This is a genomic window from Bradyrhizobium sp. 33ap4, from assembly GCF_032654765.1.
Taxonomy (GTDB): domain Bacteria; phylum Pseudomonadota; class Alphaproteobacteria; order Rhizobiales; family Xanthobacteraceae; genus Bradyrhizobium; species Bradyrhizobium australafricanum.
Genome location: NZ_JAUMTJ010000031.1, coordinates 57,672 through 104,406, shown reverse-complemented (window position 1 = coordinate 104,406; position 46,735 = coordinate 57,672). Strand labels below are relative to the sequence as shown.

50 protein-coding genes and 2 tRNA genes are annotated in these 46,735 nt (G+C 64.2%); 18 read left to right on the top strand and 34 right to left on the bottom strand.

What is annotated here, in order from left to right; all coding sequences use genetic code 11:
- Positions 1-77: 77 nt before the first annotated feature.
- Complete coding sequence (locus Q2M23_RS23900; protein WP_316397229.1) at positions 78-1,895, bottom strand: carbamoyltransferase; 1,818 nt, start codon at positions 1,893-1,895, stop codon at positions 78-80.
- A gap of 366 nt (positions 1,896-2,261) precedes the next feature.
- On the opposite strand from Q2M23_RS23900, the gene Q2M23_RS23895 reads away from it, so the two are divergent.
- Complete coding sequence (locus tag Q2M23_RS23895; RefSeq protein WP_076828733.1) at positions 2,262-2,543, top strand: hypothetical protein; 282 nt, start codon at positions 2,262-2,264, stop codon at positions 2,541-2,543.
- Positions 2,544-2,882: 339 nt separating this feature from the next.
- On the opposite strand, the gene Q2M23_RS23890 is transcribed toward Q2M23_RS23895, so the two are convergent.
- The 5 genes from Q2M23_RS23890 to Q2M23_RS23870 all read right to left on the bottom strand — a co-directional run bounded on the left by Q2M23_RS23890 (position 2,883) and on the right by Q2M23_RS23870 (position 6,897).
- Positions 2,883-3,659: a cyclase family protein gene (locus Q2M23_RS23890; RefSeq protein WP_057018557.1), complete on the bottom strand. Its 777-nt coding sequence runs from the start codon at positions 3,657-3,659 to the stop codon at positions 2,883-2,885.
- An 806-nt stretch (positions 3,660-4,465) separates the two neighbouring features.
- Positions 4,466-4,542, bottom strand: a tRNA-Pro gene (locus tag Q2M23_RS23885).
- 119 nt (positions 4,543-4,661) lie between these two features.
- The gene (locus Q2M23_RS23880) at positions 4,662-5,141 is read right to left on the bottom strand and encodes a DUF192 domain-containing protein (protein ID WP_057018558.1); all 480 of its coding nucleotides are present in this window, start codon (positions 5,139-5,141) and stop codon (positions 4,662-4,664) included.
- 122 nt (positions 5,142-5,263) lie between these two features.
- On the bottom strand, positions 5,264-5,926 hold the full coding sequence (locus Q2M23_RS23875; protein WP_057018559.1) for a cold-shock protein: 663 nt from the start codon (positions 5,924-5,926) through the stop codon (positions 5,264-5,266).
- A gap of 209 nt (positions 5,927-6,135) precedes the next feature.
- Positions 6,136-6,897, bottom strand: a complete 762-nt coding sequence (locus Q2M23_RS23870) for an SIR2 family NAD-dependent protein deacylase (protein WP_225160997.1) — start codon at positions 6,895-6,897, stop codon at positions 6,136-6,138.
- A 252-nt stretch (positions 6,898-7,149) separates the two neighbouring features.
- Between Q2M23_RS23870 and Q2M23_RS23865 the strand changes: the two genes are divergently transcribed.
- Complete coding sequence (locus tag Q2M23_RS23865; RefSeq protein WP_229189477.1) at positions 7,150-7,311, top strand: hypothetical protein; 162 nt, start codon at positions 7,150-7,152, stop codon at positions 7,309-7,311.
- Positions 7,312-7,746: 435 nt separating this feature from the next.
- Here the strand turns inward: Q2M23_RS23865 and Q2M23_RS23860 are convergent, their stop codons facing one another.
- Both Q2M23_RS23860 and Q2M23_RS23855 read right to left on the bottom strand, forming a co-directional pair.
- Positions 7,747-7,932 (bottom strand): hypothetical protein, encoded by a 186-nt coding sequence (locus Q2M23_RS23860; protein WP_057018561.1) that lies wholly within the window; start codon positions 7,930-7,932, stop codon positions 7,747-7,749.
- 254 nt (positions 7,933-8,186) lie between these two features.
- The gene (locus Q2M23_RS23855) at positions 8,187-8,627 is read right to left on the bottom strand and encodes a GrlR family regulatory protein (protein ID WP_244558847.1); all 441 of its coding nucleotides are present in this window, start codon (positions 8,625-8,627) and stop codon (positions 8,187-8,189) included.
- A 75-nt stretch (positions 8,628-8,702) separates the two neighbouring features.
- Here Q2M23_RS23855 and Q2M23_RS23850 point away from each other — a divergent pair, with 75 nt between their 5' ends.
- Positions 8,703-8,876: a hypothetical protein gene (locus tag Q2M23_RS23850; RefSeq protein WP_018271496.1), complete on the top strand. Its 174-nt coding sequence runs from the start codon at positions 8,703-8,705 to the stop codon at positions 8,874-8,876.
- Between the two features lie 179 nt (positions 8,877-9,055).
- On the opposite strand, the gene Q2M23_RS23845 is transcribed toward Q2M23_RS23850, so the two are convergent.
- Positions 9,056-9,379 carry a hypothetical protein gene (locus tag Q2M23_RS23845; protein WP_316397228.1) on the bottom strand — a complete coding sequence of 108 codons (324 nt, stop codon included), beginning with the start codon at positions 9,377-9,379 and terminating at the stop codon, positions 9,056-9,058.
- Between Q2M23_RS23845 and Q2M23_RS23840 the strand changes: the two genes are divergently transcribed.
- From Q2M23_RS23840 to Q2M23_RS23830, 3 genes are all read left to right on the top strand, one after another.
- Positions 9,378-9,584, top strand: a complete 207-nt coding sequence (locus tag Q2M23_RS23840) for a hypothetical protein (protein ID WP_316397227.1) — start codon at positions 9,378-9,380, stop codon at positions 9,582-9,584. The genes Q2M23_RS23845 and Q2M23_RS23840 overlap by 2 nt on opposite strands.
- An 815-nt stretch (positions 9,585-10,399) precedes the next feature.
- Positions 10,400-10,852 (top strand): VOC family protein, encoded by a 453-nt coding sequence (locus Q2M23_RS23835; RefSeq protein WP_016844600.1) that lies wholly within the window; start codon positions 10,400-10,402, stop codon positions 10,850-10,852.
- Between the two features lie 346 nt (positions 10,853-11,198).
- Entirely contained in the window at positions 11,199-11,840 is a 642-nt protein-coding gene (locus tag Q2M23_RS23830; RefSeq protein WP_168858948.1) for a glutathione S-transferase family protein, read from the top strand.
- Between the two features lie 18 nt (positions 11,841-11,858).
- Here Q2M23_RS23830 and Q2M23_RS23825 read toward each other — a convergent pair whose 3' ends face one another.
- From Q2M23_RS23825 to Q2M23_RS23805, 5 genes are all read right to left on the bottom strand, one after another.
- The gene (locus Q2M23_RS23825) at positions 11,859-12,107 is read right to left on the bottom strand and encodes a hypothetical protein (protein ID WP_253590323.1); all 249 of its coding nucleotides are present in this window, start codon (positions 12,105-12,107) and stop codon (positions 11,859-11,861) included.
- 130 nt (positions 12,108-12,237) lie between these two features.
- Positions 12,238-12,495 carry a PilZ domain-containing protein gene (locus tag Q2M23_RS23820; protein ID WP_018271493.1) on the bottom strand — a complete coding sequence of 86 codons (258 nt, stop codon included), beginning with the start codon at positions 12,493-12,495 and terminating at the stop codon, positions 12,238-12,240.
- A 170-nt stretch (positions 12,496-12,665) separates the two neighbouring features.
- Positions 12,666-12,740: transfer RNA gene (locus Q2M23_RS23815), tRNA-Glu, on the bottom strand.
- A 154-nt stretch (positions 12,741-12,894) separates the two neighbouring features.
- Positions 12,895-13,044 (bottom strand): hypothetical protein, encoded by a 150-nt coding sequence (locus tag Q2M23_RS23810; protein WP_016844593.1) that lies wholly within the window; start codon positions 13,042-13,044, stop codon positions 12,895-12,897.
- Between the two features lie 84 nt (positions 13,045-13,128).
- On the bottom strand, positions 13,129-13,473 hold the full coding sequence (locus tag Q2M23_RS23805; protein WP_076828667.1) for a hypothetical protein: 345 nt from the start codon (positions 13,471-13,473) through the stop codon (positions 13,129-13,131).
- Between the two features lie 166 nt (positions 13,474-13,639).
- On the opposite strand from Q2M23_RS23805, the gene Q2M23_RS23800 reads away from it, so the two are divergent.
- Complete coding sequence (locus Q2M23_RS23800) at positions 13,640-14,872, top strand: Zn-dependent hydrolase (protein WP_316397226.1); 1,233 nt, start codon at positions 13,640-13,642, stop codon at positions 14,870-14,872.
- A gap of 7 nt (positions 14,873-14,879) precedes the next feature.
- On the opposite strand, the gene Q2M23_RS23795 is transcribed toward Q2M23_RS23800, so the two are convergent.
- A complete protein-coding gene (locus Q2M23_RS23795; protein ID WP_316397225.1) occupies positions 14,880-15,749 on the bottom strand; it encodes a sulfite exporter TauE/SafE family protein in 870 nt (289 codons plus the stop codon).
- Between the two features lie 387 nt (positions 15,750-16,136).
- Here Q2M23_RS23795 and Q2M23_RS23790 point away from each other — a divergent pair, with 387 nt between their 5' ends.
- The 4 genes from Q2M23_RS23790 to Q2M23_RS23775 all read left to right on the top strand — a co-directional run bounded on the left by Q2M23_RS23790 (position 16,137) and on the right by Q2M23_RS23775 (position 21,096).
- Positions 16,137-17,174: a PrsW family glutamic-type intramembrane protease gene (locus tag Q2M23_RS23790; RefSeq protein WP_028342108.1), complete on the top strand. Its 1,038-nt coding sequence runs from the start codon at positions 16,137-16,139 to the stop codon at positions 17,172-17,174.
- A 79-nt stretch (positions 17,175-17,253) separates the two neighbouring features.
- Positions 17,254-19,113 carry an acyltransferase family protein gene (locus Q2M23_RS23785; protein WP_316397224.1) on the top strand — a complete coding sequence of 620 codons (1,860 nt, stop codon included), beginning with the start codon at positions 17,254-17,256 and terminating at the stop codon, positions 19,111-19,113.
- A gap of 88 nt (positions 19,114-19,201) precedes the next feature.
- Positions 19,202-19,774, top strand: a complete 573-nt coding sequence (locus Q2M23_RS23780) for an HdeD family acid-resistance protein (protein WP_057018572.1) — start codon at positions 19,202-19,204, stop codon at positions 19,772-19,774.
- 236 nt (positions 19,775-20,010) lie between these two features.
- The gene (locus tag Q2M23_RS23775; RefSeq protein WP_057018573.1) at positions 20,011-21,096 is read left to right on the top strand and encodes a 3-deoxy-7-phosphoheptulonate synthase; all 1,086 of its coding nucleotides are present in this window, start codon (positions 20,011-20,013) and stop codon (positions 21,094-21,096) included.
- A gap of 66 nt (positions 21,097-21,162) precedes the next feature.
- Here Q2M23_RS23775 and Q2M23_RS23770 read toward each other — a convergent pair whose 3' ends face one another.
- The 4 genes from Q2M23_RS23770 to epmA are packed head-to-tail and all read right to left on the bottom strand — an operon-like array spanning position 21,163 to position 23,812.
- Positions 21,163-21,429 carry a hypothetical protein gene (locus Q2M23_RS23770; protein WP_050384296.1) on the bottom strand — a complete coding sequence of 89 codons (267 nt, stop codon included), beginning with the start codon at positions 21,427-21,429 and terminating at the stop codon, positions 21,163-21,165.
- 22 nt (positions 21,430-21,451) lie between these two features.
- Positions 21,452-21,703: a hypothetical protein gene (locus tag Q2M23_RS23765; RefSeq protein ID WP_316397223.1), complete on the bottom strand. Its 252-nt coding sequence runs from the start codon at positions 21,701-21,703 to the stop codon at positions 21,452-21,454.
- On the bottom strand, positions 21,672-22,763 hold the full coding sequence (locus Q2M23_RS23760) for a lysine-2,3-aminomutase-like protein (RefSeq protein WP_316397222.1): 1,092 nt from the start codon (positions 22,761-22,763) through the stop codon (positions 21,672-21,674). The genes Q2M23_RS23765 and Q2M23_RS23760 overlap by 32 nt, the downstream gene beginning before the upstream one ends.
- Positions 22,760-23,812 (bottom strand): EF-P lysine aminoacylase EpmA, encoded by a 1,053-nt coding sequence (epmA, locus tag Q2M23_RS23755; RefSeq protein WP_057018575.1) that lies wholly within the window; start codon positions 23,810-23,812, stop codon positions 22,760-22,762. The genes Q2M23_RS23760 and epmA overlap by 4 nt, the downstream gene beginning before the upstream one ends.
- Before the next feature lie 416 nt (positions 23,813-24,228).
- Between epmA and efp the strand changes: the two genes are divergently transcribed.
- The 3 genes from efp to Q2M23_RS23740 all read left to right on the top strand — a co-directional run bounded on the left by efp (position 24,229) and on the right by Q2M23_RS23740 (position 27,278).
- Positions 24,229-24,795, top strand: a complete 567-nt coding sequence (efp, locus tag Q2M23_RS23750) for an elongation factor P (RefSeq protein WP_016844580.1) — start codon at positions 24,229-24,231, stop codon at positions 24,793-24,795.
- 128 nt (positions 24,796-24,923) lie between these two features.
- On the top strand, positions 24,924-26,528 hold the full coding sequence (locus Q2M23_RS23745) for a M23 family peptidase (protein ID WP_316397221.1): 1,605 nt from the start codon (positions 24,924-24,926) through the stop codon (positions 26,526-26,528).
- Between the two features lie 327 nt (positions 26,529-26,855).
- Positions 26,856-27,278, top strand: coding sequence for a DUF805 domain-containing protein (locus tag Q2M23_RS23740; protein WP_316397220.1), 423 nt, complete (start codon positions 26,856-26,858; stop codon positions 27,276-27,278).
- 21 nt (positions 27,279-27,299) lie between these two features.
- Here the strand turns inward: Q2M23_RS23740 and Q2M23_RS23735 are convergent, their stop codons facing one another.
- The 3 genes from Q2M23_RS23735 to Q2M23_RS23725 all read right to left on the bottom strand — a co-directional run bounded on the left by Q2M23_RS23735 (position 27,300) and on the right by Q2M23_RS23725 (position 29,368).
- Complete coding sequence (locus Q2M23_RS23735; protein WP_316397219.1) at positions 27,300-28,193, bottom strand: dihydrodipicolinate synthase family protein; 894 nt, start codon at positions 28,191-28,193, stop codon at positions 27,300-27,302.
- Between the two features lie 147 nt (positions 28,194-28,340).
- Complete coding sequence (locus Q2M23_RS23730) at positions 28,341-28,847, bottom strand: cupin domain-containing protein (protein ID WP_057018578.1); 507 nt, start codon at positions 28,845-28,847, stop codon at positions 28,341-28,343.
- Between the two features lie 41 nt (positions 28,848-28,888).
- Positions 28,889-29,368: a carboxymuconolactone decarboxylase family protein gene (locus Q2M23_RS23725; RefSeq protein ID WP_057018579.1), complete on the bottom strand. Its 480-nt coding sequence runs from the start codon at positions 29,366-29,368 to the stop codon at positions 28,889-28,891.
- Between the two features lie 95 nt (positions 29,369-29,463).
- Here Q2M23_RS23725 and Q2M23_RS23720 point away from each other — a divergent pair, with 95 nt between their 5' ends.
- Both Q2M23_RS23720 and Q2M23_RS23715 read left to right on the top strand, forming a co-directional pair.
- A complete protein-coding gene (locus Q2M23_RS23720) occupies positions 29,464-30,039 on the top strand; it encodes a MarR family winged helix-turn-helix transcriptional regulator (protein ID WP_316397218.1) in 576 nt (191 codons plus the stop codon).
- Positions 30,040-30,094: 55 nt separating this feature from the next.
- Positions 30,095-31,330 carry a lytic murein transglycosylase gene (locus Q2M23_RS23715; RefSeq protein WP_316397217.1) on the top strand — a complete coding sequence of 412 codons (1,236 nt, stop codon included), beginning with the start codon at positions 30,095-30,097 and terminating at the stop codon, positions 31,328-31,330.
- 98 nt (positions 31,331-31,428) lie between these two features.
- On the opposite strand, the gene Q2M23_RS23710 is transcribed toward Q2M23_RS23715, so the two are convergent.
- The 7 genes from Q2M23_RS23710 to Q2M23_RS23680 all read right to left on the bottom strand — a co-directional run bounded on the left by Q2M23_RS23710 (position 31,429) and on the right by Q2M23_RS23680 (position 39,256).
- Positions 31,429-32,247 carry a glucose 1-dehydrogenase gene (locus Q2M23_RS23710; RefSeq protein WP_316397216.1) on the bottom strand — a complete coding sequence of 273 codons (819 nt, stop codon included), beginning with the start codon at positions 32,245-32,247 and terminating at the stop codon, positions 31,429-31,431.
- Between the two features lie 18 nt (positions 32,248-32,265).
- Positions 32,266-34,107, bottom strand: a complete 1,842-nt coding sequence (gene recJ, locus Q2M23_RS23705; protein WP_316397215.1) for a single-stranded-DNA-specific exonuclease RecJ — start codon at positions 34,105-34,107, stop codon at positions 32,266-32,268.
- A gap of 153 nt (positions 34,108-34,260) precedes the next feature.
- Complete coding sequence (locus tag Q2M23_RS23700; RefSeq protein WP_057018584.1) at positions 34,261-34,980, bottom strand: haloacid dehalogenase type II; 720 nt, start codon at positions 34,978-34,980, stop codon at positions 34,261-34,263.
- A 127-nt stretch (positions 34,981-35,107) separates the two neighbouring features.
- The gene (gene glpX / locus Q2M23_RS23695; protein WP_050420275.1) at positions 35,108-36,106 is read right to left on the bottom strand and encodes a class II fructose-bisphosphatase; all 999 of its coding nucleotides are present in this window, start codon (positions 36,104-36,106) and stop codon (positions 35,108-35,110) included.
- Between the two features lie 79 nt (positions 36,107-36,185).
- Positions 36,186-37,505 (bottom strand): homoserine dehydrogenase, encoded by a 1,320-nt coding sequence (locus Q2M23_RS23690; protein WP_076828689.1) that lies wholly within the window; start codon positions 37,503-37,505, stop codon positions 36,186-36,188.
- 38 nt (positions 37,506-37,543) lie between these two features.
- On the bottom strand, positions 37,544-38,764 hold the full coding sequence (locus Q2M23_RS23685) for an LL-diaminopimelate aminotransferase (RefSeq protein WP_092083451.1): 1,221 nt from the start codon (positions 38,762-38,764) through the stop codon (positions 37,544-37,546).
- 216 nt (positions 38,765-38,980) lie between these two features.
- Positions 38,981-39,256, bottom strand: coding sequence for a hypothetical protein (locus tag Q2M23_RS23680; protein WP_016842954.1), 276 nt, complete (start codon positions 39,254-39,256; stop codon positions 38,981-38,983).
- A gap of 291 nt (positions 39,257-39,547) precedes the next feature.
- On the opposite strand from Q2M23_RS23680, the gene Q2M23_RS23675 reads away from it, so the two are divergent.
- Entirely contained in the window at positions 39,548-41,356 is a 1,809-nt protein-coding gene (locus Q2M23_RS23675; RefSeq protein ID WP_229189456.1) for a PHA/PHB synthase family protein, read from the top strand.
- A 73-nt stretch (positions 41,357-41,429) separates the two neighbouring features.
- Positions 41,430-41,828: an MAPEG family protein gene (locus Q2M23_RS23670; RefSeq protein WP_316397214.1), complete on the top strand. Its 399-nt coding sequence runs from the start codon at positions 41,430-41,432 to the stop codon at positions 41,826-41,828.
- A gap of 50 nt (positions 41,829-41,878) precedes the next feature.
- Here the strand turns inward: Q2M23_RS23670 and Q2M23_RS23665 are convergent, their stop codons facing one another.
- The 5 genes from Q2M23_RS23665 to Q2M23_RS23645 all read right to left on the bottom strand — a co-directional run bounded on the left by Q2M23_RS23665 (position 41,879) and on the right by Q2M23_RS23645 (position 46,634).
- Positions 41,879-42,469, bottom strand: a complete 591-nt coding sequence (locus Q2M23_RS23665) for a class I SAM-dependent methyltransferase (protein WP_316397213.1) — start codon at positions 42,467-42,469, stop codon at positions 41,879-41,881.
- A 14-nt stretch (positions 42,470-42,483) separates the two neighbouring features.
- A complete protein-coding gene (gene argC / locus Q2M23_RS23660) occupies positions 42,484-43,464 on the bottom strand; it encodes an N-acetyl-gamma-glutamyl-phosphate reductase (RefSeq protein ID WP_316397212.1) in 981 nt (326 codons plus the stop codon).
- Between the two features lie 120 nt (positions 43,465-43,584).
- Complete coding sequence (gene argC, locus Q2M23_RS23655; protein ID WP_057018591.1) at positions 43,585-44,631, bottom strand: N-acetyl-gamma-glutamyl-phosphate reductase; 1,047 nt, start codon at positions 44,629-44,631, stop codon at positions 43,585-43,587.
- A complete protein-coding gene (locus tag Q2M23_RS23650; RefSeq protein WP_057018592.1) occupies positions 44,628-45,302 on the bottom strand; it encodes an FMN-binding negative transcriptional regulator in 675 nt (224 codons plus the stop codon). Before Q2M23_RS23650 ends, argC (Q2M23_RS23655) begins: the two co-directional genes overlap by 4 nt.
- A gap of 342 nt (positions 45,303-45,644) precedes the next feature.
- Positions 45,645-46,634, bottom strand: coding sequence for an MBL fold metallo-hydrolase (locus Q2M23_RS23645; RefSeq protein ID WP_253590339.1), 990 nt, complete (start codon positions 46,632-46,634; stop codon positions 45,645-45,647).
- Positions 46,635-46,735 lie beyond the last annotated feature (101 nt).

The following is a 46,735-nucleotide window of genomic DNA, read 5'->3' as shown; positions in this document are numbered from 1 at the left end:
AGAACCGAAGCTCTAGATTCTTGTTTTGACGCGTTTTCTTCACGCGAACCGGTGCCCACTTCGCTCGAAAACGCTCTCTAGCCGCCGCGACTGGTGTCCTGGGTGGTCGAGGAGACGATGGTGGCGACGTCGCCGAACGTCGTCATCACGGGCGTGACGACCTTGTGCATGGCGGTCTTCGACACCAGCGTGTCATGCATCACGAGGTTGTCGATCCCGGTGGTGAGGAAGCAGCTCACCGCGTCCTGCGGCGTCTCGATGATCGGCTCGCCCTTGACGTTGAACGAGGTGTTGATCAGGACCGGCACGCCGGTCAGCGCCTCGAACTCCTTCAGCAGGCGATAGAGCATCGGGTTGGTCTCTTCCCGCACGCTCTGCACCCGCGCCGAACCGTCGACATGCACGATTGCCGGGATCTTGTCGCGCCATTCCGGCCGCACCGGCTTTGCGATCAGCATGTAGGGCGAGTCCTCCTCGCCTTCGAAGATCTCCTTCATGCGCTCGGCCAGCACGATCGGCGCGAACGGCCGGAAGGCCTGGCGGTGCTTGACCCGGCTGTTGAGGATGTCCTTCATCTCGGCCCTGCGCGGATCGGCGATCAGGCTGCGGTTGCCGAGCGCGCGCGGACCGAACTCGGAACGGTCCTGAAACCAGCCGATCACGCGCTGGTCGACGAGCAGCTTTGCGGTGTCGCGGCAGATATTGTCGCAGCGCTTCGCGTCGATCTGGATGCGCACCAGGAAGCTTTGCAGCGCGGCGGCCACCTCGGCGTCGCTGTAGCGCCGCCCGACATAGGCGTGGTCCATCACGAACGAGCGGCGCTGCTTGAGCACTTCGAGCCAGCCGTAATAAGCGCAACCAATCGCGATGCCGTCGTCGCCGGCGGCGGGCTGGATCCAGATGTTTTCGAAACCCGACTCGCGCGCGATGCGCCCGTTGGCCACGCAGTTCAGCGCGACGCCGCCGGCGATGCAGAGATTTTTCGCCCCCGTGGTCTCGCGCAGCCAGCGCGCCCGCGCCAGCAGCACGTTCTCGGTATCGTCCTGCACCCGCCAGGCGATGTCCTCCCAGTGCCGCATCGTCGGGCTCTTGTCCCAGCTGCCGCTGTCGAGCACGAAGGGCTGCTGGTTCTCGGCGCCCCAGAACGGCACGTGCAGCTTGCCGTCCTTCATCTCGAGCAGATGGCCGACCTGCTCATGGCGGCCATAGGGCGCCAGCCCCATCAACTCGCCGCACTTGTTCCAGTCGCCGAACACATAGGTCGAGACCCGGCTGTACAGCGCCCCCAGTCCCGGCATGTTGTAGAACTCGTCCGACAACAGCCCCCGCGCCGGCTCCATCCAGACCTTCTTCAGGCATTCGAGCCTGGCGTCGTCGAACCTGTAGTAGCTCTCGGACTCGCGGGCCAGCGGCGACGCCTCATCTTCGGAGCAGGACTCCATCGCGTCGGCCCGATAATTGCCGACGCCGTCGACGATCATCACGACGCCGTCCTTGAATGGGGACACCGCGAACGCGCTGTAGGCATGCGCGAGGTGGTGCGAGATCGACACCACCTTGTCGGATTTGGAACGAAACAGCGGGTGCTTGATTGCCTCGTTGCGTTCGGCGATCGGCAAGAAGCCCGGCATATCCTGGTGGAGCATCCGCTCCTCCATCTCGGGCACCGGCAGGATGTAGCTGTTGCGCACCACGAGATCGACGTCGTCGAGGGTGATGCCCTCGGCCGACAGGCAGTAGTCGACGACTTCCTTGTAGAAGCCGGAGGCGTGCTTCTCGCGGGTGATGCGCTCCTTGGAGATCGCGTAGGCGATCGCGCCGTCACGCAGCAGGCAGGCGCTGACGTCATGGTCGTAGACGTTGAGACCAAGGACGTAAGTGTGTTGTTTCGGCATGGGCACTCTTTGGAAGGATACAGCAACGCTGAGAGAACAGGATCGTGTCGACTTCAAGTTCTCGCCGGCATTTTCCGAGGTTCTCAAATCTCTGCTTCTGCGATGCACAAATCAAATCGGCGCAACGCAAGATGAACAGAATGAACGGCGGATGAACGACAAGATGAGCGCAGCAACGACAGTATCCTTTGCAGGCGGGACTGTAACTTGACCTTACCTGTTGGTCTCAATAGAGTCGTTAAAGCTCGCAAGAACCTTAGTGAAAATATTGTCTTAGCATGCACGAACCGAATGCCGGTGTCGCGCGTCTAAGCGAGACAGCCAGCATCAGTTCAGATGTTTGGAAGTGGACTGGAGATCTTCAGAATGACTAAACGCTACAATATCCTGACTCGTTGCCTGGCAGCAGTCGCTTTGTTGTTCGTCTATGTCGCAAGCACCTCCGCCATCCTGGTCGGCGCCACTACGTCGTCTGCGCAAGCGCAATGGCGCGGACGCGGCGGCTGGGGCTATCGCGGCGGCGGCTGGGGTCGCGGCCGCGGATGGGGTTATGGTCGCGGCTATGGATACGGACGCGGCTATGGCTACTACGGTGGTGGGCCCCGTTGCTGGTGGACCCCGCGTGGCGTTCGCGTTTGCCGGTGGTAACAACCGCCCGGTCGACACAAGCGATATTAAAGACATGAAATCAGGTGCGTCGGTCCCGACGCACCTGATTTGCTTTTTGGGGTTGGTTCACCTGCCGGGCTTGGCTCAGCTGCGGCACGCAAGAAAGAGCCCCGGAGACGCCGGGGCTCTAGTCACGGGAGAGAACGCTTCCGAAATCGGGACGCGAGGACGAGCCGGCGGCCCGATCACCCAATGCATCTACTGCGTGCATTAAAGCAGATTCGGCTGCCTCAGGCTGTAGCCGTGCCGCAACAACCCGCCGTAATGCACAGCCTGTCCACCGGTTCCCGAAGCTGGCCGATCACAACCCCGGCGCGCCTAGCCGTCGAGGATGGCGACCGCCCTCGTCCAGCCCGCCGACGCGCGCTCGATCTTCACCGGGAAGCACGACACCATGAATCCGGTCGACGGCAGCTGCTCGAGATTGTGCAGCTTCTCGATGTGGCAGTAACCGATGTGCCGCCCGGCCTTGTGGCCTTCCCAGATCAGGCTGGCGTCCCTGGTCTCGGCGTATCTCTTCGCGGTGAAGACGAACGGCGCGTCCCAGCTCCAGCCGTCGATGCCGGTCAGCCGCACGCCGCGCTCGAGCAGATACATCGTCGCCTCGTAGCCCATGCCGCAGCCCGAATTGACGTAGTCGGGCTGGCCATATTTCGCGCCCGCGCTGGTGTTGACGACGACGATCTCGAGCGGCGACAGCGTGTGGCCGATGCGCTTCAGCTCGGCTTCGACATCCTTGGCGGTCGCGACATAACCGTCAGCCAGATGGCGGAAGTCGAGCTTCACGCCCGGCTGGAAGCACCACTCCAGCGGCACCTCGTCGATGGTCCAGGATCGCTCGCCGCGGTTCATGGTCGGATGGAAATGCCAGGGCGCATCGAGATGCGTGCCGTTGTGGGTGGAGAGCGAGACCTGCTCGACGGCCCAGCCCTGTCCGTCGGGCAGGTCCTCCGCCTTCAGTCCATCGAAGAACTGCAGCATGCGCGGCAGCCCCTGCTGGTGATCGATATACTGGATGGTCGGATGGTTGCCGGGCGGATCGGCCGGAACGTCGTTCTGCAGGGGAACGGAGATATCGATCAGTCTGCGCGCCATGGTGCTTTTCTCGCGGATTGGTCTTGTCGGGCCGAACTACCCTGCCAGCGCGCGCGTTATCGGCAAGCCACATCCGCTCGAGATCGCGCAGCTCACGATGTCGTGGCTTGGACTGCGGCAAGGCGGCGCAACGTTGAACCTATCCCCCGCCGGCACGACCCATTGGCACTGGGGATTTCAGGGCCCAGTATTTCGACGGCGCCGTCTGGACGAGCATATTCCGTCCAGGCGGCGTTGTTGCCTCAGGCGAGACAATCCGGCCGAAGCTTGGTTACCCGTGCCGGAACGCTGTTCACGCACAGAGAGCCACGGAAACAATACGTGTGCTGATGTCGTGCGGATTGCTGGTGGTGTTGCCACGCCGATACAGAGATAACCCCGCAACGATGCTAACCAACCTGCATCTGAACCAAGACGGGGTTGCGTCGTGTCGGGATTTGATCACTGGAACGGTGCAAATAGAGCCTACTCGTCCGCCGAAGCGCCACATCTGCGCGATGAGCAGCAGCAGTTCGACCGCTATCACAAATTCGACGACCCCATCTCGCGACCGCCGGAGAGTGGCTCAAGAACCGTGATCCTAGATCGCTACAACCCGCCGGCTCGTTGATCTGGTCAGCGCCCGGGCGGCTGAAGTTGCGAGCAGTGGAGCGCGGGCGCTTCGGTCCCGCGCTTGCTATTTCAGGGTGCCAACTGACCGCGATTTGTGGACCAGGTCATGCGCGAATGCCGAGCACGCGCCGATCATGAACATCGCGTCCGCCTCATCTACCGACGGAGCGTCTCTGTTAAGTCTTTGATTGGGATGGTCGGGGCAGCTGGATTCGAACCAACGACCTGCAGTACCCAAAACTGCCGCGCTACCAGGCTGCGCTATACCCCGACATTTCCGAGAAGCCCCGTGGATACACGCTTCAGCCATCGCCAGCAAGGCACCGGTGCGGGACTTCGTGCGGCGAATCCGGCACCGGTTTCCGCCGGAAATCGCGTCAAAACCGGATGCTAACGGCCGCCGAACAGCGGATGGGCAACCCGGTCGCCGGGCTGAATGCCGTATTTCTGCGCGGTCCCGGCAATCACCTCGAGCACGCCCTTGGCGAGCCCGCGCGACGGAATGATCCGGGTCGAGAGCGGCTCGGTGTTTTCCGCGATCCGCAGGATGCGCCCGTCGGCGCGGATGAAGATCATGTCGAGCGAGATGTAGGTGTTCTTCATCCACATCGACACTTCCTGCTCCGGCGAGAAGTCGAACAGCATGCCTTTGCCGTCCGCGAGCTCCTTCCGGTACATCAGGCCGGTCTCCTTCTCCTGCTCTGTGGTTGCCATTTCGACCGAGAAGACGTGCACGCCCGATTTGGTGACGATCTCGAGCGGCTGGACGCTGGCGGCCTGCGCGGCCGGAGCCAGCAACGCACCGAACATGATCACGAGGCAGGCCATCAGCCACGAACGATGGCGTCCAACAATGCGAACGAAATTCATCGACAAATACTCACACCGGGGAAGATTTTCCGGCGGACCCTAACCCGACGATTGCGGCAAATGCCAGAGCCGAGACGGCTCGCCGGCGGCTCACGTTTCCGTCAGGGAGGATCAGACCCGGATCAGTGCGAGGACAGCGCCGACGGACCGGTCTCCGGGTGGATCTCGGCGGCCATCATGCCCTTGGAGCCGGGCCCAAACCGCACCAGCACGTACTGGCCGGGGCGCAGTTCGGTCATGCCGAAGCGGCGCAGCGTCTCCATATGCACGAAGATGTCGGGCGTGCCCTCGCCGCAAGTCACGAAGCCGAAGCCGCGCAGCCGGTTGAACCACTTGACCTGCGCGCGCTCGAGCCCGCTTGTTGCCGTCACCGTGACATGGGTGCGCGGCGGCAGCATCTGCGCCGGATGGATTGCCGTCGATTCGTCCATCGAGACGATGCGGAAAGCCTGGTAGCCCTTCGCGCGCTGCACGCATTCGACGACCAGCCGCGCGCCTTCATAGGCGGTCTGATAACCGTCGCGCCGCAGCACGGTCACGTGCAGCAGGATGTCGGGCCAGCCATTGTCGGGGACGATGAAGCCGTATCCCTTCGAGGCGTCGAACCATTTGATGACGCCGGAAACTTCGACGAGGTTGGCCGCTGCGTCGCCGAGGCCTGAGAAAGCATCCATCGCCGGATCGCGTGGCGCGCTTCCATACTCGCCTTGACCAATCCTGCTTTGCCCAACTCCGCCCATCGGCGGTCCGCCGAGCTTCTTGGACTCAAATCCGTCCGACCCCATGACCCCGGACCCCACACATCAAATGCAGTTCGCCGTCGTTGCGGCGCACCCTGTACACGCTGCTCTCCATGACCAACTCACTCGGACTGATTTGGACGCGGCGCGAATCTCTCAACCAAAAGATAACACTCCCGCTTGCGGGGCATAGCTAAAAAACGATTCTTGCGGGAACTATGAACAGACTTGCAGAGCCGCGAATCAATCAGGCATCAATTGCCTACGAAAGGACCAAGCGTGTCGCCGATGTCGTGGCGGATCACCAGATCGGCGATGTCGTCCTGATCGGTCGGCTCGTTGTTGATGATCACGAGCCGCGCACCGCTCTCCTTCGCCATCATCGGAAAGCCTGCGGCGGGCCACACCACAAGCGATGATCCGATCGCCAGAAACAGGTCGCAGTGCCGGGAGAGTTCCGCCGCGCGGCGCATCGCATCCTCGGGCATCGATTGCCCGAACGAGATCGTCGCGGTCTTCACCGGATCGCCGCAGTCCGCGCAATCGGGCGCGCTGCCCGCCTTGTCGAACTGCTGCTTCACCCACGACAGCTCGTAGTCCTTGCCGCAGCCGATGCAGCGGCCATAGGTCGTGTTGCCGTGCAGCTCGATCACATCGTCGGCCTTGAAGCCCGACGCCTGATGCAGGTTGTCGATGTTTTGCGTGATGATGCCGGGAACCTTGCCGGCCCGGTAAAGCGACGCAAGCGCGCGATGCCCGCGACCGGGTTTGGCCGCCGCAAACGTCTGTTCCATCGCAAAGCGGCGCCGCCAGGACTCGTCGCGCGCGTCCTGGCTGGCGACGAACTCGTCGAACGGAATCGGTCGGTTGCGGGTCCACAGCCCGCCGGGCGAGCGGAAATCGGGAATGCCGCACTCGGTGGAGATGCCCGCCCCGGTGAAGGGCACGATGGACGACGCCTCCGCAATCATGTTGCCGAGCTGCTCGACGCCGCTGCGCAAGTCTTTTGCGATCACTAAAAACAATCCGGTTGGCCGCAGCGACTATAGCACGGCCAGACCGATTGCGAGCTCAACCGTTGCGCGAGCGATCGGCTGCGAGCGGCGTGTCTTGATCGATCGGCTTGCGATCAGCTGCGTCGGCGCCTCCGCTTGGTCGCTCTTCCAGCGCCTCAGCATCATCACATTCCTGCACTGGCTGCTCCGCATTGACGCCCAATTCGCCGACGCCAATGCGCCCGGGACAGGACCACGGCCAGGAGGATGGGCATGACCGATCAGGAAGACCGCGTCGCGCGCGAGCGCGAGGAGATCGTCGCACGCATTGCCAGCTTCAGGGCGACGCAGCAGAAGTTCGAGCGCGATCGCCAGGAATATTACGACAACACGCTCGGCAATGCCTGGAGTGGATTTCAACGCAAGACCGCTTGACGCAAGACCGCTTGATGCCCTTGCCAGGCGACCGCGTTCATGGTCCGGGCGCCATGAGGCGCAAGTGAGAAAGCCCCGAGCGGCGTGCTCCGGGCTTATGGCTATTGCCAGTGCCGCCGTGCGATGGTTGCCGCAAACGCAGTTCCGGTTCCCTCGAGCGTTTTCCGTTCCGATCGGATCGCTCGAAAACGCGCCAGCCATACGATAGCGCAAAGCTACCATCGGTTAGCGCTGGAACAAAAATACAACCTCAGAGATTAGCTTGGCGGTGAACGAGGTTGGCATCAATGCCGGCATGGATGGAACTGCTGCTTAACGTGATGGGCTTTGCCGGCTTCATCGGCATCGCGATGTATCACAAGCATCCGAATGGGAAGCTGCCCGACTGAGCGTCGGCGGCGCGTCTCGGCTTGCCGCTCCCCCGGCTTGCCGTCTTCAGTTTGCCTTCCGGGCCTCTCCCGCGGTCCGGACCAGCCGGTCCGACTTCACCAGCACTTTGCCGCTCTCCGGCTGCGGCCGCAGCCAGAAGCTGATCACGACAAAAGCCGAGCAGAACAGCAGCCCCACCACCATCACGCGCCGGTGGGTCGGTCGATCAGCACTGTGGAACGATGGCATCATGGCTGTCACCCGCAGCCATCCCAATCGCAATCGCAGGTGGAGACAACACGATGCTGCTCTTAACCTAACCAGGTAGGGTTAGCGGTGGCCGGGTAACGCCTCGTCCGGATCTTCCGATCGGCGGCCGCAGCGGGATTCACAGCGATATCCCCTGCTTGTCCGCAGCAAATCCACAACGCCAGCGGGTCCAATTATCCAACGAAATACGGATCTTGCTGCGCGCTTGTCCACAGCCTCGCGCCGCGTGCGCGCATTCAGGCATCGGCGAGCCATTTCAGGGTGGCCCGGAAACCCAGGCTGCGGGTTCCAACCAGCACGGTTCCGAACACCTCAGCCTCGTCGCCGCTGAATGTGCCGGAGAACCCGCTCGTCACTTCCTGTCCGGCGAACAGCGGACGGGTGAACGGGTCCGCGAAGGGCGAATGCTGGTTGGTGCTGAGATGTCCCTTCCAGGTGCCCTCGCCGGCCGTATAGGCCCCGATTGACCAGAAATATGGCCCGCCGCCGATCAAGAGACCGTCGCGCAGGATCAGGATGCCGCTGTCGCGGCCCCTCACGCCGTCGGTCATGTGGATGTGGATCGAATAGAGCCCGTTCTTCATCGATCGCGCCGCCCGGTCCTGGCGGCCCGCAGTATGGCTCCAATCCGGCCGGCGTGCGAGGCCGATACCGCCCGGCCCTCCGAATCGGCGCAAAAAGGCAGCTCCCCGGGCGCTTACAAATCGTTAAGAAACCCCTGACAAGGTTCGATCCTCCAGAGGGAGAGAGCCATGCTCGTATACCCCGTACCTGTCGAAGTGACGCAAGCCAGAGTGCAGCTCGTCGTCGACCAGACGGCGAAGGAGCAGCCGCGCATCATCAATGAGGATGTGCTGGATGTCTTCGCCGCGAAGAACCAGGCCGACCGTGAAGCGGTCGAGACCATCCTCGACATCAAGGTGTGAGAGCGGCAGTAGCCGACAGGAACCTCTCGACTGCGCACGGGTCATTCTGGTGACGCCAGGAGGTGCAAGCTGATCGCGGTCACCGTCTTCACCCTGATATGCGGCGGGGCCTTTGCCCAGGATATTGGTCCAGCGCCGCAGAGCGGCATGGAACGGCCTGAAAACACCAACGGAGCCACTCAGAGCGGCGCGATGGACACCACGGGGATGGATGTGAAGCGGGCCAACAAATCCGAGATGAAGAACACGGCAAAGGGCGCGGCAAAAAGGGACGACGCAAAAAAGTAGGTTCCCACGACGGAACGTCCGGGAAGCTGCGACCTTAAAAAACGACCTTGAAAAAAAGACGCGACCATCAAAAAAAGGAAGGAACGAGTCTCTCGTTCCGCCGTTAGTTTGGCGAGCGGTACAACGAGGGAGAAATCCACCGGAAATATCAGCTCAACAAGCCCCGTCAGCTTACTTCGGTAACTGGCGGGGTTTTGTTTTGTGGAGGCGCCCATGTACGCCCTGTTCCGCGGCAAGACTCAGCTCGGAAGATCGTTCGCGACGGAGAAGGAAGTTTGGGAGGCGGCGCTGATCGACGGTCTTGTCGAGGATGTTCCGGTCGCAGACGAACTGGGTGGCCAGATCGTGCCTGCCGGACATCGCGTCGAGCGGGTCGATGAATACGAGCCGCAGCCCGATTGGAAACCCGGCCGTTCCTGACGCCGGTCAGCCAATTGGAGGAACCAGCCGGCCGAAACGACATGCACATCGCGCGTGGTGCCGACAGCTCACCGCCCTGTCGGCTTTGGAAGGCCCCGCGAATTCCCCTCGCGGGGTCTTTCCTTTGAACCTTTCGCGCGCCGCGAAGACATAAAGGGCGCTGGGGGATTTCAGGGCCCAGCATCCGGCGCAGCGCTGTGGGACGAACATACTCCGTCTACGCGGCGCTGTTGCATTTTACAAATTCAACCTTAAGTTTGGTGTCCAACAGTTGACGGCTCACGCCCTGAGAGATCCCCAGTCCGTCAGCTGGGAAAGCCCCGCATCCAGCCTGCGGGGCTTTCTATTTTCCGGCCCCAGGAACCTTCCGCGCGCAGCGACATTGTCTGCCCGGTTGCCGGCACGATCTCCCCAAGGCCGGTCGGCATCAGACCTCGCGAGCCCACTCGCGGGGTTTAGCGCTTTAGAGGCCGTCCAACCTCGCGCGTCCTTGATTGGCCGTGATCGCCAATCGGTGCGATAGAGGCCGCGCCTCCAAGGCTCGACCACAAGCCCCGTCCCAGAAATTTCGCTGGGCGGGGCTTTCTTGGATCCGCTGCTGCGCAAGCGTGTCGCGGCACGTCCCGTCCATATCCGGCCGCGTGATCGCGCGGCGCAACGGGAGCCAGCGCTCGCGAAGGCGTGAGCATGCAAAGGCGAAATGCGATCGGCAAAACTCGCGCTAACCCCTGCCCCGCGTCGCGTTTTGCTGCTATTCCTTGCCCCGTCTCGCCCGAGCCCAAACAAAATCTCTGAATCTGCAGGAGGATAAGAAAATGCGCTATCTGCACACCATGCTGCGCGTCCGCAATCTTGATGTCGCGATGAAATTCTATCAGGACGCGCTGGGGCTGAAGGAAGTGCGCCGCATCGACAATGAGAAGGGCCGCTTCACGCTGGTGTTTCTCTGCGCAGAGGAAGACCTCCATCTGCTCAAGTCCCTGCCGCAGACCCGCGGCGCGCCGCTGGTCGAGCTGACCTACAATTGGGATGAGGAGAAATACGGCGAGGACCGCCATTTCGGCCATCTCGCCTACGAGGTCGACGACATCTACGCGACCTGCGAGAAGCTGATGAAGATGGGCGTCACCATCAATCGTCCGCCGCGCGACGGCAACATGGCGTTCGTGCGTTCGCCCGACCTGCACTCGATCGAGATCCTGCAAAAGGGCGAGCCGAAAGCTCCGGCCGAGCCGTGGGCATCGATGCCGAACACCGGCCATTGGTAAACACCGCGCCCGCTCCTACGTTCCTGTCGGCGTTTCGCCCTTGCTGAAGCGCCGAACGATCGCGAGGAACGCGACACGATCGTTGACGTTGCTCCCTCACAAGCATGCGAGGAGGCAACGATGGGAAGAGGAATTTTGCTTTGGCTGTTGGGTGTGCCGATCCCGGTGATCATCGTGTTGTGGTTGTTGTTCGGTCACTGACGGCGTCTTGATGCATAGCGATCAGCGAGGCTCTGCCGCTATGCGGCGGAGCCTTTTTTTGCTCTCGGTACAATTCACCCCGCGCTTTTCCCCGACGCTTCAGCTATGAACGCGCGCAAAGCACAACAGCGGGAAGAAACGCGTGATGGACAGTAAGCCGCAACTGACGATCTGGGGTCGGGCGAACTCGGTCAACGTGCAGAAGGTGCTCTGGTGTCTCGCCGAGCTCGACCTCCCCTATCAGCGCATCGATGCCGGCATGCAGTTCGGCAAGAACGATCAGCCCGACTATCTCGCGATGAATCCGAATGGCCGCGTCCCGACGCTGGTCGACGGCGACTATGTGCTGTGGGAATCCAATTCGGTGATGCGTTATCTCTGCATGGCCTATGGTCATGGCGCGCCGCTCTATCCGCAAGCGCCCAAGGCGCGCGCCGCCGTCGACCGCTGGCTCGACTGGACGCTGTCGACGCTGCAGCCGGTCGACCGGCCGGTGTTCTGGGGGCTGGTGCGCACGCCGCCGGAGAAGCGCGATATGGTCCAGATCCAGAAGGACGCCGATGCCGAGGGCGTGGTGTGGCGCGTCGTCGAGGCGCAGCTTGCAAGGCGCCGCTTCATCGAGGGCGATCAGTTCACGATCGCCGACATCGCGCTCGGCGCCTTTGCGCGGCGCTGGCTCGGCGTCGAGGGCGTCACCAAGCCGAAGCTGCCCCATCTCGAACGCTGGTTCGGTGAGATCGCGGGGCGGCCGGCCTTCGTGCGGTTCATCGCGCCGCCGATGTCGTGAGCGCGGGCGGCAAGCCGCTCAACGCCCGCCGCTGGACATCCCGCCACCGACGCTGACGGCGCCACCGAGCTTCACGCAGGTGTCGGAGCCTTCCACCTTGACGAAGCCGGGTCCGTACGATGCGCATGGATTGCTCCGCGTCGCGGATTTCGACGGCAAGGTTTTGCCGGCGTCAGCGGGCGTCTGGAAATTGCGGCGGTCGCCCTGCTGGGCGAACGCGGCGGCGGGAAGCAGGACGGCGATGATGGCAATGCAGGTCTTGCGCATCCGGCCTTTTATCCCGCGCCACCGGATGAGGCTAGCTCATGATGCGATCGGGAAGGATCGCAGCATGAGCTAGCTCTTTTCTTGAGCATGATCTGTTCGGAAAACCGGATCCACTTTTCCGGATCATGCTCTACCGCACGAACTTGACGCCGAACGTCCTGCCTTCGCGCCACACCACTTCGCAGGCGCGCCCGGTGCGGGCGTCGCGCGAGAACGCCAGCCGCAGCTTGGCCGGCAGCGTGTTGTTGTCCTGGACCGTGATCTTGGCGCCCGACGAGGACATGTCCTCGACCACGCAGGGCCGCGCGGCGAATCCGCCGTCGAGCGTGATCCAGCCGGATTGCCGCAGCGATTTGCGCGTTTCGCGCTTCCTGGTCCCTGGAGCCATCACATCATTCCCGGGCCCAGCCGTATCGCCGCTAACTTACCAAAGGGTTGCGAAACAGCTGCGGATTGCAGCGATCCGCCGACCCGTGCACAACGGGCCGAGACGGTGCGGCGAGAGCGTCCGTCCGAGCACAATGCGTTGAGTTGGCTGGATTTCCAGTCTGGCAGTAATGGCGCTCCCTAGCGGAATCGAACCGCTCTCTCCACCGTGAAAGGGTGGCGTCCTAACCGATAGACGAAGGGAGCAAAACTCCCGGCAAATCAATACGTTAGACGTGAGATGCGCCGGACCGGCCACAGCCCTCAAGCCGCGACGGGCGAACGTATAGTGGCGATTGGCCGGGCGGGCAAGCGTTCAGAACGCTTTTCCCGGGTTGCCGCTGGGATCACCGGAAGGACATCACCTGCAGGACAATCCGGCCTCGATCGAGGTCCAGAAGCCGCAATGCGTCGGCACATGCGCATGCGCCCGCGAGCCCCCGACGTGAATCAGGATTGCGGCAGCAAGCGCGACGACGACGACGGGAACAATGAATCTTCGGATCGACATGGGCCTGCGCATCGACCGACATCGTGGCCTAACTAAGGCCTGCGAGCCGGTTGGATGTCCAGCAACAGCGCTTAGCGCCAGCCGCTAGTGATTGCTGGCGACGTCCTGACGATTATTCGGCTGCGCCGCCACAGGCGTCCGCTTGATGCAGGTGCTGCAGATCACGAGCTTGCGCGCCAGCCGGTCGTCGGCATCCGCTTCCGACAGTTGCGCGGGCGATGTCTCCGCCACCGCAGGCGACGCATTCCGCGCATGGCGCCGCGGCTGCGGGAGATTGGGATCCTGTCCGGCACCGTCCCAGGCCAGCGGACCTGTCCCCGGCGGCGGCGTGGTCATGCTGTATTGCTGCGAGACCTGCGCGCAGGCGCCGAGCGCGATCGGAAGAAACAGCACAGCGGCCTTGCGAGCCCAGTTCCGGAATGCAGACATGATCACACTCTCACGCTATTCGTACTGCGACCTAAGAGCAGAACCGCTAAGAAATCGTTTGCCCTGATTGTTCCGTCGCATCCAACCGCGTCGGCATCAAGACGGGATTGAGGCGCCAAGGCGCAAATCAAGACGTAAAATCAAGACGGCAATCCGGAGTCCAATCATGCCAGGCATCAACGGTCGCTTCGACGGCAAGCGCGTGCTCGCCGATCTCAACGCGTTGCGCGCGATCGGCACCTACAAGACCGGCGTGCACAAGCCGACATTCTCGGAACCGCATCTGCGCTCGCTCGACTGGCTCGCGACGCGTTTGCCCGACGCCAATCTCACCGCAACGATCGACGGCATCGGCAATGTGCTCGGCTCCAGCGCGAAGGCGGGACCAAAACTGCTCGCCGGCTCGCACCTGGAGAGCCAGAACCATGCGGGCTGGCTCGATGGGCCGCTCGGCGTGATCTACGCGCTCGAGGCGGCGCGCGTCATCAATACCGACCCGGACGCGAACGGCGCGGTCGAGGTCGCCGCGTGGTGCGACGAGGAAGGACATTTCGGCAGTTTCCTCGGCAGCCGGTCGTTTGTCGGCGCGGTGACCGAAGCCGACATCGACGCAGCCCGCGACCGCTCCAGCGATCGCACCATGCGCGATGCATTGCGCGACGCAGGCTTCGCCGGCCGCCCGCGCCTTAATGCCGAGGCCGGCCGCCATATCGGCTATCTCGAAGCGCATATCGAGCAAGGCGACACGCTGGAGAGTAGCGGACTCAAGATCGGCGTCGTCACCTCGATCGTCGGCATCTGGCAGTACCGCATCACGTTCGCCGGCGAGCAGAACCACGCCGGCACCACGCGGATGGCGGTGCGCAGGGACGCCGGCCTCGGGCTGGCGCGGTTCTGCGTCGCGATCGACGACAGCTTCCCTGCCCTGTCGGGACCGCGCACGGTGTGGACCACCGGCCGGATCACGCTGGACCCAGGCGCACCGAGCATCATTCCAGGCGGCGCCGAGATGCTATTCCAGATTCGCGACGACAATCCCGAAGTGATCGGCCGCCTCGAACAACAGCTGCATCGCCTGGCGGCCGAGGCCACCGCTCAGGGCCGTTGCGGTGTGAAGGTTGAGCGCATCCGCACCGGGGTGCCCGCGATGATGACGCCTGCATTCCAGGATGCGATCGAAGCCGCGAGCGCAGCCTGCGCCGGCGGCAAATCGATCCGCATGCCGAGCGGCGCCGGCCATGACGCCCAGGTCCTCGCCACCATCATGCCGGCGGCGATGCTGTTCGTGCCGTCGATCGGCGGCATCAGCCATCACTGGAGCGAGAACACCGACGACGCCGATATCGTCACGGGTGCCGAGGTCTTTGTCGAAACCTGCCGGCGCCTGCTCGCAGGTTAGAGCACCTTCAGGTCGGACCGCCCCGGTTGCCCGACTTCAGCGAAGCCAACGCGTGCGAGTCCTGCACGGTGCTTCTCCTCGCGGTGAAGAAAACGTACAGCAAGCAGATGTCGATCAGGATCGTGCCGGCCATGACGCCGTAGGCCCACGGGCTTTCCATCAGCTTCACTTCGATCAATACGCGCGACAGGCCGAATCCCACGACCCACGCATCAAAGCTCATGCAGATCCGGCGAAACGTCTCGGCGTCCAGCCGCCGGATCAGCCAGGCACCGAGCGGTATGCCGAGGACAACGCAGGGAACCAGCACAAACAGGATGCTCCGGCTCTCGTCGATGAACAGACCGAGCTTGTAATACGCGATTGCAGTCAGGCTGGACTCCGTCACCCGAACCAGTGCGAGACCGGCCCGAAACTCATCTTTGACGAGGCCCTGATTGTTGAAGAGGATCGCCAGCGGCGGGCCCGAAATGGTCGTGACCGAGTACAAGATCCCGAGCATCGTTCCGAAAGGCAAACCGACCAGCCATTTCGACTGGATCGGCCTCCGCCAACCGGCCGCCTGCAGCAGAATGAGCGGCAGAATGATCGAGTAGGTGGCGAACTTGGTCCAGCCGGGCTGAAACGACGTCAGCGCAAAGGCTCCGACCGCGATGCCGGGCAGCATGCCGATGAGAATAGGCAGCACGCGCCGCCACACGGCCGGAACGCCGCTCAGATTGATGCACAGGACATACAGATTGACGAAGACTTCGACGATGACCACCGCGGGATTGAGGACGCGGTTGGTGTAGAAGACGAGTGCGACCGGCACCGTGAGCGAGGAAAACCCGTAACCAAGCGCGCCATTTACAAACGCCGCAAACAGCGCGATCACGGCAAGAACGATCGCAGCAAAATCAATCGAAAGCATCTCTGGCTTTTACCGGATCAGTCGCCTTGCCCACGGCATTATAGCCCAACGACGGGGACGCGGTGCCGAAAGCTGATCGGACCCACAGGCCGCGATCCCGGAATCGTCGGGCTACCAAAGCTCCTGCGCCTGGAACGCCATGGACCTGGCGCTTGGCAGGAACCTGTCCGGGAGCCGCCCTAGGCCCTTAGCTGATCAAGGTCCGCAACGGCACTTTCCAACCCGCTTTCGTAAGGCACCGTGGCATATTGGTCACGAGAACGGCATCAGACCGATTTGCAATCCGCTGAACTTGCTGCCATTTCTTCGGCACGCATCGCTTTGGTGCCATTAAAGGGGCCCGTCCGGCTCATGTTGTTGCTTGAGTCGCTTCCAACCGTCATCGGCGCCGCCGCCATTGCCCCCGCATTGCTGGTGTTGTGGCTGGTCATCGCCGCTGACGAGCGCCCCGGACCGCCGGTTCAGGTGTGGCTCGCCTTCGTGCTCGGCGCGGCCAGCATCTCCCTGCTCGGCTTGGCGCGAATTCCGTTCAATGCGCTGCTTGCCATTCCCGACAATCCCTGGGCGACGCAGGCGGTGCGTGCAGCTTTCGGAGTCGCGGCACCGGAGGAGATCGTCAAGGTGCTCGTCATCGTCGTCATCTCGACGCGGCGCCGCGCCTTCGCCGATCCGATGGATACGGTGGTCTATGGCGCGGCCGCCGGACTTGGATTTGCCGCCTATGAGAACCTCGCCTATCTGGTCCAGCACAAGGACATGTGGCGCGCGCTCGCGGCATTGCGCAGCGTGCTCACGGTGCCGTTCCACGGCGCGCTCGGCATCATCGCCGGCGCCTATCTTGCGATCGCGCGCTCCGGTGGCGCGCTCGGCGCTTACCGGGGTCACCGCGACTGGGCGCGCATGACGAATTGGGCGCTGGTGCTGGTCGCGCCGGTCGCGCTGCACGCGGCGTTCGATTTTCCGCTGCTCGCGCTCCAGCGCATCCCCGATCTCGGCTCGACCACGCGGCTGCTGCTCGGCTCGGCCAGCGTGCTGATCGGCTTCTCCTCGATCGGCTTTGCAATCCGCCTGGTGCGACGCCTCGGCAAGCATCATGCGCCGCGCACCGACGTTGCGCGCGAGCGGCTCAGCCAGCTGCGGCGGATGTGGGCGCTGCTGCTGATCGGCGGCGGCGCCGGCTTTGCCGGCGTCTCCTTCCTGCTCACCTCGCTGCATCATTGGTACGTCAATCCCGAGCGCAATGCGTCGTTCATCCTGGTCCCGATCGGCTTCACCTCGATCCTGATCGGACTGGCGCTGCTCATCGCGACCACCGCCGTCTACTTCCTCGGCCGCAACCGGATGCGGACCGCCTCGGAGGGCTTTCCGTCCGCTCCCGGTCAAAGCTAGCGCCCCGGCCGGCACCGCTCCCCTTGCAAAACAACCTCGGCGGGTTCAGGGAGAGACACAGACCAGGCGCGAGAGGACGATGGGGCACAACTACAAGAATTATCGGCCGGATATCGACGGCCTGCGGGCCGTTGCCGTCTCGTTGGTCGTGCTCGGCCACGCGTTCCCGCAATATGTTCCCGGGGGTTTCGTCGGGGTCGACATCTTCTTCGTCATTTCCGGGTACCTGATCACCGGGATCATCTATGGCGACATTCAGAACGGGAGCTTCAGCCTTGCGACGTTCTATGCGCGTCGCATTCGCAGGATTTTTCCTGCCCTGATCGTCGTCTTGATCGCCGCCTTCATCGCCGGATGGCAACTTCTGATGCCGAGCGAGTTGGTGGCCCTTGGAAAGGAGATTGCGGCGGGCGCGGGTTTCTCGGCAAACCTGCTGTTCTATTCGGAGGGTGGCTATTTCGATGCGGCCGCGCAAACGAAGCCGCTGCTCCATCTCTGGTCGCTCGGCATCGAGGAACAGTTCTACCTTGTCTGGCCCTTGCTGCTGTGGGCGCTGATGCGATGGCGGATCGCCGCCGCCGCTCCCCTTGCCCTGATCTTCATCGCATCGCTTGTCGCAAATATCCTGGTCGTTCGAACCAACCCTGAAGCCGCATTCTACCAGCCGTTCACGCGGGCGTGGGAACTCGCGGCCGGAGCATTGGTGGCCGTCTGCCTGCCCAGCGGATTCTCCGCGGGGCGCGACCTTCTCGGATGGTCCGCGCTCGCAGTGATCGCGGCGGTAACCGCGTTCTATTCGCCCTCCATGACCTACCCCGGGATCGCAGCGGTGGCGCCGGTCGCCGCAGCTGCCGCCCTCATCATGTCAGGTCGCAATCGATTTCTCTCGACCCGTACCGCGGTCGCGATCGGGCTGATCAGCTATCCGCTCTACCTCTGGCATTGGCCGATCCTGGTTTTTGCGGCGAGCTTCAAAGGTCGTCCCCTGACTTTGGCCGAGAACGGGCTGGCCGTTGGGGCCAGCTTCATTCTGGCCTGGGCAACCTATCGCTACGTCGAGCGCCCAATCAGGTTCGGGCAGTGGCGGTTGGCGCCGGTCCTTGCGGCATCGATGGTAGCCGTTGCATCGGTGGGAGCGTTGGCGATCGTCGACGGCTTTGCCTTTCGGCTTCCGGCGATCGTTCGCGAAGCCGGCGCCATGACCGTATCCAGGGACTTCCTGAGATACGGCGAATGCCATATCTCCGCTTCCGCCGATCCCGCGTTTGATCCGAGTTGCGTTGACGCCAGCAAGCGCCCGCTTGTTTTCGTATGGGGCGATTCGACCGCCGGCATGCTTGCCGCCGGGCTGCGGCAAGTCCAGGGCGATCAATTCGGGTTAGCCCAGTTCACCGTCAATTCCTGCCCGCCACTCTTCACCGCGCAGGCCGAGACCATTCCGTTTTGTGTTCAAACCAATCGCCACATCGTTGCTGCGGTTGCCCGCTCGCACCCCGATGTCGTGCTTCTGCACCTGGCGTGGAGCAAAGAACCCACCGCCGACGATCTCCGCCCGACGATTGTCGCCCTCAGACAGGCCGGCGCCGCCCGTGTCATCCTGGTCGGCCCTGTCCCGGTCTGGACCGACACGGTGCCCCATCTGACGGTGCAATATTTCCTGCGCCATCATACATTGATCCCGGAACGCAGCCACGATGTGCGATCGACCAAGCAGACTGACGACAGGATTGGGCAGATCGCCGCCGATCTCGGGATCGAATATCTGTCGCCCTATGACGAGCTCTGCAACGCGGACGGATGTCTGACGAGGGTCGGGACCAGCGCAAACGACCTGGTATCGGCCGACTTCCTGCATCTGTCGCCGCGCGCCTCGCGATATCTGGCGGCCAGGCTTGTGCCAAGGATTCTGGCTGTCGAAAACCGCCATGCAGAAAGATGAGCGCACAGCTATTGCCGCCGCAACTGACGGGCTGACCATTTATAACCGGTTAGGATAGACTGCACACGCGCAGATCCGGAGAGCCGCGATGACCCTGTCCAACGACCTCGACAAGCTGCGATCGAAAATGCAGGCCGCGGTGAAGGCGCACTGGAAGGCGTTCCTGTTCGAAGGCATCCTGCTGGTGATCCTCGGCATCGCCGCGATGATCGTGCCGACCTTCGCGAGCCTCGCCGTCACCATCTTCCTCGGCTGGATGTTCCTGATCTCAGGGATCGGCGGGCTGATCGTGACGTTCTGGGCGCGCAACATGCCGGGCTTCTGGTGGTCGCTGATTTCGGCCGCGCTCGCCGTGCTGGCAGGCATGGTGCTGCTCGCCCGTCCGATGCAGGGTGTGCTGACGCTGACCATCGTGGTCGGCGCCTATTTCGTCGCCGAGGGCGTCGCCACCGTCATGTACGCGCTGGAGCACCGCCGCGAATTGTCGGGACGCTGGTCCTGGCTGCTGATCGCCGGCCTGATGGACATCGTGATCGCCTTCTTCATCATCGCGGGCTTGCCGGAATCCGCGGGATGGGCGATCGGCCTCCTCGTCGGCCTCAATCTGATGTTCGGCGGGGCGACCCTGATCGGCATGGCGTTGGCGGCGCGCAACACCTGACGCCGAACCGCGGGGGGCTTGCATTTGGGGGGTGACAGCCCCAAATCCCTGCGCTATAGAGCCGCCCCATGATCACCGTCGCCACCAGCTATTTTTGGTACTTTAGCTACGACAGCTCGCTGGCGGCAGGAGGATCGCGCTCAATCTGAAGAATTGCAGCAAACGTCCAAAACAAGCCGCCAGACCTGGCGGCTTTTTTGTGTGCCGGCAGGTCCCGAAATCCAAAGGAGCCAGCCGTGTTGAGTACGACAGACGATCTTCGCATCAAGGAATTGAAAGAGCTCAGTACGCCCGAGGAGGTGATGCGGGAGGTCCCGCGCACCCTGACGGCGACCCGAGTGGTGATGGGCGCCCGCAACGCCGTCCACGCGATCCTGAACGGCACCGATGACCGCCTGCTGGTCGTCGTCGGCCCCTGCTCCATCCACGATCCCGCGGCGGCCGTCGATTACGCCGAGCGCCTCGCCAGCCTGCGCGAACAGCTCGCCGACCGCCTCGAGATCGTGATGCGGGTCTATTTCGAGAAGCCGCGCACCACCGTCGGCTGGAAGGGGCTGATCAACGATCCCGATCTCGACGGCAGCTTCGACATCAACAAGGGCCTGCGGCTCGCCCGCAACGTGCTGTCGGCGGTGAACAATCTCGGCCTGCCGGCCGGCACCGAATTCCTCGACATGACGACGCCGCAATACATCGCCGATCTGGTTTCCTGGGCCGCGATCGGCGCGCGCACCACCGAGAGCCAGATCCATCGCGAGCTGGCTTCCGGCCTGTCCTGCCCCGTCGGCTTCAAGAACAGCACCGACGGCGGCGTGCGGATCGCGGCGGACGCGGTGAAGTCGGCCTCGCACCCGCATCACTTCATGGCGGTCACCAAGGGCGGCCGTTCAGCGATCGCCGCGACCAGCGGCAACGAAGACTGCCACGTCATCCTGCGTGGCGGCCGGGCGCCGAACTATGATGCCGCGAGCGTCGATGCTGCCGCCGCCGAGCTCGGCCGCGCCGGTGTCGCGGCGCGGCTGATGATCGACACCAGCCACGCCAACAGCAGCAAGAAGCCGGAGAACCAGCCGGCGGTTGCCTCCGACATCGCGCGCCAGGTCGCAGGCGGCGAACAGCGCATCATCGGCGTGATGATCGAGAGCAATCTTGTCGCGGGACGCCAGGACGTCGTGCCAGGCAAGGCGCTGACCTACGGCCAGAGCATCACGGATGGCTGCATCGACCTCGGGACGACGGCTGACGTGTTGAAGCAGCTGGCCGATGCCGTCGACGCAAGGCGCAGCGTGCGGCGTGACGGCCTGCAGGAGCGTTCGGCCTGACGCGGCCGAACGGATTGAGCGTTGCCGGCGGGGCGAATATCGCGCCTCGCCGGTCAGCTGCGTGGGTTAGCAACCGCGGCAGATGCTCTTGATCTTCCTGTCGAGCGCCGCGTCTTCCTTGTTGGCCTGACTGTTCGGATCGCTGATATTCTTCTCGCTGCCAACGTCGCCGCGGCGCGGCTGACGATGTCCGATCGGCGCCTCCGGGACCGTGCCGCCCTTCTGCATGGAGGACGATCCGCCCTGTTGCTGCGCCCAGGCTTGGGAGATGCCAAGCTGGGGCGCTCCGGCCGCAACCATCATCAGAGCCATCAACAAAACTGTCTTCCGCATCTCGCGTCTCCGCTTCTCAACCCTATCGCGCCCGTTCCGGCACCTCGACGGTAGCACAGTTGCGTCGCCCCTGCGCTGCGCAATCCTGTACCTTCCGTATATCGGCCATCGTGCCAAGGAGCCAGATTCCCGCGGCGACCAGCACCACAAAGAAGCCGAACATCACAGCATTTTCGATGCTGCGGTTGCCCCCATCCTCGGGCGGCTCCTGCCGTCCGTCCCCGGCCCCGCTCATCGCCGCCTCAGGATTGCGGCGGGTAAAGATGAACGTCACCACAATAATCGACGATACGGTAGCGCCGTTCCATCGGATCTTCACGTTCGCGGGAAGCCGGCTGCGACAAATAGCTCGGGCCGATCGGCGCTTTGCCGTGGCCGCCGGGGATGTCGAGCACATAATCCGGCTGACAAAGTCCGGACACACGCCCGCGCAACGCCCGCATCAGTTCCTGCCCGGCTTCGATCGTGGTGCGCAAATGCGCTGTGCCGGGCGCAAGGTCGCCGTGATGCAGATAATAGGGCTTGATCCGGCACTCGACGAAGCCGCGCATCAGCGCCTCGAGCGTCGCAGCATCATCATTGACGCCGCGCAGCAGGACGGACTGGCTTACCAAGGGAATGCCGGCGTCTGCAAGGCGCGCGCACGCTGCGCGGGCATTGTTGCTCAGCTCACGCGGATGGTTGGCATGGATCGCAATCCAGGTCGTCGCGCCTTCGACCCGCAGTGCCGCGATCATCTCGGGATTGATACGGCCCGGATCGGCGATCGGAACACGGGTGTGGAGGCGAACGATCTTCACATGATCGATGTCGGCGAGATCGGCCATGGTCTCGGTCAGCCTGCGCGGCGACAGCATCAAGGGATCGCCGCCGGTCAGGATGACTTCCCAGATCTCCGGATGGCTGCGGATGTAATCCAGCGCCGCACGGTAGGCGTCATCGGACAAGGCCGAGGCCTTTCCCGGCCCGACCATTTCGCGCCGGAAACAGAACCGGCAATACACCGCGCAGACATGGACGAGCTTGAACAACACCCGATCGGGATAGCGATGCACGATTCCGGCGACCGGCGAATGCGCATCGTCGCCGATCGGATCGGCGTTCTCGCCCGGCTGCTCGACGAGTTCGTCGGCGCTCGGGATGAACTGCCGCGCGATCGGGTCGGCGGGATCGGCCGAATCAATCAGCGCGGCGAGCTCCGGCGTCACCGCGACCGCGTAGCGCGCAGCGACCCGCTCGAGCCCGGCCAGTGCTGCGACCGGCGCGAGCCCGGCATCGACCAGCTCGCGCGGCTGTCGCAGCGTCGCCGCCAGTTTTGGATCGATCCTGTTCATGTCTCTCCCGCAGGCGGCGTCCAGACCACCTGATCAATTCGTGGCGCGCCGCTCGCGAGCATCACCAGCCGGTCGAAGCCGAGCGCGACGCCGCTGGCTTCCGGCATCTGGCCGACCGCGGCAAGGAAATCGTCGTCGAGCGGATAGCGCTCGCCATAACGGCGGGCCTTCTCGTCCATCGCTGCGGTGAAACGATGGCGCTGCTCGGCCGCGTCGGTCAGCTCGCCGAAGCCGTTGGCGAGCTCGACGCCGCAGGCATAGACCTCGAAACGCTCGGCGACGCGCTGATCGCCGGCCTTGGTGCGCGCCAGCGCGGCCTCTGGCGACGGATATTCGAACAGCACCGTCAGACGGCCCTGTCCCAGATGAGGCTCGATATGCTCGACCAGCACCTTGCTGAAGATATCGGACCAGGTGTCGTCATCTGCAACCCGCACCCGCGCTGCTGCAGCCGACGCCAGCGCTTCGCGGTCGCCTTCGCCGCCTGAGATCGTCGCCAACAGATCGATGCCGGCGAAGCGCTCGAAACCTGCCGCGACCGTTAACAACTCCGGCTCCGCAAACGGATCGGCCGTCCTGCCGCGGAATGAAAACCGGCCGATCCCGGTCGCCTGAGCCGCATGGGCGATCACCACGATCGTGTCGGCCATGATGGCGTCATAGCCGGCATTGGCGCGGTACCATTCCAGCATCGTGAATTCGGGCAGATGCAGGTCGCCGCGCTCGCGGTCGCGGAACACCCGCGCGAACTCGTAGATCTTCGGCTCGCCGGCCGCGAGCAGCTTCTTGCAGGCGAACTCCGGCGAGGTGCGCAGATAGCGGGGCGCATGTGAGCCATCGGCCTGCCTGAGCTCGGTGCGAGGAGCGTGCAGATGGGTCTCGTTGCCCGGCGAGATCTGCAGGATCGCGGTCTCGACCTCGGCAAATCCCTGCTCCTCGAACCAGGCGCGCAGCGCTCGCGTGATCGCCGTCCGCGCCTGCAGGAACGGCCTGCGGTCGGCATAGCGCTGCGGCATCCACCAGGGCGACGGCCGGTCATGAGCTGTCATCGCCAGAGCATCCTCACGGATTCAACATCAACGAGCCGCCATCCGCACTCAAGAGTCCCGCGCAACCGATTGATTCCACACAAATTCATAAGCCTACACAGCCCGAGCCTCCGCGGAACGCAGCGAGGCTGATCCCTTCTTGTCGAAAGACGCGCACCTTGTCCATGCGCGCGCGTGGCTGAACCTGAACCACGGCTCGCGCGTCCCATCCGCAGTTTCGCTGAAACGGATGAGCCCATGGCCGAAAAATAGGGCCGATCGGGACGGCCGGGACGGTTGGCAACCTTGCGAATTCGGCCGCAAAAGACTGGCATCTCAGGGACAAATCAGTATGTTGCAGCCCGAAATCGCCGCCATGGCCGAGGGGCTGCCGATCCGGTTGGCGCCCTTAGGCTCTCAAATTCAGGAAAACACCTTTGAAAGTCATCGCCAGTTCCATCCGCAAGGGCAACGTCATCGAGCAGGACGGCAAGCTCTATGTGGTCCTGTCCGCCGAGAACATCCATCCCGGCAAGGGCACCCCGGTCAGCCAGATCGAAATGCGCCGCATCGGCGACGGCGTGAAGGTCTCGGAGCGCTACAAGACCACCGACCAGGTCGAGAAGGCCACCGTCGAGGACCACAACTACAACTACCTCTATGAAGATGGCGACGGCTTCCACTTCATGAACAACGACAACTACGACCAGGTCCAGGTCTCCAAGGAGATCGTCGGCTCGTCCGCGCCGTATCTGCAGGAGAACATGACCGTGAAGCTCTCGATGCACGAGGGCAACCCGGTCGCGATCCAGCTGCCGCAGCGCGTGACGCTGGAAGTGGTCGAGACCGAGCCCGTGACCAAGGGCCAGACCGCCTCCTCGTCCTACAAGCCGGCCATGCTGTCCAACGGCCTGCGCACCGGCGTGCCGCCGCACATCACCACGGGCACGCGCATCGTGGTCATGACCGAAGACGGTTCCTACGTCGAACGCGCCAAGGACTGAGCGCTTGAGGCGCGGTGGGATTTGAAATGAATCGTCACCGCGCCTCAACTTGTTGGTTAAGCATCAACTTTAGCGAAAACCGCTACACACTTTTCCGGAACTTGCTTTAGTCTTACGGGCGATCAGACATGAGCCCGGGGTGTGCAGTGAACAGGAAGGTGGTCAGCTTCGTCAGTTGCTGGCTGGCAGCCCTGCTCTCGCCTCTTCCCGGCGCCCATGCCGACGAATTCCGAACGCCATCGATCTCGGCCATGCGGGTCGAATGGCGCGCCGTGCTCGACCAGCTGCGGCAGGAGATCGGCAGCCGCCCGGCCATCGCCGCCGGCTTCACTTTCGCAGGCCAGCGCCGCGTGCCCGCCACCGATCCGCGGGCGACGCCTGCGCTGGTGCAGTTGAACGCGGTGACAGCGCCGCTGTTTCCCGGCATTGCGCAGAGCCCGATCCCGGTGCTGCTGCCGCTCGACCCCGCAAGCTATCTCGAAGCGCGGCAAAACGGTGCGCCGGACAGCCTGTCGATCGCGCGCTACCAGGCCGACTTCCACGCGGTCGATTTCTTCCATGCCGGTGCATCGGGCTACGATGCCGTGTTCTCGCTCGACCCCGGCGCCGGCGACGGCCTGCCGCCGCGGACATTTGCAAAGCCGGTCGAGGTGCAGATTTCCGGCTCGATCCTCGTCTACGACCTCGCCGACCGGCTCGGCGGCAAGGGCGAGCCGGTCAAGACGCTGGCCGCGCAGTTTCCGGACCTGCGCCGCTTCATTCGCGAGGGCTATGTCCGCTACGCCTTCACCCGCTTCGGAATTCCCTATGTCGTCTCGATCCAGTGCCTCGACAGCGCGCCGCGGCCGAAGCGGCTGGCCTGCCGCGAGGCCTATCCGGTCGCCGAGCGCTTTCTGAAGGCCCTGCGCATCGCCGGCGGCCAGCCGTCACGGCCGCGCAGCGACGTCGCCTCCGATATCGCCGAGCGGCCGGCCGTGCAATCCGCCGACTTCACCTACCACCCGAGCGGCGACATCGTCGCGGGCAGCGGCGGCCGCAGGCAACAAGGCGGCCACGCCGACTTCACCGTCTATTCGCAGATCCGCTTTCCGCTCGAGAAGGCGCCGGCCTTCGCCCACTCGCAATCCTTCGCCAAGCGCAAGCCCGGCGCGGTCATCGACACGTATCCCTGGCAAGACAATTTCTGCGAGGCGCGCAGCTTCGAGGTCGGCCAATGCGCCAGCGGCTACGGCCATCAGGGCCAGGACATCCGCCCCGGCGCATGTCCGGCCGACGGCAAGGATGGCTGCGACCCCAAGCAGCAGGCGGTCGTTGCAGTGCGCGACAGTATCGTGATCCGCTCGGCGCAGCAGCAGGCCGCGACGTTGCAGGTCAACACCCGCACCGAGCATGTCCGCTTCCGCTACATGCACATGAACCCGTCAGTGATGGATGCCGACGGCCTGCTCAACGGGCGCCGCGTCAGCGAGGGCGAAAAGATCGGCGTGGTCTCGAACTATCTCGACCACCCCAACGGCACATCGCGGCATCTGCATTTCGACGTCCAGCTGTTCACGCGCGACGGCTGGCTGTGGGTCAATCCCTACACCACGCTGGTGTCGGCCTATGAGCGGCTGATCCGCGGCCGCGGCCGCGAGATCGGACCGGAGCCCGGGCTTGCAGCCGCCGTGGCCCATGCCCTGCCCGACGACGTCGTGCATCGCATCGACACCCAGGAAGGCGGCGGCAATTAGAGCGTTGTCGAGCGAAGGGGACACCGGTTCGGAGCGCACTGCCAAAATATCGAAAACAACCCCATGCAAAGTAGCCGGCGGCTGCTGTCGTTCGACACGACAACTTGAACGTCGGGCAAATCAGCGGCATTATTCCATTATTCCGAAATTGTGCAAACGCCCACCGCAGGTTCCATCCGGAATCGCATCGATGCGCGCCATGTCGCGGCGACAATTGCCAGCTTGAATGATCATGATGGAAGCAGCAATCCGCGGGAACCTGTCCCGCTTTGACCGTCGGATGCAAGTCTCTATCAGATGCCCATTCAGGCTGGACCACAACCAAGCATGCTCTCGACCTTCAGCTGGTTCTTTCTTTCGGTGAAAGGCCGCATCAGCCGGCAGGAATTCGGCCTGGGATTTTTCGGCCTCGTGCTGGTCGACATGTTCATCATTCGCATCGGCGTAAGGCTCGACCCCGGTCCGCGGTATTATGACAGCAGCCCGCCCGCCGACGACCTATCCGTCCTGCGCTTGCTGCTCATGCTGTCACTGTGGCCGTTCGCCGCGATCCTGGTGAAGCGGCTGCACGACCTCAACGTCTCGGGCTGGTGGGCGCTGACGATCCTCGCCGTTCCCCACCTCGCCGCCGCGCTGCACGTCAAATACTGGATCCCCTATCTGGCGCTCGTTGCAACGCTGAGCGTGCTGCCGGGATCGAAGGGTGACAACCGGTTCGGCCGCGACCCGCTAGCGCGCGCCGGCATCTAGCGCCCTCCGCCGTGGTTGCGATCAGTCGATCTCCATCGCCGCCAACGTCTCCTTGACCCGCCTCTGAGCGTCCGCGGGCAGCGGCAATATCGGACGTGGAGGCTCGGCCGTGCAGACCCCTCTGAGATCGGCAAGTGCGTAGACGACACGCAGACTGGAATATGTCCTGAACAGATCCCAAATCGGCTGCAGACGCGCGTTGAGCTGTCGCGCCCGGGCCGCATCGCCGCTCGTCGCGGCGCGCACGATGTCCACGCAGACCTTCGGGAAGATTCCTGCGAGAACGCTGTACCAGGTGTCTCCGCCCGCCAGCAGCGCCTCGGTGCAATTCCAGTCGGCGCTGTATCCCAACGCAACGCTGTCCGGAACCACAGCCCGCAATTCCCCGAGATGGCCCGCCACGGTCGAAGCATCCAGCGCCGGACTTTTCACCGCGACGATTCCCTCGATCCGGCTCAGACGGCCGATGAGAGCCGGCGTGAATTGAAAATGAGTCGTTCCGGGATTGTCATAGATGCAGATCGGCAACCCGCTCTCGCGGGCCACGGTTTGGAAGTGCTCAAAGACCTCGTCATCGGTCAGCGGCGTATAGGAAACCGCTGCCAACAGGCCCGCCGTCGCGCCGGCATCACGCGCATCTTGAGCCAGCCGCACCGCATCGTCGGTGCGCAGTGCGCCGATGCCAACCAGTATTGGTGTGTTGCCGTCCGCCAAGGCGGTCGCCGCCTGCACGGCGCGCCGCCGCTCATCGCGGCTGAAATACGGATATGAGCCGGTGCTTCCGAGCAGCCCGACCGAATCCACCTTCGCCGCAATCAAGGGGTCGAGCAAGGCGCGGAGCGCACCCACGTCAACCCGCCCATCCCGGTTCGAAGGCGTTATCGGGAAGGCAGAGAGCCCCTTCAGGCTGATCATCGATTTGTCCCTCGTCGGCAACCGTCGCCGCAACGTGTCGTGCAATCAATCGACACGCCCCGTTGCGCGCAAGGTCCAGTTTCACGCGAACTGGGCACCAAACTGGTCCAGTGCGCACGTCTTGCAGAACTAGCGCCCAACCGATCGCTATTCGAGCATCGTGGTCAGCTGCGCGCCCTCATCCGCCACGAACACCGCGATCAGCTCCGCCGGCTCCGTGGTGCTCGCATTGGCCGAGACCATGTGGGTCGAGCCCGGCGGCTCGAAGAAGGACTGGCCGACCTTGAAGGTCTCGACCGGCCCGCCACCGAGCTGGGAGCGGATTTCTCCCTTGGTGATGTAGGCCGTCACCGAACCGGAATGGCGGTGCGGCGGCGTGAAGCCACCGGGACCATAGAACACGCGCACCACCGTGACACGCTTGCCCGCCACGTTGGGCAGCGCATGCGAGCTGATGACCTCGACCTTGTCGAGCGGCGACGCCGCATTGGCGCTGGCGCACAGCGGAGCGATGACGGAGGAGATCGCGTCCATCGGGGTCGGCAGTGCCTTCCCGATCACGAAGGCGGAGACCAGTCCCGCGATCACGGCCAGCATGACCGGCCGCGGCGGCCGCGCGAATGGAAGGGATGGTGTCATCGCCATCGAGGTCATTGTTTTTCTCCCTGTCGGTTGCCGTTTGATCCGTCTCGACGTTACGAAGCCGCCGCGTCCGCGCGCTGCCGGCGCGGCGGCGGCGTCCAGCGATAGGCCGCGCCGAACCGGTTCCAGACATTGATCGATGCGATCGCCGAGGTCAGATAAGTCAGCTCCTGCTCGGAAAATTCGGTGGTGGCCTGCGCATAGACCTCGTCGCTGACGCCGTTCGGCAGGGTCGTCAACGCTTCGGTCCAGGCCAGCGCGGCGCGCTCGCGCGGCGTGAACTGCGGCGCCTCGCGCCACACCACGACGAGGTTCAGCTTGTCGGCGGGCACGCCGAGGCTCTCGCCCTGCAGGATGTGATACTGCACGCAGAACGCACAGCCGTTGATCTGCGAGGCGCGCAGCTTGACGAGTTCGAGCAGCTGCTTGTCGAGGCCGGCCTTCGCCGCGAACTGGCCGAGTGCGCGCACCGCGGCGAAGACGTCGGGCGCGAGCTTCTCGAAGTCGGTGTATTCCTTGCGGGCATGTGACATTGGTCCGGCCTCATGTTATCAGTGTACTGAGATGTTATCAGAGCTCTGATATCATCGGCAAGATGCGGGCATCGGCCAAGGCGACAGCAGGCGACATGGCGGCAATGCAGAAACGAGGCAAATTCGGCACCGCCGAACGGCGTCCAGTCGGAAAAGCCGCCGGCCGAAGGGCCGCAGCGAATGCGGGATCGAGCGCTGGCGACGTCGTGTTCGCCCCTTCCGTTCCGGCGCCGGGCGAAGGCAAGCGCGGCGAGCAGGGCTATCTCGCCTATCTGCTGCGTCAGGCCCACGCGGCCTCGCGGCTGTCGATGGAGCGCCAACTGGGACGGCTCGGCGTCACCTCGCCGCAATTCGTCGTGCTGACGATGCTGAAGGCCTATCCGGGGCTCTCAGGCGCCGATCTGGCTCGCGTCGCGCTGCTGACGCCGCAGACCGTCAGCGTGATCATCCACAACCTCGAGCGCGACGGCGCGATCGGCAAGACGCCGCACCCCGTCCACGGCCGCGTGTTGCAATGGACCCTGACCGGCCACGGAACCGCGCTGCTGGAGAAATGCCGGCAGATCGCCCAGGCCCAGGAGCGGCGGCTCGCCGCTAGCCTCGACGCGAGGTCGGAGCAAATTGTCCGGCAATGGCTGTCAAAAATCGCCACAGATTTGCAAGATACATAGCTCCTGCGGCGGCGTGGCTTTTGGCTCACCCGATCGGCGCCGCTACACTGGCCCGATGAAACAGCCTGATTCTCCGAAATCCCCTGCCCGCCGCGCCGTCCTGAAGGCCGGGCTCGCGGCCGGCGTGGTGCTCGTCAATCCGCTCGGCGCGCTCGCCGCCGCCCCTCCGGGCTTCGACCAGTGGCGCGACAATTTTCGCGCTCGCGCGCTCGCCAAGGGCATTTCGGAGGAGACCTGGAATCGCTGCATGGGCCGGATCGAGCCCGACATGAGCGTGTTCAGGCAGATGCGCAACCAGCCTGAATTCCACGAGCAGATCTGGCAGTACATCAACCGCCGCGTCTCCGACTGGCGGGTCATTCACGGCAAGGAGGCGCTGAAGAAGAACGAGGCGCTGTTCGGCCGGATCGAACGCGATTTCGGCGTCGAGCGCGGCACGCTGCTCGCGCTGTGGGGCGTCGAGTCGGCCTATGGCGATCCGCTGGTGCAGCAGAACCACATGACGCCGGTGTTTCCCTCGCTGGCGGCGCTCGCCTGGAACGAGCCGCGTCGCAAGGCCTATTGGGAGACCGAGTTGATCAACGCGATGAAGATCGTGCAGCGCGGCTGGAGCACGCCCCAGGAGATGAACGGCTCCTGGGCCGGCGCGATGGGTCATTCGCAGTGGATGCCGGAAGTCTGGCTCAATGTCGGCTTCGACTATGACGGCGACGGCAAGGTCTCGCCGTTCGGCCGGCCCGACGACGCGCTGGGCTCGACCGCGAAATATCTCGTCAACCGCGGCAAGTGGCACCGCGGCGAGCATTGGGGCTACGAGGTCCGCGCGCCCGGCGGCGGCGGCAGCGGCAGCCGCACCTATGCGGCCTGGGCCAGCGCCGGCGTCGTCAGAGCCGACGGCCAGCCGTTTCCGCAGCCGAACGCATCAGCGCAACTGTGGATCCCCGTCTCGGGCGGCCCGGCCTTCTTGCTCGGTCCGAACTTCAATTCGGTGAAGAGCTACAACCCGTCGATGAACTACGCGCTGGCGATCTGCCATCTCGGCGATCGCTGCCTCGGCGGGCCGCCCTTCATCCAACCCTTCCCGGGCTCGGAGCGCGCGCTGACGCTCGCCGAGGTGCAGGAGATGCAGACGCGGCTGACCAAGGCCGGCTTCGACACCGGCGGCACCGACGGCCGCGTCGGCAACGACACCATGAAGGCGATCAAGGATTTTCAAATCAAGACGGGCCTGTTGCCCGCCGATGGTTACGGCGGGCTCAAGGTGCTGGCGCGGTTGCGCCAAGGCGGCTAGCCATCATGCGATCCGCGTAGCCCGGGTGAGCGAAAGCGATACCCGGGGACGCATTTCCCGCATATCGCTCCGCTCATGCGGGCTACGACAGTTCGCTCCTACCGGCTCGCAGACTGCCGCACGACGCCGCCGGCATTCATGCCGCCGTCGATCACGAGCTCGCTGCCTGTGACGTAACGCGACGCGTCGGAAGCGAGATAGAGCACGCCCTGGGCGATCTCGATGGCCTGGCCGGCGCGGCCCAGCGGTGTGGCGAACCTCGCGCGCTCCTCCGGATCGATCGGCGCGTTCTGGCCGGCGCCGGTCGCGCCGGTCGGGATCTTGCCCCAGATCGGCGTGTCGATGATGCCGGGATGCACCGAGTTGACGCGGATGCCGTCGCCGATCTGCGCGCATTCCATCGCGATCGACTTGGCGAACAGCCGCACCGCGCCCTTCGTCGCGCTGTAGCCGGAGAGCGTCGCCGCGCCGCGCAGGCCGGCCAGCGACGACATCATGATGATGGAGCCGCCGCCATGCTTGCGCATCAGCGGCAGCGAGTGCTTCACCGACAGGAATACGCCGTCGATATTGATGGCGGTCTGGCGGCGCCAGTCCGCGAGCGACATCTCGACAATCGAGGGCGCTCCGATGCCGATGCCGGCATTCGAGACCATGATATCGAGGCGGCCATGGCGCTTGCCGATCTCACTGATGATTTCGATCCAGCGCTCCTCGCTGGTGACGTCCTGCGGCAAGAAGGTCACGTTCCGCCCGGCCTTGGTGAGCCGCGCGGCGAGCTCGGGTCCCCTCAACTCATCGATATCGGTCGCAATAACGGTCGCGCCTTCCTGCGCGAGCAATTCAACGATGGCCTCGCCAATGCCCGATGCGCCGCCGGTCACCAGCGCAACCTTGCCTTCAACCTGTCCTGACATGTCCTCTCCCAACGTTTCTTATCGGATCACCGTCGGGCCCTGATCCGGCACCGCGACGTCGAGGACACGGAATTGCACACGTTCGGTGCCTTGCCAACGGTCGACCGCAAGAGAGCCCGCCACGTGCAATTGCTGGCCGCGATTTTGCGTCAAGGCGCTGCCGAGCTTCTGTCCGACGGAACGGAACGCGATACCGTTGACGATGGAGCCGTCGCCGGACTTGAAACGCAGCCGCAGATGCGCCTGCCCGAGCTCGTCGGCATAGACCAGCTGATGCGACGGCAGCGCGATCACCGGCTCCGGATTGGCGCTGCCGAATGGACCCGCGCGATTGAGCGTCGCGGCGAACTCCGGCGTCACCGCGCGCGCGCTCACGGCGCCATCGATGAACAGCTCGTTCTCGTGCCGCGAATTGGCGACGTCGGCCGCCAGCGCGCTCTCCATGTAAGCGCGGAATTCGGCGAGCTTCTCCTTGCGCAGCGTGACGCCGGCCGCCATCGCGTGCCCGCCGCCCTTCATCAAAAGGCCGTCGTGCACCGCCTGCCGCACCGCCTTGCCGAGATCGACGCCGCCGATCGAGCGGCCCGATCCGGTGCCGATGCCGCCGGGCTCCAGCGCGATCGCGAACGCAGGACGCGCGAACTTCTCCTTCAGCCGCGCCGCCACAAGCCCGACCACGCCGGGATGCCAGCCTTCCGCCGCGGTGACGATGACAGCGCCCTTGTCCTCGAGCCCGAGCGAAGCCAGCGCCTCGGCCTCGGCCTGCGCCTCGGCCGCCTGCTCGATCACGCGCCGTTCGGCATTGAGGCGATCGAGCTCGGCCGCGATCCGCGCAGCTTCCGAGATATCGCCTTCGAGCAATAGCCGCACGCCGAGATCGGCGCGCCCGATCCGGCCGCCGGCATTGATGCGCGGTCCCAGCATGAAGCCGAGATGCCAGGCCTCCGGCGGGCCGTTCAGGCGCGCGACATCCATCAGCGCGGTGTGGCCGACATGGTCGCGGCGACGCATCGCGATCAGGCCCTTGGCGACGAAGGCCCGGTTGAGCCCGATCAGCGGCGCGACGTCGGCCACGGTGCCGAGCGCGACGTGATGCAGCACGCTGAGCAGGTCCGGCTCCGGCATCTCGCCGGTCCAGAAGCCGCGCTGGCGCAGTTCGCGATTCACCGCGACCAAGGTCACCAGCACGAGGCCGACCGCTGCGAGATGGCCGAGCCCGGAGAGATCGTCGGGCCGGTTCGGATTCACCAGTGCATCGACCTCGGGCAACACATCGCCGGTCTGGTGATGATCGATCACGACGACCGACATGCCGAGCTTCCTGGCTTCCGCCAGCGGCTCGATGCTGGTGGTGCCGCAATCGACCGTGACCAGCAGCGTCGCGCCCTTCGCCGCCAGCGCACGCACGGCGTCGACGTTCGGCCCGTAGCCTTCGAAAATGCGGTCGGGAATGTGGATCAGCGGGTCCAGCCCGCAGTGGCGCAGATGCCAGGTCAGCAGCGCGGCCGAGGTCGCACCGTCGACATCATAGTCGCCGAAGATCGCAACCTTCTCGCCGCGCACCGCGGCATCCGCGATGCGCTTGGCCGCGTGCTCCATCTCGGTGACCGTGTGAGGATCCGGCATCAGCTTGCGGATGGTCGGGTCGAGGAAGTCGGGAACCTCGTCGATCCCGACGTCGCGCCCCGCCAGCACGCGCGCCAGCATTTCCGGCAATTGATAGCGCTGCACGATCGCGAGCGCCCGCGCCGCCCCGCGCGCATCCAGCCGGTCGCGCCAGAGTTTTCCGGTCAGCGACCGCGTCACGCCGAGGAACGCCTGTGGCGCCTCGACGGGCAGTGCGGATGCGTGCAGCGTCATGAGCCCTTCCGAACAGAGCGTTTTCAAGCGAAGTGGGCACCGGTTCGCGTGAAGAAAACGCGTCAAACAAAAATCCGGAACATCGGTCCTGATCCAATCAGGGCCGATGCGTCCGGCAGGAATCGTAACGCTTCGATGATTTGTGGACCAGTTCTAGCAGCCCATTCGGCTGGCGATTTCCCCGAAATCCTTGGCCACGATGTCCCACTCGCCGGTGGCCTCGAAATCGTACTTCTGCAGCGGACCGTATTCGGTCGGACGCGCCACGAAGGCGGTCTTCAGGCCGAGCTTCTGCGCGTGCTTCAGGTCGTAATTGTGGGCGGCGACCATCATCACCTGCTCCGGCGGCAGACAGAGCAGCTTCGCGGCGCCGAGATAGGTTTCCGGATCGGGCTTGTAGTGCTCGAACAGTTCGGCCGACATCACGAGGTCCCAGGGCAGGCCTGCGAACTTCGCCATGTTGGTGAGCAGCGCGACGTTGCCGTTGGAGAGCGGCGAGATGATGTATTTGGTCTTCAGCCGGGTCAGGCCGGCGACGCTGTCGGGCCACCCGTGCAGGCGATGCCAGCCCAGCGTCAGATGCTGCAAATCGGCCTCACTCAGCCCCTTGATGTCGAATTGCGCGACGAGTTTTTCCAGCGAGCGGCGGTGCAATACGTCGAGGATGACGTAGCCGTTCTGCGGGTTCTTGCGCACCTCGTCCATCGAGGCCGCATAGACCGCGCGCCAGCCGTCGACCAGCGCCGTCCAATCGGCCTTGATACCGCGCGTCTCGCCCCATCTGGTGAAGTCGTTGATCAGGCTGGTGCGCCAGTCGACCACGGTCCCGAACACGTCGAACACCAGCGCCTTGACCCCGGACAGATCGGACATGCGCGTCTCCCTTGTTGTTGTTTTTGGTCCGTCGTTCCGGGGCGATGCGAAGCATCGAACCCGGAACCTCGAGATTCCGGGTTCGCGCTTCGCGCGCCCCGGAATGACGGTTGTTGTAGGCTCGTCCTCAATCCAGGTGGAATTTCTCAAGCTGCCGATGTTCGGCCTTGATGTAGCGCACGGTGCCGGTGACCGAGCGCATCACGACCGTCTCGGTCTCGATCACGTCCTTCTTGAACTTCACGCCGGTCAGCAGCGAGCCGGTGGTGACGCCGGTAGCGGCGAACAGGCAGTCGCCCTTGGCCATGTCCTCGATGCCGTAGATCATCTTCGGATCGGTGACGCCCATCTTGTGCGCGCGCTCGCGCTTCTCCTCGGTGTCGAGGATCAGGCGGCACTGCATCTGGCCGCCAATGCAGCGCAGCGCGACCGCCGCGAGCACGCCCTCGGGCGCACCGCCGGTGCCGATATACATGTCGACGCCGGTCTCATCAGGCTTGGCGCAGTGAATGACGCCGGCGACGTCGCCGTCGGTGATCAGCTGCACGGCAGCGCCGGTCGAACGCACGCTGTTGATGATGTCGGCATGGCGCGGACGATCGAGCACCAGCACGTTGATGGCGGTCGGGTCGACGCCCTTGGCCTTGGCGAGCCGGCGGACATTGTCGGCCGGCGGCGCGTCGAGTTCGATCACATTCTTGGCGTAGCCCGGGCCGATCGCGATCTTCTGCATGTAGACGTCGGGCGCGTGCAGCAGCGTGCCGCCATCGGCCATCGCCATGGTGGCGATCGAGCCCGGCATGTTCTTGGCGCACAACGTGGTGCCCTCGAGCGGGTCGACCGCGATGTCGACCTTGGGGCCGGCATTGAGGCCGACCTTCTCGCCGATGAACAGCATCGGCGCCTCGTCGCGCTCACCCTCGCCGATTACGACCGTCCCCTCGATCGGCAGCTTGTTGAGCTCGCGCCGCATCGCGTCGACCGCGGCCTTGTCGGCGGCCTTCTCCTGGCCGTGGCCACGCAGCCGCGCGGCCGACACCGCAGCGCGCTCCGTCACGCGCACGATTTCGAGCGTCAGGATGCGCTCGAGCAGCATCTGCGGCGGAACGGAAATATGGGTCGACATCGGCGTACTCCTTAAGCCTCTGGGACAGGCCAGCCTGCCCGCATCAATCGTCTCACGCCCGACCCGTTCAGGCCATGCGCTAGTTTTTCTCGATCCGGATCACCTGCGGCCGGCCGCTGATGACCTTATCGCGCTGCACTGCGGCCAGCGCACGATGCACGGCATCCTCGCTGGTCGCATAGGTAATCAGAATGACCGGGACCGGTGAAGGTTTTTTGGCCGCACCGTTCACATCGACGCCATCCGGGTGCCGTTGCACGATGGATTCCAGAGATATCTTCTGTTCCGCCAGCCGGGTGGCGATTGTTGCGGCAGTGCCTGCAAGATCACGCGCCATCAGGCGGATATAATAGCCACCCTCATGGCGTTCCATCGGCGCCTTGGTGGTCTCGCGCAACCGCTCCACCGGACGGCCGAACGGCTTGGCGCGGATGCCGCGGGCGACGTCGGCGATGTCGGCGACCACGGCGGAGGCCGTCGCGCCGCCGCCGGCGCCGGGTCCCACCAGCGTGATCGGCGGAATCCCCTCGCCGTCGATCGCGACCGCATTGGTGACGCCCATCACCTGCGCGATCGACGATGATTTCGGCACCATGGTCGGGTGCACGCGCTGCTCAATGCCCTTTGCCGTGCGCACCGCGACGCCGAGCAGCTTGACCCGGTAACCGAGTTCCGCGGCGGCCTTGAGGTCTTCCGGCGTGATCGAGGAGATGCCTTCGACGTAAACCGCGCTTTCCGCAACCTTGGTTCCGAAGGCGAGGCTGGCCAGGATCGCGAGCTTCTGCGCGGTGTCGTGACCATCGACGTCGAACGACGGGTTGGCTTCGGCATAGCCGAGACGCTGGGCGTCCTTGAGACACTCCTCGAACGACAGGCCCTCCTGCTCCATCCGGGTCAGGATGTAATTGCAGGTGCCGTTGAGGATGCCGTAGACGCGGTTGACGCTGGTGCCCGCGAGGCCCTCGCGCAGCGTCTTGATGACCGGGATCGCCGCACCGACCGCCGCCTCGAAATTCAGCGCGCCGCCGTGCTTTTCGGCAGCCGCGGCGAGACGCAGTCCATGCTTGGCGATCAGCGCCTTGTTGGCGGTGACGACCGACTTGCCGGCCTTCAGCGCGGTCTCGATCGCGGACAGCGCGGGATCTCCGGCGCCGCCCATCAATTCGACGAAGCAGTCGATATCGGGATCCTCGGCGAGCGCCTCGGGGCTCTTCGCCCAGGCGATGCCGCGCAGGTCGAGGCCACGCTTCTTGGCTTTCGAGCGCGCCGTGACTGCGACGACGCGAACGCCGCGGCCGCTGCGCTCGGCCAGCGCCCGTCCTTGCGTTTCGATGAGGCGGACGACATCGGCACCGACGGTGCCGAGCCCCGCTATGCCCACGTTCAGGGGTGCGACCATGGATTTAAGGGACCTGGAGATTAAGCAACCTGGAAGGATTAGCGTCGGTTGGCGAGAGGAACGACGTTGTGCAACGTTTCGATGCCGCTTTCAAGGAAGCGGCGCACACCGCGCGCGGCCTGCCGGATGCGCTGCTCGTTCTCCACCATCGCGATGCGGACATAGCCCTCGCCATGCTCGCCGAACGCAACGCCCGGCGACACCACGACACCGGATTTCTCCACCATCAGGGTCGCGAACTGCATGCTGCCGACCGCCTCGAACGCCTTGGGCAGCGGCGCCCAGGCGAACATCGAGGCTTGCGGCGGCGGAATGTCCCAGCCCGCGCGGCCGAATGACTCGACCAGCGCATCGCGGCGCTTGCGGTAGGTGTCGCGCATCTCGCGGATACAGTCGTCGGGACCGTTCAGCGCCGCGGTCGCCGCCACCTGGACCGGCGTGAACGCGCCATAATCGAGATAGGATTTGACCCGCGCCAGCGCCGCGATGATCCGCTCATTGCCGACCGCGAAGCCCATGCGCCAGCCGGCCATCGAGAATGTCTTCGACATCGAGGTGAACTCGACGGTGACGTCGATCGCGCCGGGCACCTGCAGCACCGACGGCGGCGGATTGTTCTCGTCGAAATAAACCTCGGCGTAGGCGAGATCGGACAGGATGAAGATGTCGTGCTTCTTCGCGAACGCGACGAGGTCCCTGTAGAAGTCGAGGTCCGCGACATAGGCGGTCGGGTTCGACGGATAGCAGACGATCAGCGCAATCGGCTTCGGGATCGAATGGATGATCGCCCGCTCGACCGCCTCGAAGAACTGCGGCGTCGGCTCCGAGGGCACCGAGCGGATCACGCCGCCCGCCATCAGGAAGCCGAAGGCATGGATCGGGTAGCTCGGATTGGGGCACAGCACGACGTCGCCGGGCGCCGTGATCGCCTGCGCGACGTTGGCAAACCCCTCCTTCGAGCCGAGCGTCGCAACCACCTGGGTGTCGGGGTTGAGCTTGACGCCGAAGCGGCGCGCATAATAGGCGGCCTGGGCCTTGCGCAGGCCGTTGATGCCGCGCGAGGCCGAGTAGCGGTCGGTCCGCGGCTTGCCCAGCGTCTCCTTGAGCTTCTCGATCACATGCGGCGGGGTCGGCAGGTCCGGGTTCCCCATACCCATGTCGATGATGTCGGCCCCGGCGTTGCGCGCGGCCGCCTTGGCCTGGTTGACCTTCTCAAAGACATAAGGCGGCAGACGGCGAATGCGGTAAAAATCTTCCATGGGATCCTTGCTCCGACAACCGCGATGCCAGAATCGACCCCCTTGGCGTAGTTTGCGGAAGCCGGCTCGGCCTCTGACAGAAATCGCACTGAATCAATGACTTAGAGCGAATTCAGGCGCACGATCTGGGGGCTGCGGCCGGATCTGCGGTTGAACTGGGTTTCTTTTAGCACGGACACCGGGCGGCGCCAGCGCTGATCGGCCGTTTGTCGGGCGCTACTTCCCGCTTTGGGCAGCCGTCGAGGCCTGGCGCGCGCGCGCGGCAATCAGCTCCTGCTCGATCTTGGCCTGGTCCGCCGGCTTGATCGTCGGATCGGCGCGGTCGGGCGGAAGATCATGGACCGGCAGGTAGCCGCCGGCGTCCTTCTCGCGCGCCGGCGCATCGGCCGGCATCGTCATATCGGCGATCGTGCTCGAGCACCCGCTCAGCGCCACCAACGACGCGAGCAGCACTGCGGCCGCGAGCCCCCTGTTCATTCGATCGATCGGCATGCGCCGAATTGTCCCCAACAAGCTAGCGCGCACGTCGCACGTTGCCGACACGGGTCGCACTGGTACGAGCCTTGCAGCGTCCCCGCTGCGTTAATTTCGACTTTAGCGTTTCAAACCATTGTCGCCCGAAACGCTTAAAGCGGGAACACCAAAAGCGACCCCTGAGGCTTCAATATGACGGAACAAAGATTTTTTCTCGCACCGCAACAGAGCGAAATGCTGGATTTTGACTGATTTGCGTTGCCGCACCGCGCGATGACGCCCTCCAAACGACGCGATATTGTACCTCAGATGAGCAACGTTAGTACCGACACCCAGGCCACCCCGAAATTCAACGCCGAAGCCTTCGCCATGAACATCGCGCGGGCGATGGAGAGCAGCGGCCAGGCGCTGGCAGCCTATCTCAAGCCGCGCCAGACCGGAGAAGTCCGCGACAAGCCGCCGAATGAGCTCGGTGAGGTCATCAAGACCTTCAGCGTGATCGCCGAATACTGGCTGTCCGACAAGGAGCGCGCCTCGTCGCTGCAGATGCAGCTCGGCAAGGACTATCTCGATCTCTGGGGCTCGGCGGTGCGCCGCATGGCCGGCGAGGCCGATGCCAAGCCGGCGATCGCCCCGGCCCCGCGCGACAAGCGCTTCCAAGATCCGGAATGGAAGTCGAACCAGTTCTTCGACTTCATCCTGCAGCTCTATTTGCTGACCTCGAAATGGGCGCAGCAGCTGGTCCATGACGCCGACGGGATCGATCCTCACACGCGCAAGAAGGCCGAATTCTACGTCCAGCAGATCACCAACGCGCTGGCGCCGTCGAATTTCGTGCTGACCAATCCGGAGGTGCTGCGCGCCACCGTCGAGACCAATGGCGACAATCTGGTGCGCGGCATGAAGATGCTGGCCGAGGATATCGAGGCCGGCCACGGCACGCTGCGGATCCGCCAGTCCGACTCGAGCAATCTCGAGGTCGGCGTCAACATGGCGACGACGCCGGGCAAGGTGATCTTCCAGAACGAGCTGATGCAGCTGATCCAGTATTCGCCGGCGACCGAGAACGTGCTGCGCACGCCGCTGCTGATCGTGCCGCCCTGGATCAACAAGTTCTACATCCTCGATCTGCGCCCCGAGAAATCCTACATCAAATGGTGCGTCGACCAGGGCATCACGGTGTTCGTGATCTCCTGGGTCAATCCGGACAAGGAGCTCGGCAAGAAGACCTGGGCCGACTACATGACCGAAGGCCCGCTGACGGCGATGGACGTCATCGAGAAGGTCACCGGCGAGATGAAGGTGCATACCGCCGGCTATTGCGTCGGCGGCACCCTGCTCGCCTCGACGCTCGCCTATCTCGCCGAGAAGCGCCGCCAGCGCGTGACGTCGGCGACGTTCTTTGCCGCGCAGGTCGACTTCACCCATGCCGGCGATCTCCTGGTGTTCGTCGACGAGGACCAGATCTCGGCGCTCGAACGCGACATGCAGGAATCCGGCGTGCTCGAGGGCAGCAAGATGGCGATGGCCTTCAACATGCTGCGCTCGAACGACCTGATCTGGTCGTATGTCGTGAACAATTATCTGAAAGGCCAGACGCCGTCCTCGTTCGACCTGCTGCACTGGAATTCGGATGCGACGCGGATGCCGTCGTCGAACCACTCCTACTACCTGCGCAACTGCTATCTGGAGAACCGGCTGTCGACCGGCACCATGGTGCTGGACAACACGCTGCTCGATCTGTCGAAGGTGAAGGTGCCGGTCTACAACCTCGCCGCCCGCGAGGATCACATCGCGCCGGCGGAATCGGTGCTCTACGGTTCGCAGTTCTTCGGCGGCCCGGTGAGATATGTGCTGTCCGGCTCCGGCCATATCGCCGGTGTGGTCAATCCGCCCGCGTCGAACAAGTACCAGTACTGGACCAACGACAACATCAAGGACATGAAGCTCGCCGACTGGCTGAAGGGAGCCGAGGAGCACAAGGGCTCGTGGTGGCCCGACTGGCGCGGCTGGCTGGAAAGCCATGATCCGGAGACGGTCCCGGCGCGCATGGTCGGCTCCAACGGCACGCAGGTGCTCGAGGACGCCCCGGGCAGCTATGTCCGCGTCCGCGCGTAGCGCCAAGTCTCCCGCTCAGCTATAAACAGACGGTCCCGACGGTCGGGAATCGAATTCACGTGAGGGGGAGACGATGACGCGCGAACTGTTCTGGCTGTCACTGACGGTGATCCTGACCGGGCTGTTGTGGATCCCCTACATCATCAACCGCTGCCAGGTGCGCGGCCTCTCCGCCGCCATGGGCAACCCCTCGCGCAACGACAAGCCGCACGCGGAATGGGCCAACCGGCTGATGTTCGCCCATGACAACGCGGTCGAGAACCTCGTGATCTTCGCGCCGCTGGTCCTGATCCTCAACGCGGCCGACTATTCCACCAAATGGACCGTGCTCGCCTGCGCCGTCTATTTCTGGGCCCGCCTCGCCCACCTGATCGTGTACACGCTCGGCCTGCCGGTGTTCCGCACCCTGGCCTTTACGGTCGGCTTCCTCGCCCAGGCGGTGCTGGCGCTCGCGATCTTCAAAGTCGTCTGAGCTCCGACTTCCCGCCGGTTGCGGCGACAGCCGCGCCGGCGCGGCATCAACTAGCCGCCCTTGCGCACCACGATGTGCAGCATCGTCGCGGGCGCCTCGTCAAAGCTCTTGATCTCGCTGGTGTCGGACGAGACTTGCGTCCACGCCCCTGACGCGGCGTAGGTCGCAGCGAGCCAGTCCGCCGCGGGATAATTGTAGTAGCGGCCGATGCTGTCGCGGCCATCGCCATGGCCGATTTTGTAGCTCGCGTAGAAAACGCCACCGGGTTTCAGCGCCCGATGGATGCGGCCGATGATGCCGGCCAATTCGTCGCGCGGCACGTGCAGCAGGCAGGCGCTGGCCCAGACGCCGTCATAGGCTTCGCGGTCCTCGAGCTCATCGAACAGCATCGCCTCGACGGGATGTTTGATGCGGCGCGCCGCGACCTCGGCCATCTCGGGCGACCCGTCGGTCGCACGCAGCACAAAGCCTTCGGCGAGCATGACGGCGGCATGATTGCCGGCGCCGCAGCCGAGTTCGAGGATCGCGCCGCCCGGCGGCAGCAGCTTCAGAAAGCCGATCAGCCGGGTGGACGGGGCTTTCGCCCACCCGGCATAGGCCTCGGCATTGCGCCGATAGAACTGCAGCGTGGCGTCGTCCACGATCCGCGTCGCCGTCAGCTGTCGGCCAGCCCGAGCATCAGCCGCATGTTCTGGACCGCGGCACCCGAGGCGCCCTTGCCCAGATTGTCGAGCCGCGCGACCAGCACCGCCTGGCGGTGCTTGTCGCTGGCGAAGACGTAGAGCTCGAGCTGGTTGGTCTCGTTGAGCGCCTCCGGCTCGAGCCGCCCGCCCTTGGCGGCCTCGTTCTGCAGCGGCATCACCGAGACATATTTGCTGCCGGCGTACCATTTCGCCAGAGCCGCTTGCAGATCGGTACCATCAGGCTTGCCCGGCAGCGCGTCGAGTTGCAGCGGCACCGAGACCAGCATGCCCTGCCGGTAGTTGCCGACCGACGGGATGAAGATCGGCCTTCGCGTCAGGTGCGAATAGAGCTGCATCTCCGGAACGTGCTTGTGCTCGAAGCCGAGGCCGTAGAGTTCGAAGGCCGGCGCCGAGCCGTCCTCGAAGCTGGCGATCATCGACTTGCCGCCGCCCGAATAGCCGCTCACCGCGTTGACGGTGACGGGATAATCCGCCGGCAGCACGCCGGCATCGACGATCGGCCGCAGCAGCGCGATCGCACCGGTCGGATAGCAACCCGGATTGGAGACCTTCTTCGCGTTACGGATCTTGTCGGCCTGGTCGGGCGCGAGCTCGGGGAAACCGTAGGCCCAGTCGGGCGCAACGCGATAGGCCGTCGAGGCGTCGAGCACTTTCGGCGCGGCATTGCCCATCGTGTCGATCAACGCCACGGTCTCCTTGGCGGCCTCGTCAGGCAGGCAGAGGATCACGAGATCCACCTCCTCCATCAGCGCGCGCTTTGCGCCGGCGTCCTTCCGCTTGTCCTCGGCGATGTGCTTCACCGCGACGTCGCCGATCGCGTGCAGCCGTTCCTGGATACCGAGGCCGGTGGTGCCTGAGCCGCCATCGACGAACACAGTGGCCTTGGTCGCACCGCTCCTGGTTTTCGGTTGGTTGGTGTCGGTGAGGGTCATGGCACGTTCCTTTCGAGCTCGTTCGTTTCGTTTAACACATCTGGCCGCGCCTGCGCCGCCAACGGGGATGAGCAGTTATCCTTAGATTGAGCGCCCCTCGCCAGCGACAACAACCCCCGCTCATGGAAACAGCGCGATCTGCTCCAGTCCGGTGGTTTCGGGCAAGCCGAACATCAGGTTCATGTTCTGGATCGCCTGTCCGGCCGAACCCTTCACAAGATTATCGAGCGTCGAGAGCACGATGGCGCGGTTCTTGATCCGGTCGGCGACGACGCCGATCTGAACATAATTCGAACCACGCACGTTCTGCGTCTGTGGCAGCACACCCTTCTTCGTCACATATACGAACGGCTCGTTGGCGTAGGCCCTTTCCAGCTCGGCGCGCAAATCGTCCGGCGTAGCCCCGTTGAGCTTGACATAGGATGTGCAGAACTCGCCCCGCGCCATCGGAATGAGATGCGGGGTGAAGTTCACCGTCACAGCCGAGCCAGCGGCCGCGCCAATCTCCTGCTCAATCTCCGCCGAGTGTCGATGGCTTCCGATCGAATAGGGCGACAACCCTTCGCCGGCCTCGCTGAACAGCGTGTTCTGCTTCAGTCCGCGTCCGGCGCCGGTGACGCCCGACTTTGCGTCGATGATGATGTCGTCGACGTCAATCAGCTTTGCCTTCGCCAGCGGAACAAGCGCCAGCAGCACCGCCGTCGGATAGCAGCCGGGACAGGCTACCAGCCGCGCGGCCGTGACCTCCTCCCGGTAGAGTTCGGTCAGCCCATAGACCGCCTCGTCCTGCAATTCGAGCGCCCGGTGCTCATGCCCGTACCATTGCGCGTAGCTGTCTTTGTTGCGCAGCCGGAAATCCGCGGACATATCGAGGATCTTGATTCTGGGATTGGCTTTCAGCACCGCGGCGATGATCTCTTGCGTCGTCCCGTGCGGCAGTCCGCAGAACACGGCATCGAGCCGCGTCCAGTCGACCTTTTCCCATTCCACGAGTTTTGGCAGGTCGAGCATGAAGAAGTGAGGAAACACCTCGCTCATCGTCTTGCCGGCATGGGTGTTAGCGGTAAGCGCGGTGATTTCGGCATTCGGGTGCCGCGCCAACAGGCGCACCGCGTCGGCGCCGGTGTAGCCGGACGCGCCCAAAATTCCGATTTTCTTCTTCGTCATTGCTCGCTCCTCGGAAGCGTAGTCATCTCGGTCTGTATCAGCGCGAAAGCCTGCGGGCGCACCTCGCGCATCAAGGCCGCGATGTCTTGGGCACCGGCTTCGGCCTGCAAAGCGAGCGTGTTGCCGACCGCCGCGAAATCGGTTTCAGACTTGTGCTGGTTCAGCTTGAAGCTGCCCTCCACCTCTTCCACCATCATCTCGAGACCCACGATGGCCTTCTTCATGGTTTCCAGCCTCGCGGCGGTCATCTTGCCCGACACCCACGGCTTTTTCGGCAGCAGCCGGTCCTCGAACTTGGCGCTCAGCGCGTCGATCTGAACGGCAAGCTCGTCATCCGACAACGTCCGCACCGGCCCGGTCAGATGCACCGCCTGATAGAGCCAAGTCGGCACCTGATCGGGTGACACGTACCAGTCCGGCGAAACATAGGCGTCGGCGCCGGTAACGGCCAGCAGCCAAGGTGACCCGCCCGCCAGCTTTACCAGCGGATTGTGACGGGCAACATGAAACAGCGCCCGCGGCGTCCCGTCGGCGGCGTAAGTCAAGTAGAACGGGAGCGCGGAGGCGATCGGCTTGCCGCCGTCCCACGCGCAGGCCATGCCGAAACCACGCGCTTCCGCGAAGGCAAGGCTCGCGGCACGGTCAGGCTTGAAGGGCGGTGGCGTATACATGGTCAAAGCTCCTGCATGACGAAGGAGCCGCCAGATCGAACCGCGTGTCTTTTTCAGGAGAGCGCCGCGGGATCGGGTCCGGCGGCAGAGGCGATGGTCTTAAACGCGAGCGACCGCCCATACCGCGATAATGCGGCGGCGGCGGGCAATGATGATGGTCGCGGCGTTAATCATGGGCGCGGCTATAAGGCCGCGCCCCCTTGACGTCAAGATTTGCTTTCGTCATTCCGGCGCGCGCGCCTTGCGCGCGAACCACAGATGCGCAATTGCGCATCGGGGAATCCAGAGGTTGCGGCGCGAGATTCCGGGTTCGATGCTTACGCATCGCCCCGGAATGACACCTTAAATCGCCGGATTCCACGGTGCCGGCACGACGCGATAGCCGCTGCCGTCCTTCACCACATGGCCGAGGCCCGGGAACGGATAGTGGAAGCCCTGCACCTGGAGCCGCTCGGCAACCACCATGTCGTAGATGCGCCGGCGGGTCTTCTCCGCCACGTCGCCGTCCTGGTCGAAGAACGCATGCCAGCCGGGGTTGGTCGCGAACAGGTTCGGATTGTTGGTGACATCGGACTGGATGAAGACCTTGTCCGGGCCCGAGGCCAGCACGTAGGAGGTGTGGCCCGGCGTGTGGCCGACGGTCTCGACCGAGGTCAGGCCCGGCGCGATCTCCTTGCCCCACTCGTACGGCGTGACCTTCTTCTTCAGGCCGGCTTCGAAGATATTGCGGTTGTTCTTGAACAGGCCCTGCATGCGGCCGGCCGGTGCCCGGCTCATCTCGCCGTCGTCCATCCAGAACTTCCACTCGGTCGCCGGCACCAGCACCTCGGCATTCGGGAATGCCGGCGTGCCTTCGGCGGTCAAGAGGCCGTTCACGTGGTCGCCGTGGAAGTGCGAGATCACGACCATGTCGACATTCTTGGGATCGAAGCCGGCGGCGACGAAATTGTCGGCGAACAGGCCATTGGCGCCCTTCGTGCTGGCCTTCGCCAGCGCGCCATTGCCGGTGTCGATCACCACCAGCTTGCCGCCGGTGTTGAGCACCAGCGGTGCGAACCAGATCGTCATCATGTCGCGCGGCATGAACGCCTTCTCAAGCGCCGCGTTGACGTCATCCCGCTTTGCATTGGAGATGAAGGAGTCTTCCAGCTTGAAGACGTTCTTGCCGTCGGACACCACGGTGACGAGGATGTCGCCGACCTTGTAACGATAGAAGCTCGGCGCCTGCTTGTCGGCAACCGGCGCCACAGCGCCCGCAGGAACGGTTGATAGCAACGGTGCGGCGGCGATGCCGGCAGCGCCGGCGAGAGCATGACGTCGTGTCAATTCCATGTGCTGTCCTTCCCAGTGAAACTGCGCCCGATGAATTCGCGCCCGGTGGGCGCGGTTGTATCAGCGTTTCGATACTCGCGCGATGCCGACAGCGCGAGCGG

Coding starts and splice junctions, on each gene's coding strand:
- Q2M23_RS23690 (WP_076828689.1), bottom strand. CDS start 37,505: ATGGTCGCACCCCTGAACGTGGGCATAGCGGGGCTCGGCACCGTCGGT.
- Q2M23_RS23820 (WP_018271493.1), bottom strand. CDS start 12,495: ATGGCTCCAGGGACCAGGAAGCGCGAAACGCGCAAATCGCTGCGGCAA.
- Q2M23_RS23735 (WP_316397219.1), bottom strand. CDS start 28,193: ATGATCAGCCTGAAGGGGCTCTCTGCCTTCCCGATAACGCCTTCGAAC.
- Q2M23_RS23760 (WP_316397222.1), bottom strand. CDS start 22,763: ATGAACAGGATCGATCCAAAACTGGCGGCGACGCTGCGACAGCCGCGC.
- Q2M23_RS23890 (WP_057018557.1), bottom strand. CDS start 3,659: ATGGCGCGCAGACTGATCGATATCTCCGTTCCCCTGCAGAACGACGTT.
- Q2M23_RS23725 (WP_057018579.1), bottom strand. CDS start 29,368: ATGTCACATGCCCGCAAGGAATACACCGACTTCGAGAAGCTCGCGCCC.
- Q2M23_RS23780 (WP_057018572.1), top strand. CDS start 19,202: ATGACCCTGTCCAACGACCTCGACAAGCTGCGATCGAAAATGCAGGCC.
- Q2M23_RS23840 (WP_316397227.1), top strand. CDS start 9,378: ATGTACGCCCTGTTCCGCGGCAAGACTCAGCTCGGAAGATCGTTCGCG.
- Q2M23_RS23835 (WP_016844600.1), top strand. CDS start 10,400: ATGCGCTATCTGCACACCATGCTGCGCGTCCGCAATCTTGATGTCGCG.
- Q2M23_RS23680 (WP_016842954.1), bottom strand. CDS start 39,256: ATGCCGATCGATCGAATGAACAGGGGGCTCGCGGCCGCAGTGCTGCTC.
- Q2M23_RS23745 (WP_316397221.1), top strand. CDS start 24,924: ATGAGCCCGGGGTGTGCAGTGAACAGGAAGGTGGTCAGCTTCGTCAGT.
- Q2M23_RS23860 (WP_057018561.1), bottom strand. CDS start 7,932: ATGATGCCATCGTTCCACAGTGCTGATCGACCGACCCACCGGCGCGTG.
- argC (WP_057018591.1), bottom strand. CDS start 44,631: ATGACGAAGAAGAAAATCGGAATTTTGGGCGCGTCCGGCTACACCGGC.
- Q2M23_RS23880 (WP_057018558.1), bottom strand. CDS start 5,141: ATGAATTTCGTTCGCATTGTTGGACGCCATCGTTCGTGGCTGATGGCC.
- Q2M23_RS23710 (WP_316397216.1), bottom strand. CDS start 32,247: ATGTCAGGACAGGTTGAAGGCAAGGTTGCGCTGGTGACCGGCGGCGCA.
- Q2M23_RS23700 (WP_057018584.1), bottom strand. CDS start 34,980: ATGTCCGATCTGTCCGGGGTCAAGGCGCTGGTGTTCGACGTGTTCGGG.
- Q2M23_RS23825 (WP_253590323.1), bottom strand. CDS start 12,107: ATGCGCAAGACCTGCATTGCCATCATCGCCGTCCTGCTTCCCGCCGCC.
- Q2M23_RS23845 (WP_316397228.1), bottom strand. CDS start 9,379: ATGGGCGCCTCCACAAAACAAAACCCCGCCAGTTACCGAAGTAAGCTG.
- argC (WP_316397212.1), bottom strand. CDS start 43,464: ATGACCCTCACCGACACCAACCAACCGAAAACCAGGAGCGGTGCGACC.
- Q2M23_RS23810 (WP_016844593.1), bottom strand. CDS start 13,044: ATGTCGATCCGAAGATTCATTGTTCCCGTCGTCGTCGTCGCGCTTGCT.
- glpX (WP_050420275.1), bottom strand. CDS start 36,106: ATGTCGACCCATATTTCCGTTCCGCCGCAGATGCTGCTCGAGCGCATC.
- Q2M23_RS23645 (WP_253590339.1), bottom strand. CDS start 46,634: ATGGAATTGACACGACGTCATGCTCTCGCCGGCGCTGCCGGCATCGCC.
- Q2M23_RS23730 (WP_057018578.1), bottom strand. CDS start 28,847: ATGACCTCGATGGCGATGACACCATCCCTTCCATTCGCGCGGCCGCCG.
- Q2M23_RS23770 (WP_050384296.1), bottom strand. CDS start 21,429: ATGCGGAAGACAGTTTTGTTGATGGCTCTGATGATGGTTGCGGCCGGA.
- Q2M23_RS23670 (WP_316397214.1), top strand. CDS start 41,430: ATGACGCGCGAACTGTTCTGGCTGTCACTGACGGTGATCCTGACCGGG.
- Q2M23_RS23900 (WP_316397229.1), bottom strand. CDS start 1,895: ATGCCGAAACAACACACTTACGTCCTTGGTCTCAACGTCTACGACCAT.
- Q2M23_RS23830 (WP_168858948.1), top strand. CDS start 11,199: ATGGACAGTAAGCCGCAACTGACGATCTGGGGTCGGGCGAACTCGGTC.
- Q2M23_RS23790 (WP_028342108.1), top strand. CDS start 16,137: ATGTTGTTGCTTGAGTCGCTTCCAACCGTCATCGGCGCCGCCGCCATT.
- Q2M23_RS23740 (WP_316397220.1), top strand. CDS start 26,856: ATGCTCTCGACCTTCAGCTGGTTCTTTCTTTCGGTGAAAGGCCGCATC.
- Q2M23_RS23850 (WP_018271496.1), top strand. CDS start 8,703: ATGCTCGTATACCCCGTACCTGTCGAAGTGACGCAAGCCAGAGTGCAG.
- Q2M23_RS23650 (WP_057018592.1), bottom strand. CDS start 45,302: ATGTATACGCCACCGCCCTTCAAGCCTGACCGTGCCGCGAGCCTTGCC.
- Q2M23_RS23720 (WP_316397218.1), top strand. CDS start 29,464: ATGGCGGCAATGCAGAAACGAGGCAAATTCGGCACCGCCGAACGGCGT.
- Q2M23_RS23875 (WP_057018559.1), bottom strand. CDS start 5,926: ATGGGGTCGGACGGATTTGAGTCCAAGAAGCTCGGCGGACCGCCGATG.
- Q2M23_RS23685 (WP_092083451.1), bottom strand. CDS start 38,764: ATGGAAGATTTTTACCGCATTCGCCGTCTGCCGCCTTATGTCTTTGAG.
- Q2M23_RS23675 (WP_229189456.1), top strand. CDS start 39,548: ATGAGCAACGTTAGTACCGACACCCAGGCCACCCCGAAATTCAACGCC.
- Q2M23_RS23865 (WP_229189477.1), top strand. CDS start 7,150: ATGACCGATCAGGAAGACCGCGTCGCGCGCGAGCGCGAGGAGATCGTC.
- Q2M23_RS23805 (WP_076828667.1), bottom strand. CDS start 13,473: ATGTCTGCATTCCGGAACTGGGCTCGCAAGGCCGCTGTGCTGTTTCTT.
- recJ (WP_316397215.1), bottom strand. CDS start 34,107: ATGACGCTGCACGCATCCGCACTGCCCGTCGAGGCGCCACAGGCGTTC.
- epmA (WP_057018575.1), bottom strand. CDS start 23,812: ATGACAGCTCATGACCGGCCGTCGCCCTGGTGGATGCCGCAGCGCTAT.
- Q2M23_RS23785 (WP_316397224.1), top strand. CDS start 17,254: ATGGGGCACAACTACAAGAATTATCGGCCGGATATCGACGGCCTGCGG.
- Q2M23_RS23895 (WP_076828733.1), top strand. CDS start 2,262: ATGACTAAACGCTACAATATCCTGACTCGTTGCCTGGCAGCAGTCGCT.
- Q2M23_RS23800 (WP_316397226.1), top strand. CDS start 13,640: ATGCCAGGCATCAACGGTCGCTTCGACGGCAAGCGCGTGCTCGCCGAT.
- Q2M23_RS23715 (WP_316397217.1), top strand. CDS start 30,095: ATGAAACAGCCTGATTCTCCGAAATCCCCTGCCCGCCGCGCCGTCCTG.